37 protein-coding genes are annotated in these 46,702 nt (G+C 71.6%); 18 read left to right on the top strand and 19 right to left on the bottom strand.

From position 1 onward, the window contains the following. Positions 1-154 precede the first annotated feature (154 nt). Together V2J52_RS16380 and V2J52_RS16375 are read left to right on the top strand one after the other, a co-directional pair. On the top strand, positions 155-841 hold the full coding sequence (locus V2J52_RS16380; protein ID WP_331228812.1) for a response regulator transcription factor: 687 nt from the start codon (positions 155-157) through the stop codon (positions 839-841). A 27-nt stretch (positions 842-868) separates the two neighbouring features. Continuing rightward, complete coding sequence (locus tag V2J52_RS16375) at positions 869-2,170, top strand: ATP-binding protein (RefSeq protein WP_331228811.1); 1,302 nt, start codon at positions 869-871, stop codon at positions 2,168-2,170. Between the two features lie 12 nt (positions 2,171-2,182). On the opposite strand, the gene V2J52_RS16370 is transcribed toward V2J52_RS16375, so the two are convergent. Then, complete coding sequence (locus tag V2J52_RS16370) at positions 2,183-2,710, bottom strand: GtrA family protein (protein WP_331228810.1); 528 nt, start codon at positions 2,708-2,710, stop codon at positions 2,183-2,185. Between the two features lie 33 nt (positions 2,711-2,743). Here V2J52_RS16370 and V2J52_RS16365 point away from each other — a divergent pair, with 33 nt between their 5' ends. The 3 genes from V2J52_RS16365 to galE all read left to right on the top strand — a co-directional run bounded on the left by V2J52_RS16365 (position 2,744) and on the right by galE (position 5,638). Further along, positions 2,744-3,901, top strand: coding sequence for a 5-(carboxyamino)imidazole ribonucleotide synthase (locus V2J52_RS16365; protein WP_331228809.1), 1,158 nt, complete (start codon positions 2,744-2,746; stop codon positions 3,899-3,901). 113 nt (positions 3,902-4,014) lie between these two features. Beyond that, positions 4,015-4,536 carry a 5-(carboxyamino)imidazole ribonucleotide mutase gene (gene purE, locus V2J52_RS16360; protein ID WP_331228808.1) on the top strand — a complete coding sequence of 174 codons (522 nt, stop codon included), beginning with the start codon at positions 4,015-4,017 and terminating at the stop codon, positions 4,534-4,536. Positions 4,537-4,621: 85 nt separating this feature from the next. Continuing rightward, on the top strand, positions 4,622-5,638 hold the full coding sequence (gene galE / locus V2J52_RS16355; protein WP_331228807.1) for a UDP-glucose 4-epimerase GalE: 1,017 nt from the start codon (positions 4,622-4,624) through the stop codon (positions 5,636-5,638). Between the two features lie 170 nt (positions 5,639-5,808). Here galE and V2J52_RS16350 read toward each other — a convergent pair whose 3' ends face one another. Continuing rightward, positions 5,809-7,533: an HNH endonuclease gene (locus V2J52_RS16350; RefSeq protein WP_331228806.1), complete on the bottom strand. Its 1,725-nt coding sequence runs from the start codon at positions 7,531-7,533 to the stop codon at positions 5,809-5,811. A 219-nt stretch (positions 7,534-7,752) separates the two neighbouring features. On the opposite strand from V2J52_RS16350, the gene V2J52_RS16345 reads away from it, so the two are divergent. Next, entirely contained in the window at positions 7,753-8,169 is a 417-nt protein-coding gene (locus V2J52_RS16345) for a CoA-binding protein (RefSeq protein WP_331228805.1), read from the top strand. A 34-nt stretch (positions 8,170-8,203) separates the two neighbouring features. Here V2J52_RS16345 and V2J52_RS16340 read toward each other — a convergent pair whose 3' ends face one another. Then, positions 8,204-11,152, bottom strand: a complete 2,949-nt coding sequence (locus tag V2J52_RS16340; protein ID WP_491062196.1) for a cation-translocating P-type ATPase — start codon at positions 11,150-11,152, stop codon at positions 8,204-8,206. 50 nt (positions 11,153-11,202) lie between these two features. Between V2J52_RS16340 and V2J52_RS16335 the strand changes: the two genes are divergently transcribed. Next, complete coding sequence (locus V2J52_RS16335) at positions 11,203-12,114, top strand: alpha/beta hydrolase (protein WP_331228803.1); 912 nt, start codon at positions 11,203-11,205, stop codon at positions 12,112-12,114. A gap of 118 nt (positions 12,115-12,232) precedes the next feature. Here V2J52_RS16335 and V2J52_RS16330 read toward each other — a convergent pair whose 3' ends face one another. The 4 genes from V2J52_RS16330 to V2J52_RS16315 all read right to left on the bottom strand — a co-directional run bounded on the left by V2J52_RS16330 (position 12,233) and on the right by V2J52_RS16315 (position 16,093). Then, positions 12,233-13,516: an LCP family protein gene (locus tag V2J52_RS16330; protein WP_331228802.1), complete on the bottom strand. Its 1,284-nt coding sequence runs from the start codon at positions 13,514-13,516 to the stop codon at positions 12,233-12,235. Positions 13,517-13,589: 73 nt separating this feature from the next. Further along, positions 13,590-14,819, bottom strand: a complete 1,230-nt coding sequence (locus V2J52_RS16325) for an LCP family protein (RefSeq protein ID WP_331228801.1) — start codon at positions 14,817-14,819, stop codon at positions 13,590-13,592. Positions 14,820-14,894: 75 nt separating this feature from the next. Beyond that, positions 14,895-15,329: a DUF2304 domain-containing protein gene (locus V2J52_RS16320; RefSeq protein WP_331228800.1), complete on the bottom strand. Its 435-nt coding sequence runs from the start codon at positions 15,327-15,329 to the stop codon at positions 14,895-14,897. A 14-nt stretch (positions 15,330-15,343) separates the two neighbouring features. Then, a complete protein-coding gene (locus V2J52_RS16315) occupies positions 15,344-16,093 on the bottom strand; it encodes a glycosyltransferase family 2 protein (RefSeq protein WP_331228799.1) in 750 nt (249 codons plus the stop codon). A gap of 166 nt (positions 16,094-16,259) precedes the next feature. Between V2J52_RS16315 and V2J52_RS16310 the strand changes: the two genes are divergently transcribed. The 4 genes from V2J52_RS16310 to V2J52_RS16295 all read left to right on the top strand — a co-directional run bounded on the left by V2J52_RS16310 (position 16,260) and on the right by V2J52_RS16295 (position 20,034). Further along, positions 16,260-16,859, top strand: a complete 600-nt coding sequence (locus V2J52_RS16310) for an acyltransferase (protein ID WP_331228798.1) — start codon at positions 16,260-16,262, stop codon at positions 16,857-16,859. Further along, entirely contained in the window at positions 16,856-17,959 is a 1,104-nt protein-coding gene (locus V2J52_RS16305; RefSeq protein ID WP_331228797.1) for a DegT/DnrJ/EryC1/StrS family aminotransferase, read from the top strand. Before V2J52_RS16310 ends, V2J52_RS16305 begins: the two co-directional genes overlap by 4 nt. Continuing rightward, the gene (locus V2J52_RS16300) at positions 17,959-18,945 is read left to right on the top strand and encodes a Gfo/Idh/MocA family protein (RefSeq protein WP_331228796.1); all 987 of its coding nucleotides are present in this window, start codon (positions 17,959-17,961) and stop codon (positions 18,943-18,945) included. The genes V2J52_RS16305 and V2J52_RS16300 overlap by 1 nt, the downstream gene beginning before the upstream one ends. Before the next feature lie 219 nt (positions 18,946-19,164). After that, the gene (locus V2J52_RS16295) at positions 19,165-20,034 is read left to right on the top strand and encodes a DNA-formamidopyrimidine glycosylase family protein (protein ID WP_331228795.1); all 870 of its coding nucleotides are present in this window, start codon (positions 19,165-19,167) and stop codon (positions 20,032-20,034) included. A 383-nt stretch (positions 20,035-20,417) separates the two neighbouring features. Here V2J52_RS16295 and rfbB read toward each other — a convergent pair whose 3' ends face one another. Both rfbB and V2J52_RS16285 read right to left on the bottom strand, forming a co-directional pair. Beyond that, complete coding sequence (rfbB, locus tag V2J52_RS16290) at positions 20,418-21,410, bottom strand: dTDP-glucose 4,6-dehydratase (RefSeq protein WP_331228794.1); 993 nt, start codon at positions 21,408-21,410, stop codon at positions 20,418-20,420. A gap of 43 nt (positions 21,411-21,453) precedes the next feature. Continuing rightward, the gene (locus V2J52_RS16285; RefSeq protein ID WP_331228793.1) at positions 21,454-22,779 is read right to left on the bottom strand and encodes a UDP-glucose dehydrogenase family protein; all 1,326 of its coding nucleotides are present in this window, start codon (positions 22,777-22,779) and stop codon (positions 21,454-21,456) included. An 82-nt stretch (positions 22,780-22,861) separates the two neighbouring features. Here V2J52_RS16285 and V2J52_RS16280 point away from each other — a divergent pair, with 82 nt between their 5' ends. Both V2J52_RS16280 and V2J52_RS16275 read left to right on the top strand, forming a co-directional pair. Continuing rightward, entirely contained in the window at positions 22,862-24,823 is a 1,962-nt protein-coding gene (locus V2J52_RS16280) for an N-acetylmuramoyl-L-alanine amidase (protein ID WP_331228792.1), read from the top strand. Positions 24,824-24,958: 135 nt separating this feature from the next. After that, complete coding sequence (locus tag V2J52_RS16275) at positions 24,959-25,963, top strand: excalibur calcium-binding domain-containing protein (RefSeq protein ID WP_331228791.1); 1,005 nt, start codon at positions 24,959-24,961, stop codon at positions 25,961-25,963. 24 nt (positions 25,964-25,987) lie between these two features. Here V2J52_RS16275 and V2J52_RS16270 read toward each other — a convergent pair whose 3' ends face one another. After that, positions 25,988-26,605, bottom strand: coding sequence for a dTDP-4-dehydrorhamnose 3,5-epimerase family protein (locus V2J52_RS16270; protein ID WP_331228790.1), 618 nt, complete (start codon positions 26,603-26,605; stop codon positions 25,988-25,990). Positions 26,606-26,668: 63 nt separating this feature from the next. Here V2J52_RS16270 and rfbD point away from each other — a divergent pair, with 63 nt between their 5' ends. Then, the gene (gene rfbD, locus V2J52_RS16265) at positions 26,669-27,535 is read left to right on the top strand and encodes a dTDP-4-dehydrorhamnose reductase (protein ID WP_331228789.1); all 867 of its coding nucleotides are present in this window, start codon (positions 26,669-26,671) and stop codon (positions 27,533-27,535) included. A 31-nt stretch (positions 27,536-27,566) separates the two neighbouring features. Here the strand turns inward: rfbD and V2J52_RS16260 are convergent, their stop codons facing one another. Together V2J52_RS16260 and rfbA are read right to left on the bottom strand one after the other, a co-directional pair. Beyond that, positions 27,567-27,869: a Dabb family protein gene (locus V2J52_RS16260; protein ID WP_331228788.1), complete on the bottom strand. Its 303-nt coding sequence runs from the start codon at positions 27,867-27,869 to the stop codon at positions 27,567-27,569. Between the two features lie 50 nt (positions 27,870-27,919). Then, positions 27,920-28,786, bottom strand: coding sequence for a glucose-1-phosphate thymidylyltransferase RfbA (rfbA, locus tag V2J52_RS16255; RefSeq protein ID WP_331228787.1), 867 nt, complete (start codon positions 28,784-28,786; stop codon positions 27,920-27,922). Between the two features lie 157 nt (positions 28,787-28,943). Here rfbA and V2J52_RS16250 point away from each other — a divergent pair, with 157 nt between their 5' ends. Next, the gene (locus tag V2J52_RS16250) at positions 28,944-30,110 is read left to right on the top strand and encodes a CAP domain-containing protein (RefSeq protein WP_331228786.1); all 1,167 of its coding nucleotides are present in this window, start codon (positions 28,944-28,946) and stop codon (positions 30,108-30,110) included. 87 nt (positions 30,111-30,197) lie between these two features. Beyond that, complete coding sequence (gene manA, locus V2J52_RS16245) at positions 30,198-31,397, top strand: mannose-6-phosphate isomerase, class I (RefSeq protein WP_331228785.1); 1,200 nt, start codon at positions 30,198-30,200, stop codon at positions 31,395-31,397. Between the two features lie 99 nt (positions 31,398-31,496). Here the strand turns inward: manA and V2J52_RS16240 are convergent, their stop codons facing one another. The 7 genes from V2J52_RS16240 to V2J52_RS16210 are packed head-to-tail and all read right to left on the bottom strand — an operon-like array spanning position 31,497 to position 38,535. Further along, a complete protein-coding gene (locus V2J52_RS16240; RefSeq protein ID WP_331228784.1) occupies positions 31,497-32,873 on the bottom strand; it encodes an alkaline phosphatase family protein in 1,377 nt (458 codons plus the stop codon). Beyond that, positions 32,870-34,039, bottom strand: coding sequence for a metabolite traffic protein EboE (eboE, locus tag V2J52_RS16235; RefSeq protein ID WP_331228783.1), 1,170 nt, complete (start codon positions 34,037-34,039; stop codon positions 32,870-32,872). The genes V2J52_RS16240 and eboE overlap by 4 nt, the downstream gene beginning before the upstream one ends. 3 nt (positions 34,040-34,042) lie before the next feature. Then, entirely contained in the window at positions 34,043-34,906 is an 864-nt protein-coding gene (locus V2J52_RS16230) for a TatD family hydrolase (protein WP_331228782.1), read from the bottom strand. Between the two features lie 23 nt (positions 34,907-34,929). Beyond that, the gene (locus V2J52_RS16225) at positions 34,930-35,616 is read right to left on the bottom strand and encodes an EboA domain-containing protein (RefSeq protein ID WP_331228781.1); all 687 of its coding nucleotides are present in this window, start codon (positions 35,614-35,616) and stop codon (positions 34,930-34,932) included. Further along, positions 35,613-36,491, bottom strand: coding sequence for a sugar phosphate isomerase/epimerase family protein (locus tag V2J52_RS16220; RefSeq protein ID WP_331228780.1), 879 nt, complete (start codon positions 36,489-36,491; stop codon positions 35,613-35,615). Before V2J52_RS16220 ends, V2J52_RS16225 begins: the two co-directional genes overlap by 4 nt. After that, entirely contained in the window at positions 36,488-37,357 is an 870-nt protein-coding gene (locus tag V2J52_RS16215) for an SCO3242 family prenyltransferase (RefSeq protein ID WP_331228779.1), read from the bottom strand. Before V2J52_RS16215 ends, V2J52_RS16220 begins: the two co-directional genes overlap by 4 nt. Continuing rightward, entirely contained in the window at positions 37,354-38,535 is a 1,182-nt protein-coding gene (locus V2J52_RS16210) for an inositol-3-phosphate synthase (protein WP_331228778.1), read from the bottom strand. Before V2J52_RS16210 ends, V2J52_RS16215 begins: the two co-directional genes overlap by 4 nt. 256 nt (positions 38,536-38,791) lie before the next feature. On the opposite strand from V2J52_RS16210, the gene V2J52_RS16205 reads away from it, so the two are divergent. Together V2J52_RS16205 and V2J52_RS16200 are read left to right on the top strand one after the other, a co-directional pair. Continuing rightward, entirely contained in the window at positions 38,792-39,946 is a 1,155-nt protein-coding gene (locus V2J52_RS16205) for a polyprenyl synthetase family protein (protein ID WP_331228777.1), read from the top strand. A 324-nt stretch (positions 39,947-40,270) separates the two neighbouring features. Further along, positions 40,271-46,702 (top strand): beta-xylosidase family glycoside hydrolase (locus V2J52_RS16200; RefSeq protein WP_331228776.1); only part of this gene is annotated, 6,432 nt, incomplete at its 3' end.

Raw genomic sequence — 46,702 nt, 5'->3', positions numbered from 1 at the left:
CCCCCCCCCCCCCCCCCCCCCCCCCCCCACGCCGCATCCCGGGCACGCCGTTGTCGTTCCGCTGGCCTAGAGTCGCTGTCAGTCGGGCATGATCGAGTCAATCGTCGGTGTGCTTGTTGCCCATCCGCAGGAGGAACCCTTTACGATGACGACTGTGACCACCGTACTTCTCGTCGAGGACGACCCCGCCATCTCCGCGCCGCTCGCTCGCGCGCTGACCCGTGAGGGATATGACGTCCAGGCCCACGGCACCGGGCAGGGAGCCATCGACAGCTCCGGCGGTGCCGACCTCATCGTGCTCGACCTCGGGCTGCCGGACATGGACGGGCTCGACGTCGCCCGCTGGGTCCGTGCGCAAGGGATGACCACCCCCATCCTCGTGCTCACCGCGCGCGCCGACGAGGTCGACCTCGTCGTCGGGCTCGATGCCGGCGCCGACGACTACGTGACCAAGCCCTTCCGGCTGGCCGAGCTCCTCGCCCGGGTGCGGGCGCTGCTGCGCCGCGCCGGCGGCGACCTCACCGACGAGGACGAGCTCGCCGCGCAAGACGTGCGAGTCGACGTCGCGGCCCACCGGGCGTTCCAGGGCAGCCGCGAGCTGCAGCTCACCGCCAAGGAGTTCGAGCTGCTGCGCGTCCTCATCCGCGACGCCGGCGCCGTCGTCGGCCGGGAGAACCTCATGCGCGAGGTTTGGGGCTCCGACCCGTCCGGGTCGACCAAGACCCTGGACATGCACGTCTCGTGGCTTCGTCGCAAGCTCGGCGACGACGCCAACGACCCCCGCTACATCACCACTGTCCGAGGGATGGGCTTCCGCTTCGAGACGTCCGTCGAGGGGTAGGCCGCGGTGCGCCGTCGTGCGGTCACGATGACGGTCATCGCGGTCACGGTGGCGGTGATCCTTCTGGGTCTGCCGCTGGGGATCTTCGGTGGCCTGATGATCTGGGACGCCGAGCGCTCCACGCTGGACGTGCGGGCCTCGGCGCTGGCGCTGTCGGTCGAGCGCCGGATCGCCAACGGCGACGAGCTCGACGACGCCATGCTCACCCCCTGGGTCGGTGGTGAGACGAACCTGGCGGCTCGCATCCGGGTGCACGCGCCGGACGAGGCCGTCTACGGAGCAGGGCCCAGCTTCGACGGCGACGTCGTCCGGGCCGTGCAGATCACCCCGAGCGGTGCGACGGTCCGGCTCGAGGTGCCGGCAGCGGACGTGCAGTGGATGGTCGCCCGCGTCATCGGGCTGGTGGTCGCCGCCGCGATCGTCGCCTTCGGGGTCAGCATCCTCGTGGCGCGCCGGCAGGCGAGGAAGCTCGCCGCGCCGCTCATCTACCTGGCCGCCAGCGCGGAGCAGATCGGCTCCGGGCAGGTGCGCCCCCACCTGCGGCGCTCCGGGGTCGAGGAGATCGACCTCGTCGCCGCGGAGCTCAGCCGGACGGGGGAGCGGATGGCCCGGCGGCTCGCCGCCGAGCGACAGTTCGCCGCCGACGCCTCCCACCAGCTCCGGACGCCGCTGGCCGCGCTCTCGATGCGCCTGGAGGAGATTCAGCAGATCACCGACGACGAGGACGTCGCCGAGGAGGCGCGGATCAGCCTCGAGCAGCTCGAACGGCTCACCGGCGTCGTCGACGACCTGCTGCGGAACTCGCGGCAGGCTTCCGGCGGCACCACCGAGGCTCTCCCGCTGGCGGATCTCTTCGCCCAGCAGGCCGAGGAGTGGCTACCGACCTTCGCCGCCGCCGGCCGTCAGCTGGTGCTGCCGGACGACGTCGACATCACCGTCCTCGCGACGCCCGGAGCGCTCGCACAGGTGCTGTCCACCCTCGTGGAGAACTCGCTCAAGTACGGCGCGGGCACCACCGCGGTGCGGGCACGGTCGAGCGTGTCGGACAACAGTGTGGTCATCGAGGTGAGCGACGAAGGGCCCGGTGTCAGCGACGACCTCGCCCCGGAGATCTTCGAGAAGTACGTCACCTCCGGGAAGGGCACCGGCCGCGGTCTCTCGTTGGCGCGCGACCTCGTCGCCGCTGACGGCGGACGGCTCGAGCTGGCGCAGCGCAAGCCGCCGATCTTCGCGATCTTCCTGTCTGCGGTGCCGCGGTCGCTCGATCCCGACCTCGTGCTTCCGCAAGGCCCGCTCGTGTCGATGGGACGACGGCGACGACGCTGGTGACGCCGCAGTGGCTCAGTGGCTGCTTCCGGCGTCGCCGCGGCCGTTGAACACCAGGTACCGGTAGCAGAAGTACCGGAAGGCAGTGCCCAGGCCCAGGCCGACGACGTTGGCGGCGATGTTGTCGGCCAGCGCAGACTGAAAGCCGAGCACGTAGTGGGAGACCCCCAGCGCGCCGACGGCGATGAGCATCCCGCCGGCATTGACGAGCAGGAACCAGATCAGCTCACGGCTGCGGGAGTCACGCTTCTTCTCGGCGAACGTCCAGTGCCGGTTGCCGAGCCACGCGACCATGGTGGCCACCGCCACCGAGATGACCTTGGCCGTCAGCGCTTTGTCGCCGAGCACCTCACCCGGGCCGAAGCGCAGCAGGTTCATCAGGCCGACGTCGACGACGAACGCGATCGCGCCGACGGTGCCGAACTTCATCAGCTCCACCGCCTGCTGGCGCCACCGCAGCAGCCGACCGTCAGTCGCGGCCCGAGCGGTGACGGCCGCAGCGGCCTCGGCCTCGGGGCCCGTCACACCCTGGGACGACGTCACCCGGCCAGCGTACCCGCACTAGGCTGACGTCCCGTGGGAGCACATGTGGCAGTGGTCGGTGGCGGGCAGCTCGCCCGGATGATGCAGCAGGCCGCGATCGGCCTCGACGTACACCTGCGGGTGCTCGTCGAGGCGGCCGACGGGTCCGCAGCGCAGGTAGTGCCCGATGCCCCGGTGGGCGCCGCGAGCGACGAGAGCGCGGTGCGCGGGCTGCTGGCCGGCGTCGATGTCCTCACCTTCGAGCACGAGCACGTACCGGGCTCGCTGCTGACCGCGCTCGAGGCCGAGGGAGTGGCGGTGCGGCCCGGCTCGGGCGCGCTGCGCCACGCCCAGGACAAGATCGTCATGCGCGAGGCCCTCAGCACGCTCGAGGTGCCGTGCCCGCAGTGGGCAGCGGTGCGCGACACCGACGAGCTCACGACGTTCGGTGACCGGGCCGGCTGGCCCGTCGTCATCAAGACCGCCCGCGGCGGCTACGACGGCAAGGGGGTACGCGTCGTCCACGATGCGGTCGAGGCCAAGGACTGGCTCGACGCGCTCGACCCGGACGTCGCGCTGCTCGCCGAGGAGCACGTGCCCTTCACCCGGGAGCTGGCGGTGCTCGTCGCTCGCCGTCCCGGCGGTGAGGTCCGCGCCTGGCCGGTGACCCAGACCGTGCAGGAAGGTGGGGTGTGCGCCGAGGCGATCGCGCCGGCGCCGGGCCTCGACCCCGTGCTCGAGGAGCACGCGCTGGACATCGCCCGGCGGATCGCCGAGGGCCTCGACGTCACCGGCGTGCTCGCGGTCGAGATGTTCGAGCTGCCGCCGCCCACCGAGGGGGGCATGCCTCGGGTGGTGGTCAACGAGCTGGCGATGCGACCACACAACTCAGGCCACTGGACCATCGACGGTGCGGCCACCAGCCAGTTCGAGCAGCACCTGCGGGCGGTGCTCGACCTCCCGCTGGGACCGACGACGCCGCTGGCGCCGGTGAGCGTGATGGCCAACCTCCTTGGCAGCGCCCTGGCGGACCCGGCCTCGGTGCTGCCCGAGCTGCTCCAGCGATGCCCCAACGCCCGCGTCCACCTGTACGGCAAGGCGGTGCGCCCGGGACGCAAGCTCGGCCACGTGACCGTCGTCGGCGAGGAGCTCGCCGCGGCGCAGGCCGAGGCGGACCTGGCCGTCGCGCTGCTGCGCGGGGAGAAGCGCTAGCGGCAGGCGTGTCCTGCACGCCTGGTGTCCGCCGCGGGCGGACGCGGCCCGTCGGCGGGCGCGTCATGCGGCACAGTGAGTGGCAACCGTACGCGCGACGAGAGGAGATCGGGATGAACGTCGGAATCGTCATGGGGTCGGACTCGGACTGGCCGGTGATGAAGCAGGCCGCCGAGGTGCTCGAGGAGCTCGGTGTCACGTGCGAGGTCGACGTCGTCTCGGCGCACCGGATGCCGGAGGAGATGCTCGCCTACGGTCGGGAGGCGGCCGGTCGCGGGCTGCGGGTGATCATCGCCGGCGCCGGCGGTGCTGCGCACCTGCCCGGGATGCTTGCCTCGTTGACGCCGCTGCCGGTCGTTGGCGTACCGGTACCGCTGGCTCAGCTCGACGGCCTGGACTCGCTGCTGTCGATCGTGCAGATGCCTGCGGGCGTCCCGGTGGCGACGGTGTCGATCGGGGGTGCGCGCAACGCTGGCCTGCTCGCGGCGCGGATCCTCGCTGCCGGCACCAGCGAGGAGGACCTCGCCCTGCGTCGCCGGATGGTGGAGTTCCAGCAGAACCTGCGGGCCGGGGCCCAGGAGAAGGGCGCGCGGCTGCGGTCGTCCCGGGACCACCGGACCGGATTCTCCGTCTGACGGGCCGCTGGCGGGCACCTGCGCCGATGGTCGGTAGTGTTCGGTTGTGAGCGAACTGCGCGTGGTGCTGGGCTAGGCTGAGCGCATGAGCATCATGGTCACCGGCGGCGCCGGGTACATCGGGGCGCACGTCGTCCGCCTCCTCCTCGAGCGCGGCGAGGAAGTGATCGTCGTCGACGACCTCTCGACGGGGCGCAGCGACCGGGTAGGGGCCGCGGACCTCGTCGAGCTCGACGTCGCCGGGGCGGACGCGCAGGCCACGCTGGAGCTCGTCATGCGCGAGCGCGCGGTCACCGGCGTGGTCCACTTCGCGGCTCGCAAGCAGGTGGGGGAGTCCGTCGAGCGGCCGGCCTGGTACTTCCAGCAGAACATCACCGGCCTCGCCAACGTGGTCGCCGCGATGGAGGGCGCCGGCGTGCAGCGGCTGATCTTCTCCTCCTCCGCCGCGGTCTACGGCATGCCCGATGTTGACCTCGTCACCGAGGAGACGACCCCCGAGCCGATCAACCCCTACGGCCAGACCAAGCTCGTGGGTGAGTGGCTCATCGCCGACGCCGCCCGGGCCTGGGGGATGCGCACCGCTGCGCTGCGCTACTTCAACGTCGCCGGCGCCGGCTGGGACGACCTCGGGGACCCCGCGGTCCTCAATCTCGTCCCGATGGTGCTCGACCGGCTCGCGCGTGGTGAACGGCCGAAGATCTTCGGCACCGACTACCCGACGCCCGACGGCACCTGCATCCGCGACTACATCCACGTCCTGGACCTCGCGCACGCGCACCTGACCGCGCTCGACCACCTTGCCGCGGTCGACGGTGTCGACGGGGGCGACGGTCCCGACGATGCCGAGGGAACGTCGCAGGTCCTCAACGTGGGCACCGGCAGCGGGGCGTCCGTGCGGGAGGTCATCGACATGATCGGAACGGTCTCCGGGCTCGACGCCAGCTCGGACGTCGAGCCGCGCCGCCCGGGCGACCCACCGCAACTGATCGCCGCGGCCGACCGGATCGCCGACGTGCTCGGCTGGCGCGCCGAGCGCGGTCTCGAGGAGATCATCGCCAGCGCCTGGCAGGCCTGGCAGGCAGGACCGCGCCGTATCGGCTGAGGGCGCGGGCCGGTGGTGCCGGCTGGTGTGGCTCAGGCAGGAGCAGGCTCGCGTCGTGCTCGATGCGGCTGCCATGCGTCGGCCGTGCCGACGTCGGCGCTGCCTCACGCATGCCCCGGGACGTCGCCTTACCCGCCGGTGGCGGCCCCAGGTGGAGCCGCCACTGGCGATCAGGCGGCGCGGAGCAGTCGTGCCATGTGGCGCTCGAGCGGGCTTAGCGACTGGTCGGGTGGCCCCTCGAGGCCTGAGTCGGGTTCGCCTGGTGGCGCGTGGGCCCGCTGGATGCTGAGCATCGCGGCTGCGGCGGCTGCGGCGGCTGCGGCGGCTGCGGCGGCTGCGGCGGGGGTGGCTGCGCCTGCGGCTGGGGTGCCGGTGCCGGTGCTGGAGCCGGCCGTCGTGCCCGTGCTGGAGGTGGTCGCTGTGCCAGTGCTGCTGGCGCTGGCACCAACGGCAGCGCCAGCGCTGAGCGTCGCGCCAGGCTGGTGGCCCGGGAGGGCGGGTGCGGCCGCGGCGTAGCTGTGCCCTGTGGGGGTCGTGGTGACCACCTCGTGGGTGTCGCTGCCTGGCGGCCGGGCATGGGCCTGCCAGCCGGGAGCGGTCTTGGTGTAGTTGCACGCCTCGCAGAGGCCCTGGAGGTTGTCGGCCGAGGTGGGTCCGCCCTCGGCTGCGGCGCGGACGTGGTCCCGGTGGCGGATGGGGGCGTCGCACCACGGTGTGCGGCAGCTCTGGTCGCGGGTGTCGATGAACCGGCCCAGCCCTCGGGGAACGGTTCGTCGCCGGGAGGTCATCGCTACTAGCTGGCCGGTGCTCGGGTGGGTGAACAGCCGCCGCAGCCACAGCAATGTCGCGTGACCACCGTCGCTGACCCCGCGGCCGTCGCCGCCGCCATCGCCGCCACGACCGCCGTCGCCATCACCGTCACGACAGCCGTCGCGGTCGCCGAGGCCGTCGCCCGGCCGGGTGCGATCGGCGATCAGCTTGCGAGCCCAGCCGGCGGGCACCGTGCCGTAGCCGGGGATGGTGGCGGGCTCGTGATCGCCGGCGAGCAGGCTGCGGTCGGTCATCACCAGCCCGACCTCCACCGGCACGTCCTGCGCCTGGGCCAGTCCGGTGGTGCGTTCGACGAGGAGGTCGGCCATCAGCTGACCGCGGCTTCGTGGGTCGCCCTGAGCGCGAAGCGAGTCGGCGTCGCGGCGCAGCGTGCCCAGCACGCTCACGCCCTGGGCCACGGGCAGCAGACCGGTCAGGTAGCTCATGGTGTCGGGCGCCGGACGAAGCGTGACGCACCGCTGACGTTCGGCCTTGGCGGCGCGGGCGACTACCGAGGCGGCGTCGAGCCGGTAGGCCACCTTCTTCGCGTGGGCGACCAACTCGCGGTCGCCCCACTGTGCGAGCCGGGTGCGATCGGTGGCGATCTCGGCGTCGAAGGCGTCGCGGTCGGCCAGAGACAAACAGGCCGACTCTCGGACGAGCAGCGTGGCGCGCCACTCGCTGATCACCCCCTCGCGCAGCGCGGCGTAGGTGTGGGGCATCTCCCGCACCAGCGCGGTGGCCAGCCCCAACAGCCGCCCACCGCGAGCCGGGGACTCCCGGCGGGCCAGTGCGACCTGCGCGCCGATCCCTCGGCCCCGCTCGGCGACAGGGCACCCGGCCGCCGTCCGCTCGGCGCGCACCGAGGCCTCCAGGTCGACTGTGACCCGGGCCTGTACCGCGCACACGGCGGCCTTCAGCTCCTCCAACGACCGCAGCTGGTCGACCCGCTCGGCGTCGCTCACGTCCCGGTCCAACCGGGCCAGCAGCTGGCGCCACCGTTCTAGGTCCGCCGTCGACAGCGCGCCCAGCGCAGCCGACCCGGCTACCTGCCCGGGTCCCGCCATGCCGTCGTCCTCGACCATGATTCGACCGTATCGGCGGGGTGTGACATTGGCGGAAAACGGCGGGCTTCCACGGCTTCGTACCTCGGACTGCTCGCCGCGGCGCCTGTCGGACCGCAGCCCCGCCGGCCGGCAGCGGCGCCCGCGACGGCCTCACGCCCCTGCCGCCCAGGCCTCGTCCGGCAAGCCCATCGGCATCGCCGCCGGAATGCCTACCGGCGCCATGGCGTTGGGCCGGACATGACCCACCGCAACGATCCCGCCGTCGTCGAACGTCTGCTCACCACGTCTGGGCGGTGGGCCGTCGTCGGCCTGTCCGCGAACCCGGCACGTACGGCGTACGACATCGCCGCCTACATCCAGGAGCTCGGCATGGAGATCGTGCCGGTCCACCCGAAGGCGGACACCGTGCACGGCGCGCAGGGCTATCCCACGCTCGCCGACGTGCCGGGCGAGATCGACGTCGTCGACGTGTTCGTCAACTCCTCGCTCGCCGGCGCCGTGGTCGACGAGGCGATCGCCGTCGGGGCGAAGGCGGTCTGGCTGCAGCTCGGCGTCATCGACGAGGACGCGGCCGCCCGCGCGACGGCAGCCGGCCTCGAGGTCGTCATGGACACCTGCCCGGCGATCGAGGCGCCACAGCTCGGGCTGGGGTAGGTACGGAACCGCGCGGCGGTGGAATCGGCGTCGGTCAGCGCCGTGCTGCCGCTCGCAGGACGATCTTGCGGAGCTCGTCGAACCAGAGGACCGAGGAGGCCATGGCGACGGCGACCAGCCAGTGGGCGAGGTCGAGTGGCGCGGTGCCGAAGGCGACCTGAAGGAACGGCACCTCGACCACCGCGATCTGCAGCACGAACGCCGCCGCGAGCGCGGCCCACAGCCACGGGTTGACGAACAGGCGGTGGAAGGCGCTGGTCGTCTCCGACCGCGAGTTGAGCGCGTTGAACAGCTGTGCGATCACCAGCGTGGTGAAGCCGGCGGTGCGCGCCACCTCGAGGTTGTCGTTGCCCTCGATGAGCCCGCCGGGCAGGAAGATGTCGATCGTCAGCAGCGTCGCGGCGCCCATGACGAGTCCGATGAACAGGATCCCGGCCCACATCTGACCGTCGACGACCCGCTCGGTCAACGCGCGCGGCATGCGGGCCATGACATCGTCGATCTCCGGGTCCACGCCCATCGCCAGCGCCGGCAGCGAGTCGGTGACGAGGTTGATCCACAGGATCTGCACCGCCAGCAGCGGCACTACGATCTCGCCACTCTCGGCCGCTCCGGTCAGCCCGATGGCCCCGGCGAGCACGACGCCGAAGAACACGGTGAAGACCTCGCCCATGTTCGATGACAGCAGGTAGCGCATGAACTTCTTGATGTTGTCGAAGACGATCCGGCCGAGCCGCACGGCCACGACGATCGTGGCGAAGTTGTCGTCGCCCAGGATCATGTTCCCGGCCTGCTTGGTCACCTCTGTGCCGGTGATCCCCATGGCCACGCCGATGTCGGCGGACTTCAGGGCGGGCGCGTCGTTGACGCCGTCGCCGGTCATCGCCACGACGCTGCCGTCGGCTTGCAGTGCGTCGACGATACGGTTCTTGTGCTGCGGGGAGACCCGCGCGTAGACGCTGACCTTCTCGACGACGTCGGCGAGCGCGGCGTCGTCCAGCGTGTCGAGGTCGGCGCCGGTCAGTGCCTGGCCACCGGCCTCGATGATCCCCAGATCGGTGGCGATGCGTGCTGCGGTGCCCGGGTGGTCGCCGGTGATCATCACGGTGCGCACGCCGGCCCGGCGGGCGTCGGCGACGGCGACGGCCGCCTCCTCGCGCGGCGGATCGATGATCCCCACCACCCCGACGAGGATGAGGTCCTGCTCCAGCGCGGCGCCTTCAAGGTCCGGTCCCGGCGGCTCCTCGGCCCCGGCCGCCTCGTCCTGACCGAGCCGCTCGTCGTCGCGGAGCGGCCGGTAGGCGACCGCCAGCGTGCGCAGCGCACGCTCGGTCATGCCGGTCACGCCGTCGAGCACGGTCCGGCGGTCGGCGTCGGTGAGCTCGGCGACGTCCTCACCGCGGCGCTGGTGCGTGCATCGCCCGAGCAGGACGTCGGGCGCCCCCTTGGCGACGAGCAGCCGGCGGCCGTCGGTGTCGCGGACGAGCACCGACATCATCTTGCGCTCGGAGGAGAACGGGATCTCACCCTCGCGCCGGTATCGGCCGGTAAGCTCATCCGCGCCGGGCATCTTCCCCGCGGCGACGAGGAACGCCGCCTCGGTCGGGTCGCCCTCGATGGTCCAGGTGCCGTCGGTGTGCGCAAGCTGGGCGTTGTTCGCCAGCGAGCCACCGACGAGGGTGTGCAGCACCCCCTCCCGCGACGCGTCGCCGAGCGGGCCGCCGTCGCCGCCCCGGATCTCGCCCTCGGGCGCGTACCCGACCCCGGCGACCTCGGCCTCGCCCGTCGCGGTGCGCACCCGCTGGACGGTCATCTCGTTGCGGGTGAGCGTGCCGGTCTTGTCCGTGCAGATGACCGACGCGGAACCGAGCGTCTCCACCGACCCGAGCTGCTTGACCACCGCCTGGTGCTTGGCCATCCGCTGCACGCCGATCGCCAGCACCACCGACAGGATCGCGGGCAGCCCCTCCGGCACAGCGGCCACCGCGAGCGACACGCCGAGCAGCAGCACGGTGATCAGCTCGGAAGCCGTGGACACCTGGTTGACCAGCGCTGTGACGACCATGACGACGACCGCGATGATGATCACCGTGATGCCGAGGACCTTGGAGATCTGCGCGATCTCGCGGTCCAGCGGCGTGGGGTCCTCCTGGGTCTCCTCGAGCATCTCGGCGATGGCGCCCACCTCGGTGGCCATGCCGGTGGCGGTGACCACGCCGCGCCCGACGCCCTGCGGCACCGCGGTGCCCTTGTAGACCATGTTGCGGCGGTCGCCCAGCGGCACCGGGCTCTCCAGCGGCGCCGGGTTCTTGCCGACGGCCGAGCTCTCGCCGGTGAGGGAGGACTCCTGCACCCGCAGGCTGCTCGCCGTCAGCAGCCGCGCGTCGGCGCCGACGGCGTCACCCTCGCCGAGCACGAGCACGTCGCCACGGACCAGCTCCGCCGACGGCACGGTGAGCAGGCGGCCGTCGCGCAGCACGGTCGAGCTCGCCGCGGTCATCGTGCCCAGCGCCGCGACGGCATCCTCTGCCTTGGCCTCCTGGGTGAGCCCGATGACGGCGTTGAGGACGATGATGGCAAGGATGACGACGGCGTCGACCGGCACGCCAGCGGCCCCCTCGACCATCCACGCCCCCGCCGAGATGAGCACCGCGACCAGCAGCAGGTAGATGAGCGGGTCCTGGAACTGGGCCAGCACGCGGCGCCACAGCGGGACCGGTGGCGCGCTGAGCAGCTCGTTCGGGCCGTCCTCCACCAGCCGGCGTGCGGCCTCGGCGGTGGAGAGACCCCTCGTCGGGTCGGTGCCGAGCCGCCGAGCCACCTGCTCGGCGCTCTCGACGGTCGGGTCGGGGGACCACGACGGCGCCGGTCGCGCGCCGGGGCCGGGTTCGCCATCGATTGTGCTCACCGTGCCATCATGCGCCCCCGGTGCTCCGGCCGCGGTGGGTACGAGGTCCCCGACAATGGCGGTGCTGAGCCACATGGCACCGCTACACGATCGGGCCTGGTGACGTGAACCCCTACTGTTCGATGGTGGCCTTCACGTCGAGCGACCGCCGGTACGAGCCGTACGTCCGCCCGATCGATCCGGACGTCAGCCGCAGCGCTGAGGGCTGGCGATGGCGGTCCTGGGACCTGCACGTGGAGCACGTCGGTGATCCGCAGGCGCCCACGCGGTTCCTCCTCATCCACGGCGCGGGCGGCAACGCCGCGGCGATGTGGCCCTTCGCCGCCCACCTCGCGGGGTGCGGAGCGCTCGTCACCGTGGTGGACCTGCCCGGCTACGGCCGTACCAGGGCGCACCGCCGGACCACCGTGACCTACGACGACTGGCGGGCCGTCCTCATCCACGTCGCGGCCCGGATCGACGACGACCGCCCGCTGGTCCTCGTGGGTGCCTCGATGGGCGGCATGCTGGCGCTGGAGACGGCGGCCGTCTCCGGCCTGGGTGACCTGGTGATCGCCACCTGCCTCCTCGACGTCGCTGACCCCGGTGTCCGTGCCGCGAGCGTCCGAGCGCCGTGGATGGCGCGGGCCGGGGCGCGGCTGTCGAGGTTCATCGCCGGGCCGGTGCGACACGCGCACCTTCCCCTGCGGTGGGCGGCGCCGATGTCGACCATCTCCAACGATCCCGGTCTGTCAGCGGCAGTGCTTCGTGATCCACGTGGCGGTGGCGGGACGATGCCGCTCGCCTGGTTCCGGTCGTTCCTCGAGGCTGAGCCGGTGGTGTCGCCACCGGACTATGCCGGGCCGCCGGTCCTGCTGGTCCATCCCGGCGCCGACCGGTGGACGCCTACCAGGCTGAGCACCACCTACCTCAGCGCGCTGGCCGGCCGGACACGGGTGGTGGAGCTGCCCGGCTGCGGGCACTTCCCGGTCGAGGAACCTGGGTTCCAGCTGCTGCTCGACACCGTCGCGGCTGAGGTCGTGCGATTGACCAGCTGACCTGCTCGAGATCGGCGGCGAGAGCTCGCCGCTGCGCGTGGACAAGTCTGCTGTCGGCGACAAGTCGGCTGTCGCTGACAAGTCTGCTGTCGGCGAAGGGATGGTGGGGTTGCGCGGGCTACTCGAAGTCGGCGGCGGTGAGCTCGCCGTCGCGCAGCCGGACGAAGAAGTCCGGTGCCAGCTCCGGGTCGAGCAGCACGGTGGACCCCACGCCGCCGGGCCGGTGGTTGCGGTCGGCGATCGGTGGCGGGCCGACGAGGCCGTCGGACCCGGTCGCGCTGCGGAACGCCAGCCCCATCCGGCCCAGGTCGATGATCCCGGTGTCGTCGTCGACGACGATGGACGCGAGGCCGGAGCCGATGAGGTCGACGTGGCCGCGCGGGTCGAGCAGCGTGGCGGGGTCGGTGACCTCGGAGATGATGGCCGACACGATCTGCCGCTGGCGCTCGGTCCGGCCGATATCGCCGTCGGGGTCCGCGTACCGCATCCGGGCGAATGCCAGCGCGGTCTCGCCGTCGGCGGGATGGCAGCCGGCCTCCCAGACGAGCTTGCTGCGCCAGTCGTCGACGTCGTAGTCGAGGCACAGCTCGACGCCCCCGACCGCGTCGACGACGTCGCGGACGCCGGCCATCCCGATCTCGACGTAGTGGTCGACGGTCAGCCCGGTGAGCGACTCCACCGACGCCACGAGCAGCTCCGGCCCGCCGAGGGAGTAGGCGGCGTTGAGCTTGTTGAAGCCGTGGCCGGGGATGTCGGTGTAGGTGTCGCGCGGCAGCGAGACGAGTGCGGCAGGGCCCGAGCTGGGCTTGTGCAGCACCATGATGGTGTCGGAGCGTTGGCCCTCGGTGCTGTCCCCGGCGGCGCCGTCGGCGCGCGAGTCGGAGCCGGCGAGCAGGTAGGTCTGCCCCGGTGTGGCGGCCGCGTCCGAGAGTGCCGGGAGGTGGTTGATCTGGCCGTTGGCCCAGATGAGCAGCCCCACCGGCCAGGCGAGCACGAGCACGAGCAGCACGACCAGCACCGCGGCGAACCGGCGGCCTCGACGACGACGTCGCGGCGGCCGCGGGGGAGCGGCCGGCCGGCCGTCGTCGGGCTCGGGCTGCGGCGCGGGGCGAGGGGCGGGCCGGCCGGCGGGCGACGCGGTCGCACCAGGAGGGTAGGCCGGCGGTGGTGCCGCCGACCCGGCGCGCTGCTGCTCGGGGGCCGCGGGCCGCAGTGACTGACGTGCGGGCTGCGGCGCCGGCCGGGCGGCGGGCATCTGGCGGGTGGCATCGGGACGGCCGGCGCCGACGGGGCGGGCACCACGGGCGTCGGGGCGCGGGACATCGGCCTCGGGCGTAAAGCTCGGGGGCATGTCCTCGGGCGGCCGACGGCGAGCGTCACGCCCGCGCTCAGCTGGCCTCATCGGCAATACTCCACGTCTCGGGTCCGGTGCTCCGCAAGGGTAGTCCCGGCGGCCGCCATGGCGCGGGAGGCACTCACGGGCAGATCGGCGGCTCGGTCGCCTCCGCGGCCGGGTCGCCCGGCGCCGCGGGAGTGTCGTCCGCGTCGTCGTCGGGAACATCGTCGTCGGCGGGTGCGTCGTCGGTCGGGTCATCGCTGGGTGCCTCGCCGGTGGCGGTCAGCGTTGCCTCGATCGGCTGGTCGTTGTGCAGCGCCTGCCACAGCACCTCGGCGTCGGCCGACGGCCGCACCCGGTTGCCCGCCCAGTCGAACGGCATCGTGGTGAAAGTGATGTTCTCCGCCTCGATGCCACGGATGGAGTAGGCCAGCCCGGCGAGCGTCGGGATCGAGCCGAGCTGAGAACCGGTGGTCAGGGTGGACGTGGCGGCGTCGAGGAAGCGGTACAGCGCCGGCAGGTCGGTGAACAAGTTCTTGCCCAGCGCCTCACGCGCGATCGCGGCGACCAGCTCCTGCTGCCGGCCGATCCGGTCGATGTCGGACCCGTTGCTACCCGGCACCTCGTAGCGGGCCCGGGCGAAGCCGAGCGCGTCACGGCCGTCGAGCACCTGCTCGCCGGCCTCGAGCCGGAGCTTGGCGCGTCGGTCGTCGATCGCTTCTGGGATGCACATCGGCACCCCGCCGAGCGCGTCGACGACGTCGATGAAGCCGGCGAAGTCGACGACGACGAAGTCGTCCATGAACACGCCGGTGAGCTCCTCGATGGTCCGCATGGTGCACGCGGCGGCAGTGCCGAGGTCGCCACCCTGACCACCGGTGGTGAACGCACCGTTGAACATCGCGTCGGAGCGTGGCTCGGTCCACGAACCGTTGGCCAGCCGGCAGGACGGGACGGTCACGAGGGAGTCGCGCGGGATCGAGACGATCTCCACGCGCTCCCGGTCGGCGGAGAGGTGGGCGATCATCGTGGTGTCCGAGCGCATGTCGCCCTCGGGGGTGGTGCCGTACTCGTCGTTGACCTCGCCGTCGCGGGAGTCCGACCCGAGGATGACGACGTTGATCGCCTCGCCCGCGGCCGGGTCCAGCGGCGCCGGAGTCTCGCCGGAGGCCGTCGTCGGGCGCTCACCGAGGTACTCGTCGATGTCGTGCCGGTCGATGTTGCCCTGGATGTCGTTGTAGGCGATCGCGGCGCCGCTGCCGACGAACACGAACGCCCCGACGGTGGTCAGCGCGAGGGTGCGACGCAGGCGGGAGAAGCCGGCGCGGCCGCTGGAGTGGCGGGGCGGGTGGGCTCGGCGGGCAGACACAATCGACGATTCTAGATGGCCGGCACGCCGCACCGGCGGCAGCCCGGTGGTGCGCCGGTGGAGAGGTTGTGCAGATCAGCGGGCATGGCCACGCAGGTCCGGCCCGGTGGCGCCGTCGTCCCGGCCGGTCGCCGGCTCCTCGACGGCGTGCTCCACGGCCGCGGTGGTGTCGTCGAGGCGGGCGCGGGCGAGCGCCAGCTCCCGGGTGAGGAGGGTGATCTTGCGGTCGAGCGAGCTGAGCCGGCGATACGTGGTGGCCGCCGAGGAGAGGAACGCGATGACCAGCGCGTAGACGAGCAGGTCGGTGCCACGCCCGACGCCGACCAGTCCCGCCAGCCAGGTGAGCCAGTCGGGGAACAGCACCGACAGCGCGGCGACGGCGACGAACCCGACGAGCAGGATCCGCCGGATCGCCTGGTGCCGGGCATCGGCCGTGCTGCGGGTGAGCAGGGCCGCGACGCCCCCGATCCCCACGAGGAGCAGGATCTGGATGACGAGCTGTTCGGGCATGACGGTCCTTGCGGCTAGCGGAAGAGCAGGTCGACGAGGATGTTCACCGAGTTGAGCAGGGACTGGCCCTTGGCGCGCGAGTAGTCGGTGTACAGCACGTGCACGGGGTGCTCGCGCCACGGTAGCCCGGTGCGCCCCAGCTGGCTGACGATCTCGCTGGCGTGGGCCATCCGGTCCTGGTGCAGGTCGAGCGCGGTGGCCGCGTCGCGCCGGATGACTCGCAGCCCGTTGTGGGCGTCGGTCAGCCGCAGCCCGGTCGACCGGTTCGTCCCCCAGACCGCGAGCGTGAGCACCACCCGCTTGAGCAGGCCGGGACGGGTGCGGTCGTCGAGGAACCGGGAGCCGAAGACGACGGCGAGCCCCTCGTCGTGGGCCCGGCGGACCATCGCCGCCGCCTCGCTGGCCTGGTGCTGGCCGTCGGCGTCGAAGGTGACGAGGTACTCGGCGTCGGTCTCGGCCAGCACCCAGCTGATGCCGGTCTGCAGCGACGCCCCCTGCCCGAGGTTGATCGGGTGGTGCACGACGACGGCGCCGGCGTCGCGAGCGCGCTCGGCGGAGCGGTCGGTGGAGCCGTCGTCGATGCACACGACGTTCGGGAAGGTCTGCCGCGCAAGCGCGATGACGTCACCGATGACCTGCTCCTCCTGGAACAGCGGAACCACCAGCCAGGCGTCGTCGAGCCGGCCGTGCTCGGCCACGTCGTCAGGACCGGCCACGTCGTCCGCGCGGCGCGGCGGGAGCGACGGCGTGGACATGGCGCTCATTGTGCCTCCTTCGCCGAGATCGGGTATCTCGGCGGGGTGGGGTGCCCCGGAGCGGCGTGTCCTGCCGAGCTCGGGTATCTCGGCGGGAGGACGTGTGGTGGGCGGGGGCGTCGCGCGCTCGGATAGCCTGAGGCGGATCAGCCGTGGCAGCGACCGGAAGGACAGCATGGCCGCCAGAATCACCGAGACCGCCGACGTCTCACCCGACGCCGTCATCGGCGACGGTGCGTCGGTCTGGCACCTGGCCCAGGTCCGCGAGGGCGCCGTCGTCGGCGACGGCTGCGTCATCGGCCGCGGCGCGTACATCGGCAGCGGTGTGCGGCTGGGCCGCAACTGCAAGGTGCAGAACTACGCGCTGGTCTACGAGCCCGCCGAGCTGGCCGACGGCGTGTTCATCGGCCCCGCCGCGGTCCTCACCAACGACACCCATCCCCGTGCCATCAACCCCGACGGCACGGCGAAGTCCGCCGCCGACTGGGCGCCCGTCGGCGTGCGGATCGACGAGGGCGCCTCGATCGGCGCCCGCGCCGTCTGCGTCGCCCCGGTCCACGTCGGCGCCTGGGCAACGGTGGCCGCCGGCGCCGTCGTCACCCGCGACGTCCCGCCCTACGCGCTGGTCGCCGGCGTCCCCGCCCGGCAGATCGGCTGGGTCGGCCGCGCCGGCCACCGGCTCGTGCCCGCCGACGACGGCGGCCTGCGCTGCCCCGTCACCGACCAGCAGTACGCACTCCACGACGACGCACTCCACGAGGTGACCGCACCATGAGTCTTCCGATGATTCCCGCCGCGAAGCCGACCATCGGCGACGAGGAGCGGGCGGCGGTGGACGCCGTGCTGCGCAGCGGGATGGTGGCGCAGGGACCGCAGGTGGCAGCGTTCGAGGAGGAGTTCGGGGCGGCGCTGGTGCCGGGGCGCCGGTGCCAGGCGGTGAGCTCGGGGACGGCGGGGCTGCACGTCGGGCTGCTGGCGTGCGGGGTGGGCCCTGGTGACGAGGTGATCGTGCCGTCGTTCACCTTCGCGGCGACGGCCAACTCGGTGGCATTGACGGGCGCGACGCCGGTGTTCGTCGACATCGAGCCGAACTACTTCGGGCTGGACCCGGCGGCGGTGCGGGCGGCGGTGACCGACCGGACGGTCGGGATCATGCCGGTGCACCTGTACGGGCACCCGGCCGCGATGGCCGAGCTGTCGGCGATCGCGCAGGAGCTCGGGCTGGCGATCTTCGAGGACGCGGCCCAGGCGCACGGCGCGAGCCTGGACGGGCAGATGGTGGGCACGTGGGGGAAGTTCGCGATGTTCTCGCTCTACCCGACGAAGAACATGACCTCCGGTGAGGGGGGAATGGTGGCGTGCGAGTCCGACGAGGTGGCGCGGGCGGTGCGGCTGCTGCGCAACCAGGGCATGGAGCAGCAGTACGCCAACGAGGTGATCGGGCTGAACGTACGGATGACCGACATCCACGCCGCGATCGGCCGGGTGCAGCTGGGCAAGCTGCCCGGCTGGACGGCCGCCCGGCAGGCGAACGCGGCGTTCCTGGACGCGAACCTGCGCGGTGTGGTGACCCCGGCGGTGGCGCCCGGGGCGGTGCACGTCTACCACCAGTACACGATCCGGGTCGAGGCGACGGAGCGCGACCGGATCGTCACCGCGCTGCGTGAGGAGCACCAGGTGGGGTGCGGGGTGTACTACCCGATCCCCAACCATCGGCTGGCGTCGTTGGCGCGGTTCGCGCCGGGGCTGGAGCTCGCGCAGACCGAGAAGGCCGCCGCCGAGGTGATCTCGCTGCCGGTCCACCCCTCGCTGAGCCAGGGAGACCTGGAGCGCGTCGTGGCCGGGGTCAACGCCGCGGTCGGGGCGGGTGCGTGATGGCTGACCTGCGGGTGGGACTGATCGGGCTGGGGTCGATGGGCCGCCACCACGCCCGGGTGATCCGGCAGACGGCCGGCGTCGAGCTGGTCGCGGTCGCCGACCCGGCCGGGGACACCTTCGGGGTGGCCGGCGGGCTGCCGGTGCTGCCGGACGTCGAGGCACTCATCGCTGCCGGGATCGACGCCGCGATGGTCGCGGTGCCCACGATCTACCACGAGGAGGTCGGCCTGGCGCTGGCCGCCGCCGGCGTCCACACCATGATCGAGAAGCCGATCGCCCACACCGCCGGCGCCGGCCGGCGGGTCGCCGCGGCGTTCGAGACCGCCGGGCTGGTGGGCGCGGTCGGCTACGTCGAGCGGTGCAACCCCGCGATCCTGGAGCTGCGCCACCGGCTGGCCGCCGGTGAGCTCGGGCAGGTCTACCAGATCCAGACCCGCCGGCAGGGCCCGTTCCCGTCGCGGATCTCCGACGTCGGGGTGGTCAAGGACCTGGCGACCCACGACGTCGACCTCACTACCTACGTCGCCGGCAGCCGGTACGCCTCGGTCAGCGCGCAGGTCACCCACCGCTCGGGGCGCGAGCACGAGGACATGATGGTGGCCACCGGCCGGCTGGAGTCGGGGGTGATCGTGTCCCACGTGGTCAACTGGCTCTCACCGATCAAGGAACGCCTCACCGTGGTGACCGGCGAGCGCGGCGCGTTCGTCGCCGACACCATGGCCGGCGACCTCACCTTCTACGCCAACGGCACCGTGCCCACCGCCTGGGACCGGGTCGCCGCCTTCCGCGGCGTGACCGAGGGCGACGTCGTGCGTTACGCCATCGCCAAGCGCGAGCCGCTCGCCGTCGAGCAGGAACACTTCCGCGACGCCGTCCTGGGCAACGGCGGCGACATCGTCACCATGACCGAGGGCGTCCACACCCTCACCGTCGTCGAAGCCATCCTCACCGCCGCCCGTGAGGCCCGCACCGTCACCCTCTGACCGCCCTGCACCGACAGCAGTCTCCTCGCCGACAGCCGACTTGTCGCCGACAGCAGACTTGTCGTCGACAGCAGACTTGTCGCCGACAGCAGGTTTGTCGCCGACAGCCGGATTGTCGCCGACAGCGGGATTATCGACGCTGTCGCGGCGCTGGTCCGCCCAGGGCCACGCTCGCCACCGGGCCTGTCCAGGCTCGGTGGCCTCTGCCAGACTGCTCTGGTGCCCGAGCTTCCGGAGGTGCAAGCCCTGGTGCAGGTGCTCGCCGCCCGCACCACGGGCCGGCTGGTGCGCGCTGTGCACGTCACCTCCTTCCCGGCGCTGAAGACCTACGACCCGCCGCCGACGGCACTGGTTGGTGCCACGGTCAGCGGCGTGCACCGGCACGGCAAGTGGATCGCCGTCGCCACGCAGGCACCCGACGGCGACCTGCACCTCGTCCTCCACCTCGCGCGGGCCGGCTGGCTGCGGTGGCACGACACCGCCCCGGCCGGCGTTCCGCGAGCCGGGCGGTCGGGGCTGGCAGCCCGCGTGGTGCTCGACGACGGCGCCTTCGACCTCACCGAGGCCGGCACGAAGAAAAGCCTGGCGATCCACGTCGTCCGGCAGCCGGCCGACGTCGAGCGGATCGCCTCGCTCGGCGTGGATCCGCTCGCCGAGGCGTTCTCCCGGGAGCTCTTCGACGGCCTGCTCGACGCCAAGAACCAGCAGGTCAAAGGCCTCCTGCGAGACCAGGGTGTGATCGCCGGGATCGGCAACGCCTACTCCGACGAGATCCTCCACGCCGCCAGGCTCAGCCCGTTCGCCCTCACCCGGTCGCTGGACGACGACGCCCGCGACCGACTGTTCGACAGCATCGCCGCGGTGCTCGACGCCGCGATCCGTGCGGCGGCCGGCAAGGCGGCGGCGGAGCTCAAGGACGTCAAGCGCTCGGGCATGGCGGTGCACGGCCGCACCGGGCAGCCGTGCCCGGTCTGCGGTGACAGCGTCGCTGAGGTGTCCTTCGCCGACTCCTCGCTGCAGTACTGCCCCACCTGCCAGACCGGCGGGAAGCGGCTGGCCGACCGCCGGATGTCCAAGCTCCTGCGCTGACGCACCCTCGGCCGCCCGCACGGTCATCGCCCGCGCACCCGCTCGTGCTCGCCCGCGCTGGCCCCCATGGTGCCGAGAGCGGGATTGTCCGCGGATCTGGCCCGTGGACAATCCCGCTCTCGGNCCCCTCCCCCCCCCCCCCCCCCCCCCCCCCCCCCCCCCCGCGACAGGGGGCTCGCCCGTGGACAATCCTGCTCTCGGCGCGAAAGCGGGGGCGCGAGAAGGGCCGGCGCGAGAAGGGCCGGTGCGAGATGGGGCTGGCCCGTGGACAATCCCGCTCTCGGTGCGAAAGCGGGGGCGCGAGAAGGACTGGTGCGAGATGGGGCTGGCCCGTGGACAATCCCGCTCTCGGTGCGAAAGCGGGGGGCGCGGAGGGGTCCGGGCTACTGGTTGGTGGCGGCGTAGCCGGCTTCGACGGAGGCCTTGGCGGGGCGCCACCACGCCTCGTTGGCGCGGTACCACTCGATGGTGTTGCGCAGGCCGTCGCGGAAGTCCGCGAACTGCGGGCGCCAGCCGAGCTCCTCGCGCAGCGCGGTGTTGTCGATGGCGTAGCGCAGGTCGTGGCCAGGGCGGTCGGCGACGTGCTCGTAGTCGTCGGGCTCGCGGCCCATGAGCTCGAGGATGAGCTCGACGACCTGCTTGTTGTTCAGCTCGCCGTCGGCGCCGATGAGGTAGGTCCGGCCCATCTCGCCGCGGTCGATGATGTCCCACACCGCCCGGTTGTGGTCGACGACGTGGATCCAGTCGCGCACGTTCTGCCCGGCGCCGTACAGCTTGGGGCGGACGCCGTCGATGAGGTTGGTGATCTGCCGCGGGATGAACTTCTCGATGTGCTGGTACGGCCCGTAGTTGTTCGAGCAGTTCGACAGCGTCGCAGCGATCCCGAAGGAACGCACCCAGGCCCGCACGAGCAGGTCGGAGCCGGCCTTGGTCGCCGAGTACGGCGACGACGGGTTGTACGGCGTGGTCTCGGTGAACTTCGCCGGGTCGTCGAGCTCGAGGTCGCCGTACACCTCGTCGGTGGAGATGTGGTGGTAGCGCGTGCCGTGGCGCCGGACCGACTCGAGCAGGGTGAAGGTCCCGATGAGGTTGGTCCGGACGAACGGCGACGGGTCACGCAGCGAGTTGTCGTTGTGCGACTCCGCCGCGAAGTGCACGACGACGTCCGCCTCGGCCACCAGCGGGTCGACGACGTCGGCGTCGGCGACGTCACCGGTCACCAGCGTCACCCGCTCGACCCCGTCGATGGACGACGCGCTCCCGGCGTAGGTGAGCTTGTCGAGCACGGTCACCTTGGCGTCGGGGCGCTCGGCGACGGTCTGCCGCACGAAGTTCGCCCCGATGAAGCCAGCACCGCCGGTCACCAGAACATGCATGTCGTCACCCTCCGAAGATCGCGAGCACCCAGTATGCCCGCCACTACGGGCGTCCGATGGAGTGGAAGGTCCAGCCGGCGTCGCGCCACTGCTGGGGGTCGAGGACGTTGCGGCCGTCGATGATGGTGGCGTTCGCGGGCAGGGCGTGGGTGGTGGTGGGGTCGAGCTGGCGGAAGTCGGTCCACTCGGTGAGCAGGAGGGTGAGCTGGGCGCCGGTGATGGCCTCGGTGGCGGTCTGGGCGACGGTCATGTCGGGTCGGGTGCGGCGCAGGATGGGGCCGGCCTGGGGGTCGGTGATGACGACGTCGGCGCCGGCGCCGGTGAGGCAGGCGGCGATGTCCCGGGCGGGGGAGTCGCGCAGGTCGTCGGTGTCGGGCTTGAAGGTGGCTCCCAGGACGGCGACGCGCTTGCCGGCGACGTTGCCGCCCAGGGCGCGGGTGGCGAGGTTGAAGACGTGGTCGCGGCGACGGTCGTTGATGGAGTCGACCTCGCGCAGGAAGGTCAGTGCCTGGTCGACGCCGAGCTCGCCGGCGCGGGCCATGAAGGCGCGGATGTCCTTGGGCAGGCAGCCGCCGCCGAAGCCGATGCCGGCGCGCAGGAACTTGGCTCCGATGCGGTCGTCGTAACCGATGGCTTGGGCGAGCTGGGTGACGTCGGCGCCGGTGGCCTCGCACAGCTCGGCCATGGCGTTGATGAAGGAGATCTTGGTGGCCAGGAAGGAGTTGGCGGCGACCTTGACCAGCTCGGCGGTGGCGTAGTCGGTGACCATCCGGGGGATCTGCTGGACGGTGATGAGGTTGTCGTAGACCTGGTCCAGCACCTGCTGGCCGGCGGCGTGGGCGGCGGGCTCGGTGGGCAGGCCGTAGACCATGCGGTCGGGGGAGATGGTGTCCTGCACCGCGAAGCCCTCGCGCAGGAACTCGGGGTTCCACACCAGGACCGCGCCGGCGGCGTGGATGGGGTCGGCGAGCTCGGCAGCGGTGCCGACCGGGACGGTGGACTTGCCCACCACCAGGGTGGGGCTATCGGGGTGGGACTTCAGGTGGGGCAGGAGCGAGGTGAACGCGGCGTGGACGTAGGTGAGGTCCGCGGCGAAGGAGTCCTCCTTCTGCGGGGTGCCCACGCCCACGAAGTGGACCTGCGCGTGCGCGGCGTCGGCGTAGTCGGTGGAGAACCGCAGCCTGCCCGAGGCCACGTGGCGCCCCAGCAGCTCGTCGAAGCCCGGCTCGTGGAACGGGGCCCGGCCCTGGGACAGCAACGCGACCTTGGCCGCATCGACGTCGATCCCCACGACGTCGTGGCCCAGCTCCGCCATCGACGCCGCGTGCACCGCACCCAGGTACCCACAACCAATCACTGAGATCTGCATGGGAGCAACCGTAACGCGCATCTGTGAGGGCGAGATGAGACCACGCTTGGCCGGCCCTCTTCGCGGATGTGATGATCGAGGCATGGTTCGTCCCACGACCTCAGCCGTCCTCGGCGCCGTTTTGACCGGCGCCCTCGCTCTTACCTCGACAGCAGCGGTCGGTGACGACGGAGATACCGGTCCGGTGCCGGCCCCGGCCGGCACCGGGCTCCCGCCCGAGCGCCCGGTCACCACGCTCGAGCTGACCACTCCCGACGGCGAGCCGGTCGTCGTCGACGGCGAGGCGGTGGCCGCGCCTCGGTCGCGTGCCACCCCGTTCGCCGTCCCGGACGACGACGCCGCTGCGGTCGTACTGACCGAGCCACTGGTGACGGAGGAGTTCTACGTCGCCGCTCTCACCTGGGACAGCGGCCTCGCCGCCGACGTCGAGCTCCTCATCCGCACCCGCAACGGCGAGGAGTGGACCGACTGGTCCGCGCTCGAGGCCGATGACGAGCCACCGGCGGAGTCAGGTGAGACCACGCCCGGGAGCGAGCCGTACATCGCGGCCGGTGCCACCGGGGTCCAGGTACAGGTTCTTGGCGCGACGGCGCCAGCAGGGCTCGAGCTGCACCTCATCCCGGCCAACCCGGCCAACCCGGCCAACCCGGCCGACGAGGACGGGGCCGACGGCGCGGCGGCCGGCGTGAGCCCGGCAGCGGCGCGGGCGGCCCGGCCGAGCGCAGCCACGACGAGGACGGCTCGCCCGGCCGCGGCTCGCCCGGGCGTGGTCAGCCGGCCAGGCTGGGGCGCGAACGAGTCGCTCATGACGTGGGAGCCGGAGAACTACGCGCTGCGGGCGGCCGTGGTCCATCACACCGCCGGCACCAACAGCTACACCGCGGCGCAGTCGCCGGGCATCGTCCGGGGGATCTACCACTACCACGCGGTCAGCCGCGGCTGGGGCGACATCGGCTACAACTTCCTCGTTGACAAGTACGGCCAGGTCTTCGAGGGCCGCTCCGGATCGCTCGCGTCCCCACCGGGCCAGATGCCCGAGGGCGCCCACGCCAGGAGCTTCAACTACGGGACCCTCGGCATCTCCGTGCTGGGCGACTACTCGACGCTCCGCGCGCCGCAGCGGGTCCTCGACACCATGGCCGGCGTCATCGCCTGGCAGTTCGCCGACGCCGGTCTCGACGCCGCGGACACCAGCGGCTTCACCTCACCCGGCACCGCCGCGCGTCCCGCGGGTCAGGCGCTGCGGCGGATCTTCGCCCACCGCGACGTCGGTGCGACCACCTGCCCGGGCGACAACATCTACGCGCGGATACCGGCCCTCATCAGGGACGTCGACGAACGGACCGCGACCAGTCCCGACGACGTCGTCGAGTACCACCTGAAGAACTCGCTCGTCGGCGGACCCGCGGACCTGATGTTCCAGCTCGGGCTCCCGGGCGACGATGTCCTCGTCGGTGACTGGGACGGCGACGGCGTCGACACCCTCGCGTTGCGACGTGGCAACGAGTACCACGTCTACAACTCCTTCCGCGGCGGCCGCGCGGACACGGTGGTGCGGTACGGGCGCGCGGACGACGTCGTGCTCGTCGGTGACTGGAACGGCGACGGCACCGACACCTTCGCGGTGCGAAGGGGCCGGGAGTACCACGTGAAGAACTCGATCGCACCCGGCTCCGCCGATCGCCTCGTCGTCTACGGCAAGACCGACGACAAGGTGCTCGTCGGTGACTGGGACGGCGACGGCACCGACACCTTCGCGGTGCGGCGCGGCGCCGAGTACCACGTGCGCAACGCGATGGCCGGTGGCGACGCCGACATCGCGTTCCACTACGGCCGCAGCAGCGACGTCGTGCTCGTGGGTGACTGGGACGGCGACCGCGAGGACACGTTCACGGTCCGTCGGGGCAGCGCGTACCACGTGCGGAACGTGATGGCCGGTGGCGACGCGGACACCGTGTTCAGCTACGGCCGCAGGGACGACGTCGTGCTCGTGGGCGACTGGAACGGCGACCGCCGCGACACGCTCGGGGTGCGGCGGGACTGACGGTCGGCACGCTGTGAGCGATGTCATGCCTCAGCGCGCTGAGCAGCGCGGAAAAGCCGCTCGGCGGCTGTCGGAACTCCCTACGATTCGCTTGTCGCGCGGCTAATCCTGCCGCGGAGTGCAAGAGGAGTTCATGTGAAGATCCGTCGTTCACTGTCGTTCGCGGCGTTGGCCGCCCTTGTCGCCGGGCTCGTCGTCAGCCCGGTCGGTCCGGTGCAAGCCAAGGGAGGAGAGGTGGGCGGCAACGGCAACGAGTACTTCCTCACCAACAACTTCAGCAGCACCGCCCACCGCTTCACCTACGGCCGGGACGGTGACGAGCTGTTCGTCGGCGACTGGAACGGCGACGGCCGCGACTCGCTGGCGATCCGCCGAGGAAACACGTTCTACGTGTCGAACTCGCCGACCGGCGGCACCGCGGACAAGGTCTTCCGCTACGGGCGCGCCGGGGACGTCGTCCTCGTCGGGGACTGGAACGGCGACGGCGTCGACACCCTCGCAGTGCGGCGCGGCAAGACCTACCACGTAAAGAACTCCGTCCGCGGCGGCGATGCTGACCGCGTGATCTCCTACGGCAAGACCGATGACACGGTGCTGGTCGGGGACTGGAACGGCGACCGCCGCGACACCTTCGCGGTGCGGCGCGGCAAGACCTACCACGTGAAGAACTCGCTGCGTGGCGGCGCCGCCGATCAGGTCGTCAACTACGGCCGGGCGAACGACGAGATCCTCGTCGGGGACTGGAACGGCGACCGCCGCGACACCTTCGCGGTGCGGCGCGGCAAGCAGTACCACATCGCCAACGCCATCCGCGGTGGTAGCGCAGACCGGGTCGAGTCCTACGGGGGTTCGAGCGACACGGTGTTCGTCGGTGACTGGAACGGCGACCGCAAGGACACCATCGGCCTGCGCCGGGTCTGGACCCCGTCGCCGCAGCCGGCCCCGAAGCCGGCTCCGAAGCCGACGCCGTCACGGCCGTCCAACGTGCGGGCAGCGAGCCCGGACCTCGACTGCAAGGACTTCAGGACGCAGGCCCTGGCCCAGGCCACCTATGTCTACTGGAAGAAGCAGGGGCGTGGTGACGTGCACCGTCTCGACGGGGACAAGGACGGCACTGCCTGCGAGAGCTACTTCGGCTGAGCAGCCGTCCTCGCCACGCTGCGCCTAACCGCGCAGCGTGGCGAGGTGCGCGTTGACGGCCTCGATCGTGGGCAGTAGCCCGGCCGCCTGGGCGGTGGGGAGGTCGGGAGCGTCACGGTCCTTGTCGGACAGCAGGTGCTCGAGCGGGCGGCCGTGCCGGTCGGTCGTCGGCCAGTCGATACCGATCGTCGGGCACAGCGGGTCGATGCCGTGCTCACGGCCCGGAGCGTAGGTGGCCGAGCACAGGTAGATGACGGTGGAGTCGTCCTCGAGGGCAAGGAACGCGTGGCCCAGCCCCTCGGACACGTACATGGCACGGCGGTCGACGTCGTCGAGCAGCACGCTGTCCCACTGGCCGAACGTCGGGGAGCCGACGCGGATGTCGATGACGACGTCCAGCACCGCGCCCCTGGTGCACATGACGTACTTCGCCTGCGAGGGCGGGACCTCGGCGAAGTGGATGCCGCGCAGCACCCCGGCAGCGGAGACCGAGGTGTTGACCTGCCGCAGGTCCAGCGGGTGGCCCACCGCACGGGTGAAGGCCGGCTCGCTGAACGCCTCGAGGAAGATGCCCCGCGCGTCACCGATCTGGCGGGGGGTCATCTCCCAGGCGCCGGGCACACTCAGCTCGCGGAACTCCACGGGTCCTCCTCAGGTCAGACGGCAGTGGCTCCAGGTTACCGGCGGTGCGCATAGGCTCTGGTCGTGGACGTCGAGCAGACTCGCTGGCTGGTGGCCGGCGCCGGTGGCATGTTGGGGACCGACCTGGTCGAGGCGCTGCGCGCCCGCGGGGCTCCGGTGCTCGCGCTGGGGCGGGCCGACCTCGACGTGACCGATGCGCGTCAGGTGGCCGAGCGGGTGCGCGACGTCGACGTCGTCGTCAACTGCGCGGCCTGGACCGCGGTGGACGACGCCGAAACGGACGAGGCGAGCGCGTTCGCGCTCAACGCGGTCGGCCCGCAGCTGTTGGCGCGCGCCGCCCGGCGGGCCGGGGCGCGGATGGTGCAGGTCTCCACCGACTACGTCTTCGACGGCGCTGCCACCGAGCCGTACGCCGAGGACGCGCCGCTCGCCCCGCGCTCCGCGTACGGCCGGACCAAGGCCGCGGGGGAGTGGGCGGTGCGCGCCGAGTGCCCCGACCACCTCGTCGTCCGCACGGCGTGGCTCTACGGCGCGCACGGGCCGTGCTTCCCCAAGACGATGGCACGACTGGCCGCCGGCCGGGACGAGCTCTCGGTGGTCGCCGACCAGGTGGGCCAGCCCACGTGGACCACCGACCTCGCCGACCTCATCATCCGTCTTGTGGCGGCTGGCGCGCCGGCCGGTACCTACCACGGCACCTCGACCGGTGAGGTCTCCTGGCACGGGTTCACGCAGCAGATCGTGCAGACGCTCGGCAGGGAGCCGGGCATGGTGCTCCCGACGACCTCGGCGGACTTCCCGCGCCCGGCGCCCCGCCCGGCCTACTCGGTGCTCGGCCACGACGCGCTGCGGGCCGCCGGCGTCGAACCCATCGGTCCGTGGGCAGAGCGCTGGGCCGCCGCCGCACCCGCCGTCCTCGAAGGCAGCTGACCCGAGCAGCCCCGGACCGCTCAGCCCGCGCTCAGCTGGTCGCCTCGACGAAGTCGAGCTCCTGGAACTCCGCGACGTCGCGCTTCCAACGGCGCTCGACGAAGTCGACGTGCGTGGGGTGGGAGTCGTAGGCGTCATAGGTCGCCTGGTCGGCGAACCGCATCCGGAACTGCCACACGAGGGGGCTCTTCGGGCTCACCTGACGCATGATCGCGAACCCCTCGACGCCGGGGATGGAGGTCAGCGCGGTGCGTGCCTCGGCGAGGAAGTCGGTCTCCTCGGCCGATCCCGGTGCGAACGAGAGGCGGAAGGCGACGGTGTGCTCGATCGGCATAGCAGTAACTCCTGTGTTCTCTGCGGTGATGGTGTTGGTGGGTAAAGCGGTCAGCGGCGCTCGAGGAGGCTACGGAGGTAGTCCCCGTAGCCGGACTTGCTCAGCGCCTCGGCGCGGGCGGCGAGCTCGTCGTCGGAGAGGAACCCCTGGCGCCAGGCGACCTCCTCGGGGCAGCCCATCTTCAGGCCCTGGCGGGCCTCGACGGTGCGCACGAAGCTGGTCGCGTCGGCGAGCGAGTCGAAGGTGCCGGTGTCCAGCCACGCGGTGCCGCGCGGCAGCACCTCCACGTGGAGGTCGCCGCGCTCCAGGTAGGCCCGGTTGACGTCGGTGATCTCGTACTCGCCGCGCGGGGACGGCACCAGGTTCTTGGCGATCTCGACGACGTCGTTGTCGTAGAAGTACATCCCGGGCACGGCGTAGGAGCTCTTGGGCTCGGCCGGCTTCTCCTCGAGGGACACCGCCTTGAAGTCGGCGTCGAACTCGACCACGCCGTAGGAGGTGGGGTCGGCCACGTGGTACGCGAAGACCGCACCACCGCGAACGTCGCGGAACCTCGACAGGGTCTGGCCCAAGCCTGGGCCGTAGAAGATGTTGTCGCCCAGCACCAGTGCCGCGGAGTCGGCGCCGATGAACTCCTCGCCGAGCACGAACGCCTGCGCCAGCCCGTTGGGGACCTCCTGCACCCGGTAGGAGATCGAGATGCCGAACTGCGAGCCGTCACCCAGCAGCCGGACGAAGGCCTCCTGGTCGTGCGGCGTGGTGATGACCAGCACATCGCGGATCCCCGCGAGCATGAGCGTGGTCAGCGGGTAGTAGATCATCGGCTTGTCGTACACCGGTACCAGCTGCTTGCTCACGCCGATGGTGATCGGGTGGAGCCGTGTGCCGGACCCGCCGGCCAGAATGATCCCTCGCATCCCCCCAGTCTGTCTTATCGGGCGGCGTCAGGCGTCCGCCTCGCAGCCCCGGACGGCTCGCCGTAGGATGCGACCAGTCATGACAGGTCGCGTCCCGCGCGGCCGGCACCGGGGGGGAATCATGCGATCTCGACGTCTTGCTGCACTCACATCGGCATTGGCCGTCACCACGCTCGTCATCGTCGCCGCACCAGCGGCGGGCAAGGGCGGCGAGGTCGACGGCAGGGGCGACCAGTACCACCTCACCAACAACTGGGTCGCAAGCACCGATCTCGGCTTCGCCTACGGGCGGGACCGCGACGTCGTCTACGTCGGCGACTGGAACGGCGACCGGGTCGACACCCTCGCGGTACGTCGGGGCGCGACCTACCACCTGAGCAACCGGCTCACCGGCGGCGGCGCCGACAGGGTTCTCACCTACGGGCGCGCCAGCGACGTCGTCCTTATGGGCGACTGGGACGGCGACGGCATCGACACGCCGGCGGTCCGGCGCGGTGCCACCTACCACCTGACGAACTCGCTGCGCGGGGGCGAGGCCGACAGGGTCCTCACCTACGGCCGCAGTCGCGACGTCGTGCTCGTCGGGGACTGGAACGGCGACGGCCGCGACACCCTCGGGGTGCGGCGCGGCAGCACCTATCACCTGATGAACTCGCTGCGCGGCGGCGAGGCAGATGCGGTCGTCGAGTATGGCCGCGCCCGTGACGAGGTCATCGTCGGCGACTGGGACGGCGACGGTCGCGACACCCTCGGGGTGCGCCGCGGCAGCGCCTTCCACATCAAGAACAGCGTCTCCGGCGGGTCCGCCGACCGGGTGATGAACTACGGCCGGGCGCAGGACGGCGTGCTCGTCGGGGACTGGGACGGCAACCGGACCGACACCATCGGGTTGCGCAACGACCGGCCCGCCCGGGCGGACGCACCGGCCGGTCTCGCCGCGTTCGACCAGCGGATGGTCGAGCTCATCAACGTCGAGCGCTCGCGGGCAGGGGTGCCCGCAGCCCGCGCCTGGGCGCCGCTGCGCGATGGTGCGCTGCGCCACTCGAGCTGGATGGCGCGCACCGGCAGCTTCGTGCACGCGGCGGATCCCATCATCGCGGCCGACGGCGTCGCCGCCGGGTGCGACGCGTCAGCGGAGAACATCTTCTGGGGGACCGGCAACTACGCCGACGACCCCGAGGCCGTCGTGGCGGCGTACATGAACTCTCCGGGCCACCGCGCCAGCATCCTCGCGCGCGAGAACCGGTTCGTCGCGACCGGCACCGTGGAGGCTGACAACGGCCGGATCTACAACACCCAGCGCTTCGCCCGCAGCTGCTCCTGACCGGCGCGGACCTCCCCGCCACGCGGCCGTCCGCCGGTTACGGTAGGTGGTCCGGCGGGCAGCAGCCCGCGTGGCGACGGGAGGGTCATGCGTCGGGTCGTAGGAGTGCCACGGGACTACGCGTGGGGATCGTCGTCGGCGATCCACCAGCTGATGGGGACCGAGCCGGACGGTGCACCGCTGGCAGAGCTGTGGTTCGGCGGCCACCCGGCCGGACCCGCGGCGGTCGACGGCGAGCAGGAGGACCTCGGGCAGCACATCGCCGCGGACCCCGCCGGCACCCTGGGCGATGACGTCTGGGCCCGGTTCGGCGCCCGGCTGCCCTACCTGCTCAAGCTCATCGCGCCGAGCCGGCCGCTGTCCCTGCAGGTCCACCCGAGCATCGAGCGGGCGCGGGAGCGGTTCGCCGCGGAGGACGCCGACGGCGTCCCGCGCGACGCCCCTCACCGCAACTACCGCGACCCGAACCACAAGCCGGAGCTGGTGTTCGCGCTGACCACCTTCGAGGCGGTCTGCGGCTTCCGGGCGCCGCGCCGGGCCGCCGAGCTGCTCGCCGACCTCGACGCCCCCCTCGCCCAGTCGCTGCACGCCACCCTGCTGGCCGACCCGACGGCCAGCGGGATGCGCTCGGCGTTCACCGCCCTGCTCGACGACGCGAGCCGGCCGGGCGCGCAGGAGGTCGCGCGGGTGGTCGCGGCGTGCGAGGCGCGGCTCGCGGCCGGCTCGCCGTCCCCCCGCGCCGACCGCACCGTCGGCCTCCTCGCCGAGGCCTACCCGGACGATCCCGGCGTCGTCGCCTCGCTGCTGCTCAACCCGGTGACCCTCCAGCCCGGGGAGTCGCTGTTCGTCCCCGCGGGCGGGGTCCACGCCTACCTGTCGGGGCTCGGCGTCGAGCTGATGGCGGCCTCGGACAACGTGCTCCGGGCGGGCCTGACCACCAAGCACATCGACGTCCCGGAGATGCTCGACTGCGTCGACTACGTCGCGGCCCCGCCGATGCGGGTCGCCCCCGAGGTGTTCCACGGCGCCACCCGGATGTTCTACGCCCCGGTGGACGACTTCGAGCTGTCGATCACCACGCTGCGCGACCACGACTGCCAGGACGGGCCCCGGCCGTTGCCCGGCCGGGGCCCGCGCGTTCTGCTCTGCCTCGACGGGCAGGTGGTGGTCGCCTCAACCACCGACTCGGTCGAGCTGAGCCGTGGCCAGGCGGCGTTCGTCCGGGCCGACGACGGCCCGCTGACCGTGCACGGCACCGGGACGGTCGTGCAGGCCGACGTCCCCTGACCCCAGCCGGCGTGGACAATCCTACTGTCGGTGACAAGTCGGCTGTGGGTGACAAGTCTGCTCTCGCGGACAAGTCGGCTGTGGGGGGCGAGTTTGCTGTCAGGGGTGGGGGACGGGGACGCCGGCGAGCTCGAGGAGGAGGTCGCGCACCTCGGTGGCGGCCACCCGGTCACGGGCGGTGGCCGGGTCGGAGCACAGCAGCACCGGGCCGTCGGCGGGGGTGTCGGGCAGCCGGCCGTGGCTGCCGCGCAGCGGTGACGGGTCCAGCGGGACGACGTCCATCATGTAGCGCATGCCGAGCTTCTTGCGCAGCAGCGCCTTGCCGGCACGGAGCTTGACCCACTTGTCCTCGGGGTCCATGAACAGCTCGACCGGGTCGTACCCCGGCTTCTTGTGGATCTCCACGAGCTTGGCGAAGTCGGGCGCGTTCTTGTCGTCGAGCCAGTAGTAGTAGGTGAACCACGAGTCCGGCTCGGCGACGAGCACGAGCTCCCCGGAGCGCGGGTGGTCCAGGCCGGCCTCCCGCTTGCCCTCGGCATCGAGCACCTGGGCCACCCCGGGCAGCGCGGCGAGCAGGTCGCGGACCTTGGGGATGTCCTCCTCCTCGCGCACGTAGACGTGGGCGACCTGGTGGTCGGCGACGGCGAAGGCCGGTGACGTCCAGGTGTCGAGCAGCTCGCCGGTCTCGTTGTGGTGCACGTGCAGCAGCCCCGCGCGGCGCAGCGCGCGGTTGACGTCGACCGCGCGCGAGACGTCGGTGATGCCGTACTCGCTGAGGACGACGACGGTCGCGCCGAGCGCCTCGGCGTCGTCGAGCAGCGGCGCGAGCGCGTCGTCGACCTCACGGGCCGCCCGGATCGCCTCCGGCCCGGAGGGCCCGAAGCGCTGGAGGTCGTAGTCGAGGTGCGGGACGTAGGAGAGCGTGAGGTCGTGCAGCGGCATCAGCCGCCGGGTGGCACCGATGATCCACTTCGAGCTGGCGATCGAGGCGTTCGGTCCCCAGAAGGTGAACAGCGGGAACGGTCCGAGCTCGGCGACCAGCTCGTCGCGCAGCGTGGGCGGCCAGGTCCAGCAGTCCGGCTCCTTGCGGCCGTCGGCGTAGTAGGCGGGGCGCGGGGTCACCGTGGTGTCGACCTTCGCCCCCATCGCGTACCACCAGCAGATGTTGGCGACCGTGTAGTCCGGCTTGCTGCGGCGGATGGTCTCCCAGATCTTCTCGCCCTCGACCAGCCCGTTGTTCTGACGCCAGAGCAGCACCTCCGCGGTGTCCCGGAACAGCCAGCCGTTGCCGACGATGCCGTGGTCGGTCGGGGTGAGCCCGGTGAGGAAGGTCGACTGGGCCGCGCAGGTCACCGCCGGCAGGACGGTCTCGAGCGTGGCCTCGTAGCCAGCGGTGGCGACGCGGCGCAGCCGCGGCATGTGCTCGAGGAGGCGGGGAGTGAGGCCGACGACGTCGAGGACCAACAACTTGCTCATGCATTCTCCAGTCCGAGGGTGTGCAGGTGATCGCGGGCGTGCGCGAGCTCAGCGGCCAGGCCGGCGACGAGGCCGGCGTCGTCCGACGGCCGCTGGTCGGCGGGCAGTACCGACCAGGTGTAGGTCTCCACCTCGAGGTGGTCGGTGAGGGCCCGCTCGCCGCCGAGGAGCGCCCGGGCAGCGGTGACGAGCTCGGCGTCGGTGCTGCCGAGCGGTCCCTGCGGGGCGGCGTGGAGCGGGAGGTGGAAGTGGATGCGCCACGGCTGCTCGCCGGGCAGCGGCGCGCTGTCCAGCGCCTCCGGGAGGTCGTCGCGGCTCAGCAGGCCGCCGTCGGGCGCGGGCTCGCGGACCTGGTGGAGGAACCGCTCCTCGACGAAGCCGTCGAGCAGCTCGCGGGCCGCCGGGTCGCTGGGGTCGGGCACGTGCAGCGCCGCCGACAGCTGGGTCTTGACCACCGGCAGCCCGGCGGCGGTGAGCCGGCCGATCGCGGCGTCGGCGTCCTCGAAGGCGGTGGCGAGGTGGCAGGTGTCGACGCAGACCCCGAGGTACTCGGTGTCGACACCGGCGAGCGCGTCGACCGCCTCGGCGGTGGTCTCGATGACGCAGCCGGGCTCCGGCTCGAAGCCGACCCGGATGTGACGGCCGGTCTCCTCCCGCAGCCGGGCGAGGCCCACCGCGAGCTCGTCGAGGTTGGCCCGGGCGGCGTGCCGGGCGTCGTCGGGCCACGGGGTGTGCCAGGCGAGCGGCAGCGTGCTGATGCTGCCGCGGGCGGCGTCGTCGGGCAGCAGCCGCGAGAGCACGGCGGCCGCGTCGAGGGTGTAGGTCAGCCGGTCCTGCTCGGTCCAGTCCGGGCGGTAGACGCGGTGCTTGACGACCGGGTCGTGGAAACCGCCGTACGGGAAGGCATTGAGGGTGACGACCTCCAGCCCCTGCTCGTCGAGCACCGTGCGCAGCTCGTCGAGCGCGCCGGCGTCGGCGGCGAGGTGCGCGGCGGTGGCGGCGGGCAGCCACAGGCCCAGGCCGAGCCGGTCGACGCCGAGCTCGGCGCGGACCGGTCCGGCGAAGCGGCGCAGCTGCTCGTGGATGCCGGCGGGGTCCTCCGCCGGGTGGACGTTGCTGCAGTAGGCGAGGTGGACGACCGTGCCGTCACGGTGACGCAGTCGCACGCCTCAGGACTCCTTGCGCTCGCCGCGCAGGATGGAGTTCCCCTCGAAGGTGGCGTCCGCGCCGGTGACCTCGTCGAGCATCAGCCGGCCGCTCTGGCCGAAGAACTCCACCGGGTTGCGCCACAGCACGCGGTCGACGTCGTCGTCGGAGAAGCCGGCGGCGAGCATCGCCTCGCCGGTCTTCAGCGTCTTCAGCGGGTCGCTGCGGCCCCAGTCGGCCGCCGAGTTCACCAGCACGCGGTCGAGCGACCCGCGCTGCTGCAGGATCGCGACCATCCGGTGCTCGTCCATCTTGGTGTCCGGGTAGACCGAGTAGCCCAGCCAGCAGCCGGCGTCGTCGACCATCTCGGTGGTGGTCTCGTTGAGGTGGTCGACGACGACCATCCCGGGCGCCATGCCCACTGCGGCGACGATGTCGAGGGTGCGCTGGGTGCCGACGGCCTTGTCTCGGTGCGGGGTGTGGACCATGGCCGGCAGGCCATGCTCCACCGCCATCTCCATCTGCCGGGTGAAGGCGTGCTCCTCGGCCTCGGTCATCGAGTCGAAGCCGACCTCACCGACGGCGACGACGCCGTCCTTGGCCAGCCAGCGCGGCAGCAGGTCGAGGATCCCGACGCACCGGGGGTCGTTGGCCTCCTTCGGGTTGAGCGCGATGGTGGTGTGGTGGGCGATGCCGAACTGCGAGGCGCGGAACCGCTCCCAGCCGACGAGGCTGTCGAAGTAGTCGATGAAGGACTCGACGCTGGTGCGTGGCTGGCCGAGCCAGAAGGCCGGCTCGACGAGGGCGCGGACCCCCGCCGCGTAGAGCGCCTCGTAGTCGTCGGTGGTACGAGACGTCATGTGGATGTGCGGGTCGAAGATGCGCATGGCTGGCTCCTGGAGGTGACGGATCAAGGCTCGGGGACGGTCCGCATGGCTGCGGCGACGTCGGGGAACTGCTCGAGCACGTGGGGGAAGAGGTCGAGGACCCGGTGGGCGTCCGGCGCGATGTCGCGTCCGGCGGCGAGGCGCTCGTGGCCGAACGCGGCGACCATCCGGGCCAGCTCCGCGTCCGCCCGCTCGGTCAGCCGGTGGACGGCCGACAGCGGGACACCGACGAACATGCACTTGAGCACGCCTTGCCGCCAGGTCGCGTCGTCGAGGTGCTCACCGGCCCAGGCGCCCATCGCGGCGCCGACGAGCCGGACGTCGTTGGTCCGCAGCGCGTCCTCGACGAGGTGCGCGGCGTCGGCGCCCAGGCCGAGGTCGGCCAGGGAGCGGAGGATCGCGCGCTTCTCGTCGCCGTCGCCGAAGCGGTAGAGGTCGTCGACCTCGCGGCGCAGCGCGGCGGCGTCCGGCTCGGCGGAGACGAGTGCGGCGAGGATGGCACCGCGGACGGCGTCGTCGAGCGTGGGCCCGCCGATGCCGCTGGGGTCGTTGTCGTCGAGCGGCCCTCGGGCCACCTCGCGGGCGGCAGCGGGGAACAGCCGCTGGACGGCCGCCGGGTCGGCGGTGACGGCGGCGATGATCTCCGCCAGCCGCTGCTGCGCCTCAGGAGAGAGCCGACCGGCAAGGACATCGGGCGAAGGACCGGTCACGGGAGCTCCTCGGGGGCGTGGTGGGTGTCGCGGGACGAAGCAGTGGCGATGGCGGCACGCAGGGCGTCGATCGACCGTGCGGCAACCGTTGGCACGGTGGCGCTGTGGCGACCGAGCTCGACGGAGACCAGGCCGGTGTACTCGATGTCGATGAGCGAGCGCATGACGGCGGGGAGGTCGATCTCGCCCTCGCCGAACTCCAGGTGCTCGTGGACACCGCGACGCATGTCCTCGATCTGGATGTGCACGACGTCCTCGGCGACCTCGCGGAGGATGTCCTGCGGGGGCGCGTCCTCGTTGCAGATGGCGTGGCCGACGTCGACCGTCATCCGCAGCGCCTCGGGCGAACCGAGCCGACGGCGCAGCTCCTGGACTTCGGCGAGCCGCTCGACGAGCATGCCCGGCTCCGGCTCGAAGGCCAGCCGGACGCCGGCCTCCTCCGCGTGCGGGAGGAGGTCAGCCATCCCGGTGAGCAGGCGGTCCCAGGCCACCTCGACGGAGGTGCCCTCGGGCACCCCGCCGGACCACATGTGCACGATGTCGGTGCCGAGGTCGCCGGCGATGTCGATGGCCCGGTGGAGCAGCTCGAGGCGACGCTCCTGCCCGTCGGTGGAGACGAGGGTCGGCTCGTGCTTGTGCCAGGGGTCGAGGAGGTACCGCGCGCCGGTCTCGATGGCCACGGCCAGGCCGTGCTTCGCGAGCAGCCCGGCGGTCGCGTCGACCCGCGCCGCGGCGTCCGGCGCGAACGGGTCGAGGTGGTGATGGTCGAGCGTCAGCGCGACGCCGTCGTAGCCGAGCTCGGCGATGACGGACAGCGCGTTGGGCAGCGAGTGGTCGGCAAAACCACTCGTGCCGTAGGAGAGGCGCAGGCTCATGTCGATGACACCTTTCTGGCGGCCGCGCGGAGGACGGGGGTGAGGGCGAGGAGCGCGGCCGCGGTGCCGACCGCTCCCCGGCGGGCGATGAGTGCCGCCTGGAGCGGCACCAGCCCGTGGATGCCGCCGCCGGTGGCCCGCCGGACGGTGCCGGCGTCCGGGCTGGCCACCGCGGCTGCCTGGGCGCGGCCCACCGCGACGGCGTAGCTGCCGGCGAACACCGCGGACGCGAGCCGGGCCAGCGGGCGCTGGCGGCGGTCGCGGGCCGCGTCGACCGCGACCGTGGTGGCGACGGCGCACGTGGTGGCAAGGGCCGCGCCGGCGGTCGACGGCGTCGAGCCGTGGACCTCGCCGCGGCTGAGCACCGTGACCAGCGCGGTATGGGTGCCGACCGCCAGCGCGGCCGGCAGGGCGCGCCGCGGGTCGGCGGAGCCGCCGAGGAGGACGTCGAGGACGCGGCTGGCGCCCATGACGACGGGGCCGGCGGCGGTCGGCTTGGCGACGAGGTCGTAGGTCCACACCGCACCGGCGAGCGGCACCGCGACGGCCAGCGCCCGCCGGCCGGTGGTGGCGGCGAGCGCCACGCTGGCGAGCGTGAGGCCGCCGGCGAGCCGCAGCGCGGTCGTGGCGCTCACCCGCCCCGACGGGATCGGCCGCTCGGGGCGCTCCTCGGCGTCGAGGTCGCGGTCGGCGTAGTCGTTGAGCGCCATCCCGGCCCAATACAGGCAGACGGAGGACGCGGCAAGCACGACGGGCCGCCACCCGCGCAGCGTCCCCGCGGCGGCCGCGCCCGCGAGCACGTCCCCGGGCACGGTCAGTGCGGCGGGGAGACGGACGAGCTCGATGAGGTCCTGGGTGGTGCTCATTGTGAGACGGCCAGCTTGCCGCACCACTCGGTGAGTGCGGTCCACTGCGCGGAGACGGCGTGCTCGTCGCCGCCCAGCGGCTCCTTGAAGAAGAAGGCCAGCGCGTTCTGCACCCCGACGTCACCGTTCTCGTGCGCCCGGGCGATGAGCCGCACGAGGTCGAGGACGAGCGGCGCCGCCAGTGCGGAGTCGCAGCCCTCCCAGGTGAACTGCAGGTTCATCCGGGTGCCGAGGAAGCCCTCGAAGGAGATGTTGTCCCAGGCGGTCTTCCAGTCGCCGTAGTCCTCGACGTAGTCGATGCGCAGCGGGCCGTCGACGTGGTGCCCGAGGATCGCGTCGACCCCGGCACCCTTCGTCGCGGTCTTGCTCTCCGCGGCCACCGGGTCTGCCAGCGTGCGGCCGTCACCGCCACCGAGGATGTTGTAGGACGCCCACGACCGGACCTTGAGGGCACGGGTGGCGAACATCGGGGCGAGCGTCGTCTTCACCAGCGTCTCGCCGGTCTTGCCGTCGCGGCCCGCCCACGGCACGCCCTGCTGCTGGGCGAGCTCGACGAGCGCACCCGGCGTCGCGCCGGGGCTCGGCGTGAAGGAGACGAGCGGGCTGCCGGCGCGGAACGCCCCGTAGGCGTAGAGCGAGCTCAGCGGCAGCGGTGACTGCCCGGCGTCGAGCGCCTGCTCGAGCGCCGCGAGGGTGTCCAGCTCGGGCCGCGGCTGCGCGGGCGCCTCGGTGTTGCTGACGTCGACGACGACGACGCGCGTGAGCCCGTGCTCCTCCTGGAACGCTCGGATGTCGGCCTCGATGGCGCTCGCGGTCTCGCGCTGGGTCGCCAGCTGCGGCGCCTGCCGGATCCGTGCGTCGGCGTCCGCCAGCTCCGTGCTGAGCGCGGCGACGAGGGCGACGGGGAAGACGCCGGACTCCGCGAGCAGCTGGGCACGCGCCGCGACCGGGGTGTCGATGACGTCGTGCCCGCCGGTGACGAGGGACTCGATGTCGATGAGGCCGGCGGCGGCGACCGGTGCCAGCTCGGAGACGAGCCCTGTCCGGTCGGAGAGGCCGGCGCTGACGGCGAGCGCGCCGATCGTGGCGGTCGTGGCGACGGAGCCACGCGCGCCGATGAACCAGATTCCTGTGCGACTGCGTGAGGACGTGCCGCTCTCGGACGGGCTCGGGGACATGCCTACCACCTCTGTGCGACCGCCGCTGCCCTGGCAGCGTCGATCGGCGTTGATCGGGAGCACCTGTGAGGACCCAAGTTCTACAGGCGGCTTCACATTAGTTGGACGACGATGAGCGAAAGCGAGGCTAGTTGCTTCACTTCCACAGATGAGATTATATGAAAGTCGTCACTAAGCAAACAACGTCCGGCGACGACGCGGGGCGTGCCGGGCGCGCCCTGCCGTGCCGCCGGAGAACGCCTGGGAGGAAGCCGAGATGAGTGAGCACGACGCCGTCCTCGAGGACGCGCCGACGCCGTCCGGTATGTCCCGGGCCGGACGCTCCACCGAGGTGTCCACGGTCCTTGACCGGCTGATGGTGCAGCTGCGGGCGCGCGCGGCCGCCCACGGGACGGCCTACGAGCTGCTGTGGCAGCAGCTCGAGCGCACGGTAGCCGGCGGCAAGCACTTCCGCGGCCGCCTCGTCGTCGAGGCCTACGCCCGGCTCGGTGGCGTCGACTCCCTTGCTGCGGCGCGACTTGGCGCGGCGTTCGAGCTCCTCCATGCCGGCTTCCTCATCCACGACGACCTCATCGACCACGACACGATCCGTCGTGGTTTGCCGAATCTTGCCGCCGGGATGCGGACCGCAGCCGCCGAGGTGGGCGCCGACGAGGGGGCTGCGCAGCATTTCGCCGACGCCTCGGCCGTGCTGGCCGGCGACCTCGCCGTCGCCCTCGCCCACCGGCTGTTCGCCGAGGTCGATGCGCCGGCCGCCACCCGCGCTGGGCTCAGTGACCTCCTCTGGGACACCGTGTTCGTCAGCGTGGCCGGCGAGCTCGACGACGTCGCTGCCGGGCACGGGCTGTGGGAGGTGTCGGCCGAGAAGGCGTTGTCGATCGCCGCCGAGAAGACCGCGTTCTACTCCTTCCAGGCTCCCCTGCGTGCTGCCGCCGTCCTCGCTCAGGCGCCGGCCGAGGTGTGCGAGCCGCTGGACGTCATCGGTCACTCCCTCGGCAAGGCCTTTCAGCTGGCCGACGACCTCCTCGGGATCTTCGCGCCCGAGTCGGTCACCGGCAAGAGTGCGGTGTCGGACCTGCGCGAGGGGAAGGCCACCACGCTCATCCTCCACGCCCGTAGCCTGCCGGTCTGGCCGCGGATCCGCGACGGTGTCGGTCGGGCTGACCTGGACGAGGCGGGTGCGGCCGTCCTGCGCCGCGAGCTGGCGCGCTCGGGTGCGCCCGAGAAGGTCGGCGACCAGGCGCGGGCCGAGCTCGCCACGGCGCGCCAGGTGCTGGAGTCGGCTGCGGCGCTGGCCCCGCTCGCCGAGGTCGTCATGTCCGTCTGGACGATGGTGGACCGCAGCCTCGATGACGCCGCCGCGTACGTGTCGGCCGTGTCGGGCGGTGGGGATGAAGGTGCGGAGGATTAGCACTGATCTTGACTTCGTTGTGAGAGGTGGCTGTTCAACTTCTGGGTTGACATTAGCCAAAGGTCTCCCTACGGTCTGAGCCGTGTGGCTCGGGACACCCCCGCCCTGAGCTCGCACGAGCCCTCATTGTCGAGGGCTCAGAACCCACAACGGAGCGGGTTGGTGCGCGGCAGATCGTGAGCCGCGCACCGGTCGCGGTCCCACAGGCGGGACCAGCTCCGGACATGTCAAGGAGGAATTGTGGTCAGACGTTCAGGGATCGGCCGTTGGTCGACCCGAGGTGCCGCGGCAGTGTTGTCCGCCGCGCTGGTATTACCACTGACGATGAGTGGGGCGCAGGCGCAACCCGGTCATGGCGAAGGTTCCGCCGATGCGGCGGTCCTGGCGGACGCTCCGGCTGCCGAGGCGGCAACCGACTGGAACAACTACGAGAAGTTGCTGCTCACCAAGGACACCGGTGAACCGATCGACCTCGCGGTGCTGCCCGACTCCCGGGTGCTGCACACGGCGCGTGATGGTGTCGTGCGCCTGACCGACCCGGCCACCGGGCGTACCGAGCAGGTCGCGCGGCTCGACGTCTACGCGAACTCCGAGGACGGCCTCCAGGGAGTCGCGCTCGACCCGGACTTCGAGGAGAACGGCTGGGTCTACATCTCTTACGCTCCCAGGGAGATGAGCGGCACCTCGCCCTCCGGCGTGGACTACCCGGCGACCACCCCCGGCGGCAGCGCCCCGGAGCGGCTGCCCGAGGGTGCGGACGCCGAGACCTACTGGGACCAGTGGCTGGGCTACAACCTGCTGTCCCGCTTCAGGTGGGACACGGAGACGAGCACGCTGGACCTGACCACCGAGCAGGAGATCATCAAGGTCGACGCCCAGCGCGGGCAGTGCTGCCACGTCGGCGCCGACATCGTCTTCGACGGCGACGGCAACCTCTACCTCTCCGCCGGTGACAACACGCCGGCGGGGACGCCGGGGGCCAACGGCTACGCCCCGAACAACAACGCTCCCGGGATGAACCCCGGTCTCGACGCGCGACGGGGCGCCGGCAACACCAACGACCTGCGCGGAGCAATCCTGCGCATCAACGTCCTCGACGACATCGCCCCCGGCGCCGAGACCGGCCCGGGCAGCACGTACACCATCCCCGCGGGCAACCTGTTCACGGGCGAGGAGTACGACGAGGTCCGCGACCAGGTCCGTGAAGAGCTCTACGTCATGGGCCTGCGCAACCCCTTCCGCATCGAGTTCGACGTCGAGTCCAACGCCCTGGTCTGGGGCGACTACGGCCCCGACGCCGGCGGAGCGAACGCCCAGCGCGGCCCCATGGGCTACGTCGAGTGGCAACTGACCACCGAGGCGATGAACGGCGGCTGGCCCTACTGCCACGGCCCCAACGACGGCGGCGCCTACAACGAGTGGGACTTCGCCACCGCCACCCCGGGTGACTTCTTCGACTGCGACGCCCCGGTGAACAACTCCACCTGGAACACCGGTCTGACGGCCCTGCCGCCGGTCACCGAGCCGCAGATCTGGTACGGCGACCGCGTCGGCGACCAGCCCTGGGACGAGATGATCCAGTTCAGCACGGCCGGTGGCCAGGCCCCGATGGCCGGGCCGATCTTCCGGCACGACCCGGAGAACACCTCCACCTCGCAGTTCCCCGAGTTCTGGGACGGCAAGGCCTTCTTCGCCGAGTTCTCGATGGACTACGCCGCGGTGTTCACCCTTGACGAGCTGACCTCCGACGGCGTCGTCACGGACATCACCAACTTCCTGCCCAACAGCCACCTCACCAGCGTCGTCCAGCCCATCTGGGACAACGTCATGGACATGGAGTTCGGCCCCGACGGCTCGCTCTACGTCCTGGAGTACGGTGACGGCTTCTTCCGCCAGAACCCCGACGCCGGGCTGTACCGCGTCGACTACGCCGAGGGCAACAAGACGCCCCAGGCCAACGTCGTCGCCTCCCCGAACTCGGGCACCGAGGCGCCGCTGACCGTCACGTTCGACGCCACCGGCTCGCGCGACCCCGAGGGCCAGGAGCTCACCTTCGCGTGGGACTTCGAGGGCACCGGCACCTTCGTCGAGGGCGAGGCCACGGCCTCCCACACCTACGACAAGCTCGGCCAGTACGACGTCGGCCTGCGGGTGACCGACGCGGGCGGCAAGTTCGCCCTCACGACCCTGCAGATCACGGTCGGCAACACGGCGCCCGAGGTCAGCCTCGACGTCGCGCACGGCGCGTTCTTCAGCTGGGGCGACGCCATCCCCGTCTCGGTCGACGTGACCGACGCCGAGGACGGCGACGAGCCGAACTGTGGCCGCGTCGCCTGGACCTTCGGTCTGGGCCACAACGAGCACGCTCACCCGGAGGTGTCCGGCACCGGCTGTGACTTCACCATCCAGACGAGCGTGAACGCCAAGGAGCACGGCGAGGGCGAGAAGATCTACGGCACCCTCGTCGTCACCTACACCGACCAGGCGCAGGGCGATGTCCCGGCTGCCCGCGGTGAGGTCGCGCTGATCATCAAGCCCGAGACCCAGCCCGGCCCGTGGTACGACGCCGCACAGGGTGTCGAGGTCGTCCAGGACGAGACCGCCGAGGCGAACGAGAAGGTCGTCTCCTTCGACGCGGGTGACTGGATCGCCTACGAGCCGGTGAGCTTCACGCACGCACCCACCGGTTCGGCCATCGACACGGTCACCGGTCGCGCCGCCGGCGAGGGCACGCTCTCGCTGCACTGGAACGACCACCGTGCCGAGCCCTTCGCCCAGCTGGCCTTCGCCGGCGGCGAAGGCTGGCAGGACGTCGAGGCCGCGGTCGACTCGGTCCCCGAGGGCACCGGCACGGTCTACGTGACCTCCACCGGCGGCCTCGAGCTCGACTCGCTCACCTTCGGCGCGTCGAGCATCGTCGTCCCCGAGACGCCCAAGTGCCTCACCGGGCGCTCGGACGACTTCACCGGTGACGCGCTCGACACCGATCGCTGGACCGTCATCCGTCAGGACGACAACCTGCGCATCGTCGACGGCCACCTGGTCATGCCGACGTCGAACACCGACATCAACGGCACGAGCAACTCCAACACGCCCAACCTGGTCCTCCAGGACCTGCCGGACGGGGAGTTCACGGCGACCACCAAGGTCACCATGGAGGGCACCGGCGCCTATCAGCAGGCCGGCCTGGTCATCTACGGCGACGACGACAACTACGCCAAGATGGTTCTCCAGGAGCGCACGGCCGACAGTGCCGAGCGCGTCTTCCAGTTCATCCGCGAGGAGAACGCGGTGCCCAACGAGGTCACCGCATCCAACACGGCGCCACTGGGAGCGAGCTACCCCGATACCGTTTGGGTGCGCTTCACCAGCGACGGGCAGAACCTCAAGGCGTCCTACAGCGCCAACGGCGTGGACTTCACCGAGATGCCCCAGACCAAGTCGTTGGCCGGCATCGCGAACCCGAAGATCGGGCTCTTCGCGGTCCAGGGCAGCGCCCGTCCGCAGGCTCCGGTCGACGCGTTCTTCGACTACTTCTCGTTCAGCCCGGACGACACCTCGGGTGTCACCGGACCGAACGACGAGTTCGACGGTGACGCACTGGACCCGTGCCTGTGGGACGTCGTGCGTCCCGCCGACGAGCACCTGCAGGTGACCGACGGTCAGCTGATCCTCAACGCCACCGCAGGCGACATCTTCGGAACCACCAACACCAACCCGAGCAACTTCGTGGTCCAGGACCTCGAGGGTGACTGGGTCGTGGAGACCGTGGTCGACGTCTCGGAGACGAGCCGCCGCTACGAGCAGGGTGGTCTCATCGCCTACATCGACGACGACAACTACGTGAAGTTCGACGTCCTCACGACGAACCAGGCCAACCAGGCCGTCGTTCGCAACCTCGAGATCCGCAGCGAGATCGGCGGTGTGGTCCAGCAGCCGCAGCCGAACTCGGCCAACGTCACCGCAACCGTGTGGCACCTGCGCCTCGAGAAGAGCGGGGACACCTTCACCGGCTCCTACTCGACCGACGGCGAGAGCTGGACGGCAATGCCCGCCGTCAGCAACCCGGGTGTCGCGGCCAACGGCAAGGTCGGGCTCTTCGCCCTGGCCGAGCAGTCGACCGACAACGCACCGATCGCCTTCGAGTACTTCCGCGTCCTCGAGGACGAGGAGCCCGAGGAGCCGGCCGAGCCCATCCTCATCCCGGCGGAGAAGGTCTCCATCGGCCTGTACTCGCTCATCCCGTGGGTGAACGCTGACGGCCTGCCGGCCGTCCTCGCTCGCCTCGCCGAGATCGGCTTCGAGAACATCGAGCCGTTCGGCAGCAACTTCAACGGCTACACCGCGCAGGAGTTCCGCGACATGGCCGACGAGCTCGGCCTGTCGGTGCTGTCCTCGCACTACAACGTGGGTGAGGCCAACTTCGACGACACGCTCGCGTTCGTCGACACGCTCGGCCAGGTGTACGTGGGTTCGGGCGGGTTCCCCAGCCCGGGCATCAACACCTACGAGAACACCCTGGCCACTGCTGAGACGATGGACCGTCTGGGTCAGCGTTCGGTCGAGGCCGGTGTGGGCAAGCTCTTCGGTCACAACCACGACCGGGAGTTCACCACCATCTACGAGCACGAGGGTGAGGAGCTCTCCGCGTGGGAGATCCTGGTCGAGGAGACCGACCCGGACTACGTGACGTTCCAGGTGGACGTGGCCTGGGCCGCGCACGCCGGGGTCGACGTGGCCGAGCTCCTCGAGGAGTACGGCGACCGGATCGAGCTCCTGCACATCAAGGACGCCACCGGCCTGGGCAGCAGCATCTCCTTCACCAAGCTCGGTGAGGGTGACGTCCCGCTGCAGGAGATCCTGGCAGCGGCGGAGGAGCACGCGAACATCGCGCTCTACGTCATGGAGTACGACCAGTCCCCGGTCGGCGAGGCATTCTCGGCCGAGGGCTTCGAGTACCTCACCGGCGTCCCCGCCGGCCAGCCGACCCCCGAGCCGGTCCTCGTGCCGGTCGAGAAGGTCTCGCTGGGTCTGTACTCGCTGATCCCGTGGGCCAATGCCGATGGTCTGCCGGCGGTGCTCAACCGTCTGGCCTCGATCGGGTTCGAGAACGTCGAGCCCTATGGCGGGAACTTCAACGGGTATGACGCGGCTTCCTTCCGGGCGCTGACGGACTCGCTGGGCCTGGCCGTCCCGTCCTCGCACTACAACGTGGGCGAGGCCGGCTTCGACGCGACGCTGGACTTCGTCCAGACGCTGGGTCAGGAGTTCGTGGGCTCGGGCGGGTTCCCCGCCCCGGGCATCAACACCTACGAGAACACCCTGGCCACTGCCGAGACGATGGACCGTCTGGGTCAGCGTTCGGTCGAGGCTGGTGTGGGCAAGCTGTTTGGGCACAACCACGCCGGGGAGTTCACCACCACCTACACCCACGAGGGTGAGGTCCTGTCGGCCTGGGAGATCCTGGTCAAGGAGACCAACCCCGAGTTCGTCACCTTCCAGGTGGACGTCGCGTGGGCCGAGCACGGCGGGTTCGACGTGGCCGAGCTACTGGAGGAGTACGGCAGCCGGATCGAGCTGCTGCACATCAAGGACGCCACGGGTCTGGGTGGCAGCATCTCCTTCACCAAGCTCGGTGAGGGTGACGTCCCGCTGCAGGAGATCCTGGCTGCTGCGCAGGAGCACGCGGACATCAAGTACTACGTCATGGAGTACGACGTGTCGCCGGTTGGTGAGGCGTTCGCGGCCGAGGGCTTCGAGTACCTCACCGGCATTCCCGCTGGCGAGGCCACGGAGTTCACCCCCGTCTCGGCCACTCCGGCCGAGGTGACCTTCGATGACCAGGACGGGACCGCGGACGACACGTTCACGGTGCCGACCACGGTCGGTGTGCAGTACTACGTCGGTGACCAGGTCATCGGTGCTGGTACGCACGCTGGTGAGGGCACCGTCACGGTGACCGCGCAGCCGCGTAACGGCTTCGCGATCGCCGACGGCGCCACGGCCGAGTGGAGCCACGCGTTCTCCACCGAGGGTGGGGAGCCGGTGCTGGTGGAGGTCACGCCTGCTGAGGTGACGTTCGATGACCAGGACGGGACCGAGGACGACAGCTACACGATTCCTGAGGTTGAGGGCGTGGAGTACGTCGTTGACGGTGACGTGGTCGCTGCTGACACCTACCCGGGTGCTGGGACGGTGACTGTGACGGCGCGTGCGCTGGATGGTTTCGTGCTGGCCGAGGGTGCCACCGCTGAGTGGTCGCATGAGTTCTCTGCCGATGGTGGGGAGCCGGTGCTGGTGGAGGTCACGCCTACTGAGGTGACCTTCACCGATGAGGCGGGTACCGAGGACGACAGCTACACGATTCCTGAAGTTGAGGGCGTGGAGTACGTCGTTGACGGTGACGCGGTCGCTGCTGACACCTACCCGGGTACCGGGACGGTGACTGTCACGGCGCGTGCGCTGGATGGTTTCGTGCTGGCCGAGGGTGCCACCGCTGAGTGGTCGCACGAGTTCTCCACCGAGGGTGGTGGGGAGGTTCCCCAGCCGCCGTCGAGTGCGGCGGAGTTCCACCTGAGTGATAACTGGCGGGGTACGACGCATCACTTCTTCAAGTACGGGCGGATCGCCGATGAGGTGTTCGTCGGTGACTGGGACGGTGATGGGACCGACTCGATCGCGTTGCGTCGTGGGAACGTGTTCCACGTGTCCAACGCGCCTCGTGGTGGGGATGCTGACTGGACCTTCCGGTACGGC

The organism is Georgenia sunbinii (assembly GCF_036421875.1).
GTDB classification, from domain to species: domain Bacteria; phylum Actinomycetota; class Actinomycetes; order Actinomycetales; family Actinomycetaceae; genus Georgenia_B; species Georgenia_B sunbinii.
Note: the sequence above shows the minus strand (reverse complement) of the source record. Positions and strands in the feature narration are given on the sequence as shown.

Bases quoted from the DNA above. Each gene is read 5' to 3' on its own strand.
- V2J52_RS16375 (WP_331228811.1), top strand. From the start codon at position 869: ATGACGGTCATCGCGGTCACGGTGGCGGTGATCCTTCTGGGTCTGCCG.
- purE (WP_331228808.1), top strand. From the start codon at position 4,015: ATGAACGTCGGAATCGTCATGGGGTCGGACTCGGACTGGCCGGTGATG.
- galE (WP_331228807.1), top strand. From the start codon at position 4,622: ATGAGCATCATGGTCACCGGCGGCGCCGGGTACATCGGGGCGCACGTC.
- V2J52_RS16350 (WP_331228806.1), bottom strand. From the start codon at position 7,533: ATGGTCGAGGACGACGGCATGGCGGGACCCGGGCAGGTAGCCGGGTCG.
- V2J52_RS16345 (WP_331228805.1), top strand. From the start codon at position 7,753: ATGACCCACCGCAACGATCCCGCCGTCGTCGAACGTCTGCTCACCACG.
- V2J52_RS16340 (WP_491062196.1), bottom strand. From the start codon at position 11,152: ATGTGGCTCAGCACCGCCATTGTCGGGGACCTCGTACCCACCGCGGCC.
- V2J52_RS16330 (WP_331228802.1), bottom strand. From the start codon at position 13,516: ATGAGGCCAGCTGAGCGCGGGCGTGACGCTCGCCGTCGGCCGCCCGAG.
- V2J52_RS16320 (WP_331228800.1), bottom strand. From the start codon at position 15,329: ATGCCCGAACAGCTCGTCATCCAGATCCTGCTCCTCGTGGGGATCGGG.
- V2J52_RS16315 (WP_331228799.1), bottom strand. From the start codon at position 16,093: ATGAGCGCCATGTCCACGCCGTCGCTCCCGCCGCGCCGCGCGGACGAC.
- V2J52_RS16310 (WP_331228798.1), top strand. From the start codon at position 16,260: ATGGCCGCCAGAATCACCGAGACCGCCGACGTCTCACCCGACGCCGTC.
- V2J52_RS16305 (WP_331228797.1), top strand. From the start codon at position 16,856: ATGAGTCTTCCGATGATTCCCGCCGCGAAGCCGACCATCGGCGACGAG.
- V2J52_RS16300 (WP_331228796.1), top strand. From the start codon at position 17,959: ATGGCTGACCTGCGGGTGGGACTGATCGGGCTGGGGTCGATGGGCCGC.
- rfbB (WP_331228794.1), bottom strand. From the start codon at position 21,410: ATGCATGTTCTGGTGACCGGCGGTGCTGGCTTCATCGGGGCGAACTTC.
- V2J52_RS16285 (WP_331228793.1), bottom strand. From the start codon at position 22,779: ATGCAGATCTCAGTGATTGGTTGTGGGTACCTGGGTGCGGTGCACGCG.
- V2J52_RS16280 (WP_331228792.1), top strand. From the start codon at position 22,862: ATGGTTCGTCCCACGACCTCAGCCGTCCTCGGCGCCGTTTTGACCGGC.
- V2J52_RS16260 (WP_331228788.1), bottom strand. From the start codon at position 27,869: ATGCCGATCGAGCACACCGTCGCCTTCCGCCTCTCGTTCGCACCGGGA.
- rfbA (WP_331228787.1), bottom strand. From the start codon at position 28,786: ATGCGAGGGATCATTCTGGCCGGCGGGTCCGGCACACGGCTCCACCCG.
- manA (WP_331228785.1), top strand. From the start codon at position 30,198: ATGCGTCGGGTCGTAGGAGTGCCACGGGACTACGCGTGGGGATCGTCG.
- V2J52_RS16240 (WP_331228784.1), bottom strand. From the start codon at position 32,873: ATGAGCAAGTTGTTGGTCCTCGACGTCGTCGGCCTCACTCCCCGCCTC.
- V2J52_RS16230 (WP_331228782.1), bottom strand. From the start codon at position 34,906: ATGCGCATCTTCGACCCGCACATCCACATGACGTCTCGTACCACCGAC.
- V2J52_RS16220 (WP_331228780.1), bottom strand. From the start codon at position 36,491: ATGAGCCTGCGCCTCTCCTACGGCACGAGTGGTTTTGCCGACCACTCG.
- V2J52_RS16215 (WP_331228779.1), bottom strand. From the start codon at position 37,357: ATGAGCACCACCCAGGACCTCATCGAGCTCGTCCGTCTCCCCGCCGCA.
- V2J52_RS16210 (WP_331228778.1), bottom strand. From the start codon at position 38,535: ATGTCCCCGAGCCCGTCCGAGAGCGGCACGTCCTCACGCAGTCGCACA.
- V2J52_RS16205 (WP_331228777.1), top strand. From the start codon at position 38,792: ATGAGTGAGCACGACGCCGTCCTCGAGGACGCGCCGACGCCGTCCGGT.